Annotated in this window: 46 protein-coding genes, 1 tRNA gene and 1 pseudogene (1 of these 48 running past the window's edge); 21 read left to right on the forward strand and 27 right to left on the reverse strand. The window is 69.0% G+C overall.

Annotation, left to right across the window (positions count from 1 at the left end):
• The 8 genes from ACIQAK_RS30355 to ACIQAK_RS30390 form a co-directional block, all read left to right on the forward strand.
• Positions 1 to 1,714: hypothetical protein (locus tag ACIQAK_RS30355; protein WP_401849460.1), on the forward strand; the 1,714-nt coding region annotated here is incomplete at its 5' end.
• Positions 1,714 to 4,485 carry an RNaseH domain-containing protein gene (locus ACIQAK_RS30360; RefSeq protein WP_366388989.1) on the forward strand — a complete coding sequence of 924 codons (2,772 nt, stop codon included), beginning with the start codon at positions 1,714 to 1,716 and terminating at the stop codon, positions 4,483 to 4,485. The genes ACIQAK_RS30355 and ACIQAK_RS30360, both read left to right, overlap by 1 nt.
• 125 nt (positions 4,486 to 4,610) lie before the next feature.
• A complete protein-coding gene (locus ACIQAK_RS30365) occupies positions 4,611 to 5,492 on the forward strand; it encodes a hypothetical protein (protein WP_366388990.1) in 882 nt (293 codons plus the stop codon).
• Complete coding sequence (locus ACIQAK_RS30370; protein ID WP_366388991.1) at positions 5,425 to 7,281, forward strand: hypothetical protein; 1,857 nt, start codon at positions 5,425 to 5,427, stop codon at positions 7,279 to 7,281. Before ACIQAK_RS30365 ends, ACIQAK_RS30370 begins: the two co-directional genes overlap by 68 nt.
• Before the next feature lie 26 nt (positions 7,282 to 7,307).
• A complete protein-coding gene (locus ACIQAK_RS30375) occupies positions 7,308 to 9,326 on the forward strand; it encodes a hypothetical protein (RefSeq protein WP_366388992.1) in 2,019 nt (672 codons plus the stop codon).
• Between the two features lie 343 nt (positions 9,327 to 9,669).
• The gene (locus ACIQAK_RS30380) at positions 9,670 to 10,185 is read left to right on the forward strand and encodes a hypothetical protein (protein WP_366388993.1); all 516 of its coding nucleotides are present in this window, start codon (positions 9,670 to 9,672) and stop codon (positions 10,183 to 10,185) included.
• A 199-nt stretch (positions 10,186 to 10,384) separates the two neighbouring features.
• Complete coding sequence (locus tag ACIQAK_RS30385; protein WP_366388994.1) at positions 10,385 to 10,777, forward strand: hypothetical protein; 393 nt, start codon at positions 10,385 to 10,387, stop codon at positions 10,775 to 10,777.
• A 68-nt stretch (positions 10,778 to 10,845) separates the two neighbouring features.
• Complete coding sequence (locus ACIQAK_RS30390) at positions 10,846 to 11,091, forward strand: hypothetical protein (RefSeq protein ID WP_366388995.1); 246 nt, start codon at positions 10,846 to 10,848, stop codon at positions 11,089 to 11,091.
• A gap of 203 nt (positions 11,092 to 11,294) precedes the next feature.
• Here the strand turns inward: ACIQAK_RS30390 and ACIQAK_RS30395 are convergent, their stop codons facing one another.
• On the reverse strand, positions 11,295 to 14,906 hold the full coding sequence (locus tag ACIQAK_RS30395; protein ID WP_366388996.1) for a Helicase associated domain protein: 3,612 nt from the start codon (positions 14,904 to 14,906) through the stop codon (positions 11,295 to 11,297).
• A 312-nt stretch (positions 14,907 to 15,218) separates the two neighbouring features.
• On the opposite strand from ACIQAK_RS30395, the gene ACIQAK_RS30400 reads away from it, so the two are divergent.
• From ACIQAK_RS30400 to ACIQAK_RS30415, 4 genes are all read left to right on the forward strand, one after another.
• On the forward strand, positions 15,219 to 16,133 hold the full coding sequence (locus ACIQAK_RS30400) for a hypothetical protein (protein WP_401366702.1): 915 nt from the start codon (positions 15,219 to 15,221) through the stop codon (positions 16,131 to 16,133).
• A gap of 170 nt (positions 16,134 to 16,303) precedes the next feature.
• The gene (locus tag ACIQAK_RS30405; protein ID WP_366388998.1) at positions 16,304 to 17,038 is read left to right on the forward strand and encodes a hypothetical protein; all 735 of its coding nucleotides are present in this window, start codon (positions 16,304 to 16,306) and stop codon (positions 17,036 to 17,038) included.
• Positions 17,035 to 19,344: an integrase gene (locus ACIQAK_RS30410; RefSeq protein WP_366388999.1), complete on the forward strand. Its 2,310-nt coding sequence runs from the start codon at positions 17,035 to 17,037 to the stop codon at positions 19,342 to 19,344. Before ACIQAK_RS30405 ends, ACIQAK_RS30410 begins: the two co-directional genes overlap by 4 nt.
• Positions 19,345 to 19,475: 131 nt before the next feature.
• Entirely contained in the window at positions 19,476 to 20,462 is a 987-nt protein-coding gene (locus tag ACIQAK_RS30415; RefSeq protein ID WP_366389000.1) for a hypothetical protein, read from the forward strand.
• Positions 20,463 to 20,625: 163 nt separating this feature from the next.
• On the opposite strand, the gene ACIQAK_RS30420 is transcribed toward ACIQAK_RS30415, so the two are convergent.
• From ACIQAK_RS30420 to ACIQAK_RS30440, 5 genes are all read right to left on the reverse strand, one after another.
• Positions 20,626 to 20,699: transfer RNA gene (locus tag ACIQAK_RS30420), tRNA-Met, on the reverse strand.
• 58 nt (positions 20,700 to 20,757) lie between these two features.
• Positions 20,758 to 21,330 (reverse strand): helix-turn-helix transcriptional regulator, encoded by a 573-nt coding sequence (locus tag ACIQAK_RS30425; RefSeq protein ID WP_366389001.1) that lies wholly within the window; start codon positions 21,328 to 21,330, stop codon positions 20,758 to 20,760.
• Entirely contained in the window at positions 21,331 to 22,848 is a 1,518-nt protein-coding gene (locus ACIQAK_RS30430) for a helix-turn-helix transcriptional regulator (RefSeq protein WP_366389002.1), read from the reverse strand. It lies immediately after the preceding gene.
• Between the two features lie 12 nt (positions 22,849 to 22,860).
• Positions 22,861 to 23,193 carry a hypothetical protein gene (locus tag ACIQAK_RS30435; protein WP_366389003.1) on the reverse strand — a complete coding sequence of 111 codons (333 nt, stop codon included), beginning with the start codon at positions 23,191 to 23,193 and terminating at the stop codon, positions 22,861 to 22,863.
• A 615-nt stretch (positions 23,194 to 23,808) separates the two neighbouring features.
• The gene (locus ACIQAK_RS30440) at positions 23,809 to 24,348 is read right to left on the reverse strand and encodes a hypothetical protein (protein WP_366389004.1); all 540 of its coding nucleotides are present in this window, start codon (positions 24,346 to 24,348) and stop codon (positions 23,809 to 23,811) included.
• A gap of 236 nt (positions 24,349 to 24,584) precedes the next feature.
• Between ACIQAK_RS30440 and ACIQAK_RS30445 the strand changes: the two genes are divergently transcribed.
• From ACIQAK_RS30445 to ACIQAK_RS30460, 4 genes are all read left to right on the forward strand, one after another.
• Positions 24,585 to 25,481, forward strand: a complete 897-nt coding sequence (locus ACIQAK_RS30445; protein ID WP_366389005.1) for a 5'-methylthioadenosine/S-adenosylhomocysteine nucleosidase — start codon at positions 24,585 to 24,587, stop codon at positions 25,479 to 25,481.
• 65 nt (positions 25,482 to 25,546) lie between these two features.
• Entirely contained in the window at positions 25,547 to 29,737 is a 4,191-nt protein-coding gene (locus ACIQAK_RS30450; RefSeq protein ID WP_366389006.1) for an ATP-binding protein, read from the forward strand.
• A 132-nt stretch (positions 29,738 to 29,869) separates the two neighbouring features.
• The gene (locus tag ACIQAK_RS30455) at positions 29,870 to 31,387 is read left to right on the forward strand and encodes a 5'-methylthioadenosine/S-adenosylhomocysteine nucleosidase (protein ID WP_366389007.1); all 1,518 of its coding nucleotides are present in this window, start codon (positions 29,870 to 29,872) and stop codon (positions 31,385 to 31,387) included.
• 24 nt (positions 31,388 to 31,411) lie between these two features.
• Positions 31,412 to 34,921, forward strand: coding sequence for a hypothetical protein (locus tag ACIQAK_RS30460; protein WP_366389008.1), 3,510 nt, complete (start codon positions 31,412 to 31,414; stop codon positions 34,919 to 34,921).
• Positions 34,922 to 35,713: 792 nt separating this feature from the next.
• Here ACIQAK_RS30460 and ACIQAK_RS30465 read toward each other — a convergent pair.
• The 9 genes from ACIQAK_RS30465 to ACIQAK_RS30505 all read right to left on the reverse strand — a co-directional run bounded on the left by ACIQAK_RS30465 (position 35,714) and on the right by ACIQAK_RS30505 (position 45,370).
• Positions 35,714 to 36,319 (reverse strand): hypothetical protein, encoded by a 606-nt coding sequence (locus tag ACIQAK_RS30465; RefSeq protein WP_401849469.1) that lies wholly within the window; start codon positions 36,317 to 36,319, stop codon positions 35,714 to 35,716.
• Positions 36,320 to 36,334: 15 nt separating this feature from the next.
• Positions 36,335 to 37,546 (reverse strand): peptidase M23, encoded by a 1,212-nt coding sequence (locus ACIQAK_RS30470; RefSeq protein WP_401766513.1) that lies wholly within the window; start codon positions 37,544 to 37,546, stop codon positions 36,335 to 36,337.
• The gene (locus ACIQAK_RS30475; protein ID WP_366392630.1) at positions 37,546 to 38,322 is read right to left on the reverse strand and encodes a hypothetical protein; all 777 of its coding nucleotides are present in this window, start codon (positions 38,320 to 38,322) and stop codon (positions 37,546 to 37,548) included. Before ACIQAK_RS30475 ends, ACIQAK_RS30470 begins: the two co-directional genes overlap by 1 nt.
• A 3-nt stretch (positions 38,323 to 38,325) precedes the next feature.
• On the reverse strand, positions 38,326 to 40,398 hold the full coding sequence (locus ACIQAK_RS30480) for a hypothetical protein (RefSeq protein WP_366392631.1): 2,073 nt from the start codon (positions 40,396 to 40,398) through the stop codon (positions 38,326 to 38,328).
• 2 nt (positions 40,399 to 40,400) lie between these two features.
• Positions 40,401 to 41,027, reverse strand: a complete 627-nt coding sequence (locus ACIQAK_RS30485) for a hypothetical protein (RefSeq protein ID WP_366392632.1) — start codon at positions 41,025 to 41,027, stop codon at positions 40,401 to 40,403.
• Entirely contained in the window at positions 41,024 to 43,582 is a 2,559-nt protein-coding gene (locus ACIQAK_RS30490) for an ATP-binding protein (protein ID WP_366392633.1), read from the reverse strand. The genes ACIQAK_RS30485 and ACIQAK_RS30490 overlap by 4 nt, the downstream gene beginning before the upstream one ends.
• Positions 43,579 to 44,082: a hypothetical protein gene (locus tag ACIQAK_RS30495; RefSeq protein ID WP_366392634.1), complete on the reverse strand. Its 504-nt coding sequence runs from the start codon at positions 44,080 to 44,082 to the stop codon at positions 43,579 to 43,581. The genes ACIQAK_RS30490 and ACIQAK_RS30495 overlap by 4 nt, the downstream gene beginning before the upstream one ends.
• Positions 44,083 to 44,147: 65 nt before the next feature.
• A complete protein-coding gene (locus ACIQAK_RS30500) occupies positions 44,148 to 44,411 on the reverse strand; it encodes a hypothetical protein (RefSeq protein WP_226599040.1) in 264 nt (87 codons plus the stop codon).
• A gap of 83 nt (positions 44,412 to 44,494) precedes the next feature.
• Entirely contained in the window at positions 44,495 to 45,370 is an 876-nt protein-coding gene (locus ACIQAK_RS30505; protein ID WP_366392635.1) for a conjugal transfer protein, read from the reverse strand.
• Between the two features lie 471 nt (positions 45,371 to 45,841).
• Here ACIQAK_RS30505 and ACIQAK_RS30510 point away from each other — a divergent pair, with 471 nt between their 5' ends.
• A complete protein-coding gene (locus tag ACIQAK_RS30510; protein ID WP_366392636.1) occupies positions 45,842 to 46,270 on the forward strand; it encodes a helix-turn-helix transcriptional regulator in 429 nt (142 codons plus the stop codon).
• Between the two features lie 28 nt (positions 46,271 to 46,298).
• Here the strand turns inward: ACIQAK_RS30510 and ACIQAK_RS30515 are convergent, their stop codons facing one another.
• The 4 genes from ACIQAK_RS30515 to ACIQAK_RS30530 form a co-directional block, all read right to left on the reverse strand.
• Positions 46,299 to 46,682, reverse strand: coding sequence for a hypothetical protein (locus ACIQAK_RS30515; protein WP_366392637.1), 384 nt, complete (start codon positions 46,680 to 46,682; stop codon positions 46,299 to 46,301).
• Positions 46,683 to 46,692: 10 nt separating this feature from the next.
• Positions 46,693 to 48,981 carry a type IV secretory system conjugative DNA transfer family protein gene (locus ACIQAK_RS30520; protein WP_366392638.1) on the reverse strand — a complete coding sequence of 763 codons (2,289 nt, stop codon included), beginning with the start codon at positions 48,979 to 48,981 and terminating at the stop codon, positions 46,693 to 46,695.
• A gap of 142 nt (positions 48,982 to 49,123) precedes the next feature.
• Positions 49,124 to 49,678, reverse strand: a complete 555-nt coding sequence (locus ACIQAK_RS30525; RefSeq protein WP_023543992.1) for a flavoprotein — start codon at positions 49,676 to 49,678, stop codon at positions 49,124 to 49,126.
• Positions 49,675 to 50,916 (reverse strand): helix-turn-helix transcriptional regulator, encoded by a 1,242-nt coding sequence (locus tag ACIQAK_RS30530; RefSeq protein ID WP_366392639.1) that lies wholly within the window; start codon positions 50,914 to 50,916, stop codon positions 49,675 to 49,677. Before ACIQAK_RS30530 ends, ACIQAK_RS30525 begins: the two co-directional genes overlap by 4 nt.
• 77 nt (positions 50,917 to 50,993) lie before the next feature.
• Between ACIQAK_RS30530 and ACIQAK_RS30535 the strand changes: the two genes are divergently transcribed.
• From ACIQAK_RS30535 to ACIQAK_RS30550, 4 genes are all read left to right on the forward strand, one after another.
• On the forward strand, positions 50,994 to 51,488 hold the full coding sequence (locus ACIQAK_RS30535; RefSeq protein WP_141724719.1) for a hypothetical protein: 495 nt from the start codon (positions 50,994 to 50,996) through the stop codon (positions 51,486 to 51,488).
• 285 nt (positions 51,489 to 51,773) lie between these two features.
• Positions 51,774 to 52,217, forward strand: coding sequence for a hypothetical protein (locus ACIQAK_RS30540; RefSeq protein WP_141724720.1), 444 nt, complete (start codon positions 51,774 to 51,776; stop codon positions 52,215 to 52,217).
• Positions 52,218 to 52,221: 4 nt separating this feature from the next.
• The gene (locus tag ACIQAK_RS30545; RefSeq protein WP_366392640.1) at positions 52,222 to 52,464 is read left to right on the forward strand and encodes a hypothetical protein; all 243 of its coding nucleotides are present in this window, start codon (positions 52,222 to 52,224) and stop codon (positions 52,462 to 52,464) included.
• Positions 52,455 to 52,631, forward strand: a complete 177-nt coding sequence (locus ACIQAK_RS30550) for a hypothetical protein (protein WP_366392641.1) — start codon at positions 52,455 to 52,457, stop codon at positions 52,629 to 52,631. The genes ACIQAK_RS30545 and ACIQAK_RS30550 overlap by 10 nt, the downstream gene beginning before the upstream one ends.
• 74 nt (positions 52,632 to 52,705) lie before the next feature.
• On the opposite strand, the gene ACIQAK_RS30555 is transcribed toward ACIQAK_RS30550, so the two are convergent.
• The 8 genes and pseudogenes from ACIQAK_RS30555 to ACIQAK_RS30590 all read right to left on the reverse strand — a co-directional run.
• Positions 52,706 to 53,251 carry a hypothetical protein gene (locus ACIQAK_RS30555; protein ID WP_366392642.1) on the reverse strand — a complete coding sequence of 182 codons (546 nt, stop codon included), beginning with the start codon at positions 53,249 to 53,251 and terminating at the stop codon, positions 52,706 to 52,708.
• Between the two features lie 107 nt (positions 53,252 to 53,358).
• Positions 53,359 to 53,832 carry an NUDIX hydrolase gene (locus tag ACIQAK_RS30560; RefSeq protein ID WP_366392660.1) on the reverse strand — a complete coding sequence of 158 codons (474 nt, stop codon included), beginning with the start codon at positions 53,830 to 53,832 and terminating at the stop codon, positions 53,359 to 53,361.
• Between the two features lie 165 nt (positions 53,833 to 53,997).
• Positions 53,998 to 54,402 (reverse strand): annotated as a pseudogene (locus ACIQAK_RS30565) (nucleoside 2-deoxyribosyltransferase domain-containing protein); the annotation flags it as partial.
• The gene (locus ACIQAK_RS30570; RefSeq protein WP_366392643.1) at positions 54,348 to 55,100 is read right to left on the reverse strand and encodes an HIT domain-containing protein; all 753 of its coding nucleotides are present in this window, start codon (positions 55,098 to 55,100) and stop codon (positions 54,348 to 54,350) included. The pseudogene ACIQAK_RS30565 and the gene ACIQAK_RS30570, both read right to left, overlap by 55 nt.
• A 73-nt stretch (positions 55,101 to 55,173) precedes the next feature.
• A complete protein-coding gene (locus ACIQAK_RS30575; RefSeq protein WP_366392644.1) occupies positions 55,174 to 55,992 on the reverse strand; it encodes a hypothetical protein in 819 nt (272 codons plus the stop codon).
• Between the two features lie 155 nt (positions 55,993 to 56,147).
• Positions 56,148 to 56,576: a hypothetical protein gene (locus tag ACIQAK_RS30580; protein WP_023543981.1), complete on the reverse strand. Its 429-nt coding sequence runs from the start codon at positions 56,574 to 56,576 to the stop codon at positions 56,148 to 56,150.
• A 71-nt stretch (positions 56,577 to 56,647) separates the two neighbouring features.
• Positions 56,648 to 57,046: a hypothetical protein gene (locus tag ACIQAK_RS30585; RefSeq protein ID WP_023543980.1), complete on the reverse strand. Its 399-nt coding sequence runs from the start codon at positions 57,044 to 57,046 to the stop codon at positions 56,648 to 56,650.
• 80 nt (positions 57,047 to 57,126) lie between these two features.
• Positions 57,127 to 57,671, reverse strand: partial view of a hypothetical protein gene (locus tag ACIQAK_RS30590; protein WP_366392645.1) — the 3' end only. The gene runs 937 nt beyond the window's last position; only the last 545 of its 1,482 coding nucleotides appear in the window; the start codon falls outside the window, past its right edge; the stop codon is at positions 57,127 to 57,129.

The following is a 57,671-nucleotide window of genomic DNA, read 5'->3' on the forward strand; positions in this document are numbered from 1 at the left end:
GCAGGAGCGCCAGAACCGTCCCGGCTCCGGCTGGTACATGGTGGGCAAGAAGGACGCCGAGCTGTGTCGCATCCTGACGGGCGCCTCACCGGATGCCGAGGTCGGTGAAGGAGTCCACCAGGCCTATCTGGCGCTCTTCCCGGGTGAGCAGACGGACGCCGAGGTGCCGGAGGGCTGGCAGCCGCTTGCCGAGCAGATCCGCCAGGCTCTGGTCGGCAAGGTCCAGGGCACTCGCCGCAGCAGAAAGCTCGCGGTCTTCAAGGATTCCATCTCTCGCATCCTGGCTGGTGCGCCCTTCCATGTGCCCGCCTCCCGGCGCGCCGCGCTGGTCAATGATCTGCTGGTGCGGGCCTGGCTCGGTGCGCTCCACAACGAGCTGCATACCTTGAAGTGGTCGCTCCTGCCGCTGCTGGGGGAGCTGAATGCGGCAACTGACCTGGTGTCCACGATGGGGTTGATCCCCCGCGATGAGCCGATTCCCTATGGGCCGCTGGGGCAGAACCTGTACGGGTTCAAACTCGACAAGAACGCCGGCGGGACCGGCCGGCTGTCGCTGCAGTCTCTGGGCGGCGACCCGCACACCTCCACTGTCCGCCTCGGCGACACCGTCGCCCTGGCGACGGCCGGGGTGCGGCGCAGCATCTTGGGCCTGTCCGCCACCGCGTTCTTCCCCAAGGCCGCCCTGCAGCACGTGCACACCCTGCCCGCCTACGTAATGACCGATGCTGCGGTCGGTGCGGTCACCGCCCACGCCGGGAGCGTGTCGGCCACCGATATCGGCTGGCAGCCGATCTCGATCGGCGGCATGGAGGAGAGACGCAAGCCCTCCGAGCTGCGCAAGCTCGCCGAGCGGCTGTGGCATACCCAGTTGTCGACGCATTTGGAGAAGGTCGCCCGCAACGACCCGCTGCGGGAGCTAGCCCTGCTGGCCGGGAACTCCTACTTCCACGCGGAGGTGATGGCCGCCGGGATCGCGGCCGCGTGCGGCCGCCCGGAATGGGTCGCGGTCCTCGTCAGCAACAACTCGTCCTCCTCCAGAGCGGCCGTGGTACTGCCCGAGGGTGTGGTGCGGGTGACCATCGACGAACTCGAAGACCTGCCCGCCACCCACCCGAGGGTGAAGGTGATCTGCGCACCGCTGTCGGTGGTCTCCCGCGGCCTGAACATCCTCATCCCGCACACCGACCGCTCGGCGCTCGCCTCGGTGTGGGTAGGGGTACGCCCCATCACGCACCTGCACGAACCGTCCGTGATGTACGCAAGCATCAACGCCTGCGGCGTCGCCGCCGGTACCGTCAGCGCCGACCCTGCGGGGATGCTCGCCTCCCAGCGCACTGCGGCCATCCGCCAACGGGAGTTGCTGCTGCGCACCGACCCGCGGTTCTCCCGCATGCCGAAGTTCCTCAAGACCGAGGTGCTGGCGGGCATCCTCGTCGAGCTCATCCAGCTAGCCGGGCGCGCGCGGCGCGGCGGCACCCCTGTTGAGCTCTACCTGGTCGACCACGCCTTCTTCAACCAGCAGCTGGGCTGCGACTTCCCCCGCCTCCTGCGCTCCTACTACGACCAGCTCGACACCGACGAGCAGGACATCCTGCGCCGCGTTTACGGCTCCACCCTCACCGCCTGGCTCGACCTCGCCCACAGCGGGGACCTGCTGCCCAACCCCGTCACGTTGATTCCCGCCCCGGACCTGGACGATGAAGGACTTGAGTAATGCCGTCGAATGACACCCGCATGTCCATGCTGGCCGCACCGTTGACCAGCGACCTGATGGGCACCGTCTGGCTGTACCGCTTCCCGGACAAGATCGAGCACGAGTGGAAAAAGCTGCGCAGCATCTACCTCGGCAAGACCGGCTCGAAGGCCAACCTGCCCTATGCCGGACTGCTGACAGTGCTGCGCGCCAGCGGCGCCACCAGCGCCACGCTGAATCCCACCAGCAAGAGCAAGCCGCCTCAGTTCCTCGCGCTATCCAAGAAGCTGCCTGCGGCGCATCTGCGGGCCGCGGTGGCCTTGTGGGAGCAGGCCCTGCTGCAGACACCGGCGGAGGAGATCTCCCTGGCCTACAACAGCAACCTCGCCGACCTGTTCGCCTCGGTAGAGCCCGAACACGTGGCGGTATGGGACCACGTCCGCCACGGCCGCCGTGCTGTGGACGCGGACGGCTGGGTGTGGGACGCGGCCAGCTCGAACCTTGCCTCTCTGGTGGCCAAGACCGCTTTGCCGGTCGACGGCCGCACCATCGCGCTGCGCCCGGACACCGAGAACAACGTCATGGTCTGGGACACCGACCACCTGTGGTCGAACAACTGGCTCGACGCCCGCCCCGCCAAGGACAAGAAAAACGACAGCCCCAAGAGCGCTGCGGATGAGTCCCAGGCGCCGGAGGAGTGGAAGGTCAGGCGGCACTACGCCGCGCTGCGGGTGGAAGTAGCGATGAAGTCGCTGCACTCGCTGCCCGTACCGCTGGTGGTCATGACACCCCGCGTTTCCAGGCTGAGCAACCAGATCAACGGTGCCCGTACCGCTTGGTGGGCGCCGCGCTCCCCCAGCCGGCCGCTGCTCTGTCTGAACCTGGGTGGCAAGGGAAAGTACACCCACCTTGAGCACACCAGCCGCCTGGCTCTGGATGCGTGGGTGCGGCTGATGGACGAGCCCGTGTTCCCCCGCGACCCCGAGGACACCGAGTTCCTGCCCGTGAGCGCCATGGACCTGTCCGGCGAGCCCGGCGCCTTCCGTGCGCTGATCCCCTTCTCGAAGTCCTTCCCCCTGGGCAAGGGGGTTGGTCTGCACACCGTCGCCGCTCTGGCCGACCACCTGTCCGAGGTCACCGGGCAGGATCTCGTCCGCGGTCGGCAGGTCGCAAAGGTCCTCTCGGTGGCCGCCCGCAAGACCGAATACGGCCGTGATGCCACGCTGCTCGACGACGTCGACCTGAAGGACATCATGGCCGCCGCGGGCTGCTCCAAGCTTCGTATTTTGGCCCTGTACGAGCACCAGGAGATGCGTACCCGCATGCAGCGGCTGCTGGCCTACCACTTCAACCGGCCCGACCTGGCTTCCGGGATGCCCGACGACGAGATCGTCGAGCTCAGCTGTCACACCGAGGTATTGCTGCACCGGGCCCCTCAGCTGCTGTCCCACGGCAGCCACCATGACCAGCGTGGCGCGCTCACCGATGCCCTGCCTGGGCTTCAGGCGGAGGGCACTGGGGTCCTGGCCCTGGTCGAGACCGAGTACGACGCCAAGGAGTGGGGCCGCCAGCGCCGCGCCGCCCGCCGCGGAGAGGAGGGCGCCGTCGACCCGTACACGCTGGATGCCAAGCCGGAAGTCTCCCGGCATCTCGCGCGTCACGGCGTGCTCGCCCAGTTCCTCACCCCCACCACGAAGAAGCTGCGTTCGAAGAAGAAGGCACGGGAGGCTGAGTCCCCGCTCGAGGCGCTCGGCATGGAACTTGCCGCGGACTTCCCCGGCCACATGGCCATCGGCGACATGCTGCGCTCCGCCGGACTGGTCCATCCGCGCCTGACCCGCGCCATCTCCACCGGCAAGGGACTCAAGGACCGGGTCGCCCACCTTGGCCTGCACATGCGCGCCCAGCTCGGCGAAAAGCACACCCACCGCACCGAGGAGCCCAAGCTCATGTGGGTCCTCACCGCGTTCGTCCCCGTAGGCGAGTACTGGGAGACCCTGGCATATCTGCCCGCCGACCGGGGCGGCCGTGGCGGCTGGTTCAACTACGCCCGCGCCCAGGGGCTGTCACGCAGCCGACCCATTCCCGAGGGCAGCCGCGGTGACGACACCCTGCCCCGCCGTATCGACCACGCTCTGTTCGAGCTGGCCCGGCGCCTGGAGTGTGGCTATGTGCTCTACGTCTCCGGTGACTCCACCCGCCCCGTCTGGCCACTGCTGTCGAACAAGAACGCCGACCTGCGTCCCGACGACGAAGGTCTGGCAGGCGGCAGGCCGGCGTTGCCCGGTGCCACGCTGGCGCCCAAGTACCGGCCGCGAGCCGTCATCCGCACCACCTCCAGCGCCGACCCGAGCATTCCTGTGCCCGCGCTCTTCCACGAGATCGACGAGGGCGGCACCGAACACGACGGCGACAAGACCAGCAACGCGCTGTTCCAGCTCGACCACACCGACACGACGTTCCTCATGAGCCGGCGCCCCCACCAGATGGACGGCAAGACCCCCTCGGCCAAGTCCGGCCGCACACAAGGGCGCTGGGCGTGCGATGACAAGGAGCAGCAGGCCGAGACCTGGTACAACCTCACCGCTACCGAGATCGCCGTCATCCAGCGGCCCGACGGGGACGATGCACTCCCCTACGCCCTGACCACCGCGAGGCTGTGCAACCACGCCCTCGCGTGGGAGCACCGCACTCGCCACCCGCTGCCCATCCACGCCGCCATCCAGATGGACAAAAACCACCCCGAGTACCGGCGCACCATCGACTGGGAGGCCGACGACACCACCGGATGACCCCCGACCGGCATAGGTTGCTGCGCGTTGTGCAGAGATCTCCCCTGAGTGACGACTTGTACCTATGATCAAGACGGGCAGTCGCCGGGGAGTGTCTCGGCGCCGTCGTGCCCGTGGGGGTGGTAGTGACGATCGTGCGGGTGGAGCCGACCAGAGAGCAGACGGCGGTGCGTCTGCTGCTCATCCTGGACCGGCTGGGCGATCCCTGCGCTGCCGGTGACGGGGCTCCACCGACGGCGGTCCGGGTGATCCAGGCACAGCGCAAGCTCGCGAAGCTGGATTTCCTTGTGCGCAACCCTGACTATCTGGCGGACCAGATCATTACCGCGTGCGAGCAGGGGCGGCTGACGAAGGAGCGTCTGCTGGACGCGCGGGCGGTACTGGAGGAGCGCGAGCCTGAGCTGCACACGTATCGGATGCTGCGGAACCGTCATGGAGCGTACGAGCCCATGAACAATGCGCTGGCGGTGCTGCGGCATCCCGGGCTGATTCAGGTGGTGCGTGCCGGTAAGTCGTCTGACACGCATGTGCGGCGGCGGGACTACTACTTGCTGGCTGCCGGTGCGGAGTTCGCGCAGCGGCTTCGCACCGAGGTTCCCGTACTGGCCTGGTATGACCAACAGGTCTCATACGTCCGGATGGTGGCCGAGGGGATGTCGGCTGAGGAGCTCAAGGCCCTGCAGTACGAGCACGCGGAGTATGCGGGAACTCCGGTGGGCCAGATGATCGCGGGGATCTCTGAGCGGGTGCATACACGGCTCGCGGCGGCGTTGGAGCGGGACTGGCATGAGCGAGGAGCAGGCGGACACCGGGCCGGTGGAAGCGTGGCTGGCCGAGATCGCAGCCAAGTCCCGGCAACCGCTGCCTGTGGTCCGCAAGGTTCTCGATCATCACCGTGTTCGGCCTCAGATGGCGCCGCCGCGGCCCCATCGACTGCTGGTGACCTCGGTCGCCTTCGACGGTGTCCGGCCGGCTGCGGATTCCGGGGCCGGGGAGGGGGGAGGTGAGCCGTTTGCCTTCTCCTGGGATCTGAGCCCGGGACTGTGGTGTCTTGCGTCCCTGGGGAAGAACGAGGCGGGCAAATCCAGCGTCCTGGAGATCATGCTGTGGTGTCTTCGGGGGCGCAGTGGCCTGCAGCGCGACGTGCGCCACTGGCTGCGTGCTGTGCAGGTCGGCTTTGAACTCGACGGCGAGCCGCTGCTGGTGGACATGACGGTGCGGGCCGGCTTGCCGCAGGGGCATGTGGTGTCCACGCAGTCGGGCACCGTACTGATCGACTTCGACGGGCTGGCCGATTTCGAGGCGGCCATGGACGCGTTCATGCTGGAGCGGCTGGGCCTGGAGCCGCTCCGCACAGCGCAGGCTGCTCCTGGCGGCCCGGACGAGCCTCCCATCACCGGCGAGCTGTCATGGCCGTCGTATGCGAGCGCCTTGCACATCAGCCGTTCCGGTCTGGGCAATCTGCTGGGCAACGATGCGCGCCACGGGCTTCCCACCCGGCTGCTGGAGTTGTTCCTCGGCGCCCCGTGGGCGTCAACGAAGGTCGAGGCCGCGGTCGCCCTGAAGATCGTCAAGGCGCAGCTTTCAGCCGCCCGCAGTCGGGCCGTAGGTGACGCCGAGGCACGCAAGGCCCAGCTGGAGGAACTGTCTCGGCGGCTGAAGCAGGCCCAGGACCAGCTTGCGGCTCTTGACGGGACGGGCGGTACGGCGGCGGACCTGCAGCAGCTGTACGCGGAACTTGCTGCCTCCACCCAGGCTGCGGTCACCGCTCAGGACATCGTGCTGGCCGTCCGGTCGACGCACAACGAGCTCGAAGCGCAGCGCCGGGACCTGGCGGCGGCTGTACATACTGCGGAGGAGGCATCGCTGGCCCGGGCGTTCTTCCACACCCTGATGCCCACGGTCTGTCCGCGCTGTGACACAGCCGTGGACAAGGCCCGGTGGGAGAGGGAACAGGAAGGGCACTGCTCGCTGTGCGCCTCGGATCTGCACGAGGCGCACAGCAGCGCGGACGAGGACGAGTCGGGGGTGCAGACGGCTGACCTGCGCCAGATGCTGGTCGAGGTCCAACGGGCAGTCGACGGCGCGGCAGCAGAACTGGCCCGGGCGCAGCAGCATGCGTCGCAGGCCGAGGCAGACCGGGAAGGCGCGGCAGACCGTCTGCAGGAGGCACTGGGCTCCCCCGGCCTGCGGGAACGTCGGGAGATGGAACTGGTTGTCGCCCGCCTGGAGGGAGCGGTGGAGGAGCGCAGTGGCCGTTTCGCCGACCTGGACGCGTCGGTGGACCTTGCGCCCCTGGAGCAGGCTGGCGCGGTGCTGGCAGCCGCCGAGAAACTCGCGATGGACCGGCGCACCCAGGTGCTGAAGAAGGTCCTTGGGGATGTGGAGAAGGACATCGTCGTGATGGGCCGGGCTCTGGGGCTGGAAATGCTCAAGGAGGTCAAGCTCGGCGGGAACGCCTCGTTGACGGTGTGGAAGGGCGGGCAGAAGCACAGCTACGGCTCGCTGACCGAGGGGGAACAGCTGCGACTGAAGATCGTGACCACGATCGCCCTGCTCCGGCACGGATACCGCAGCGGAGTGGGCCGGTACCCGGGGCTGCTGTTCATCGACTCGCCAGGCGCGGAGGAAGTCGACGGCGGAGACCTGCAGCACATGCTGAGCGATCTGGTGACCCTGACCGAGATGGTGCCGGAACTGCAAGTGATCGTCGCGACCGCCCGGGGGGCCGAGGTCAGGGAAATCGTGCCCGCTGACAATATGCGTCTGGCGGCCGAGGGCCGGCGCCTCTGGTAGAGCCGGCCGGCAGGAGGGAGGCAGCCGTGAGCAGTGAGCAGGACCTTCTGGGCCCCCTGGTGGCGGCGCTGGATGCGCACCTGCCTCTGCCGTCGTTGTCCGACCTCGGCGGAGCCGCTCTGCTCAGTGCCGACACCAGCGCCTTACTGGCCCGGGATGAGCTGCCCGAGCTGATCGCCCTGATCGTCGAGGACTCTGAGACTCTCCACAGTGACACCGGTCGGAGTTTCCTGCTGGAGGCCGCGGCCGCTCCCACCAGCCCGCTAATGCTGGAAGCGGTCGTCGATGCCTTCCTCGGCCATCCTGCCGCCGTCGCCGAACTCGGGGACGATCTGGTGGATGTCTGGCTCGACACCAGCCGACAACGCGGCGACCTCATCGGCGGCATCGCGCTGGAGGGCAGCGCCCGCCTCGTCCTGGCCGACGCGAGCACCCCCTACGCACTGCTCGACCGGCTCAAGAGGATGCGCCGGGAGGTCTCCGGGATGAACGACGACTTCGCCAGCCGCGCGGTAGGCGTCGCCGGAGCGGTGGCCGAGCACTTGCCCGCGCCGGATGTGCCGGCCCTGCTTGAGTCACTGCTGAACGTCGACGATGTCGCCGAGGACGCCTCCTTCGAACTGGGCATGCTGGCGCTACGGCACGCCCTGGAGACCGAGGACGCCGAGCAGGCCCGGATCCTGCTGGTCACCGCCCGCGCTCATCTCAGTGACGCCCACTCCGACGAAGAACGCCCGGATGCTGCCGCGTTCGGCGTGGCCATCGACGCCGTCCTGGCCTACTCCGCCGGAGCATCCGTTCCCGCCTCCGCCCGCCGCCTGCTGGAGGAGGCGATCCTCGAGATCCGCCTGAACCTGCTGGGCATGCCGAGCACGTGGCGCACTCCCCGCTTCGACACCCTGGCCGCCTGGCACCAGCTCGCCTCCTCCCTCGAACAGGCACAGGTCGCCGACCGGCCCGGCTCATGGCTGCACGCCAGCGCCCTGATCAACCACCTGGTCTCGGTCTACTCAGCCCACCGCACCCTGAGCCTGCTCACCCCCGCCGGTACCGGCGGGACTGACGTCCCTGCGGCAACGGCCCTCGCAGGGCTGCACGCTCTTTTGGCGCCTCGCGTCGAACGCGCCTTCCTCGCTCATGAAGGCGGACGAGCGATCCTGGACCAGTGGCTGGAAGAACTCCACACCGCCCCCGATTCCGACGGCGACCCCGCTACCGCCCTGGTACGTCAGCAGGCTGGGGCGCTGCGCGAAGTCCTCGCGGCCGAAGGGCCGGGCCATCCCCCAAAACCTGACAGCCCGGCGTCTGTTGCGCTCGCCGGGCTTGTCGGGACAGAAAGCGCCCAGCGCATCACCGCACGCCTGGCGGTAGAACCCGACCTCAACGAACGCATCACCGCCATGCTCGAAGCACGAGCCGCCCGCGAGCCCGTCGACGAAGTACCGATCATCGCCAGCACCTACCGGTGGGCGCAGCAGCAGCTCAGCCAGCAGTGCCCCGACGGCTACAGCGGACAGTTCGCCGCCGACATCGACACCCTGCTGATCTACCTGTTGCGGTTCATGGACCTGCGCCTGTCCGAGACACAGAAGTACGGCGGCGACGCCCGCGCCTACCTGCGCGAGATCCCGCCCGGCGCCGATAGGCCCCGGGAGAAGGAACTCGGCAAGGACCTGCGTGACTTCCTGCGCGGGGTAGGCCTGCGAGTCGAGCTGGAAGTGGACAACGTCGGCGCCGGCCGGGTCGACGTTGCGTGGCGCCCTCACGACGAGCTGATCACCATGGAGCTGAAACGCGACTGGAAGGACATCACCTGGGACGCACTCGCGGATAGCTACGGGCCTCAGGCCGTCTCCTACCAGGTCAGCGGGCGTCCCATCAACTTCTTCGTCGTCCTGGACCTCACCGACAAACCAGACGGCCTGGCCTCCCTGCCAGCCTGCGCCCACGTCCGCACCTTCCCCGGCCCCGCGGGCGACCCCCGGCCCCGCACGCTCATCATGCTCCGCGTCCAAGGCAACAAGCGCCACCCCAGCTCTCTGTGACCGCCCTCCCCCAGATGGCGTCCCGCCAAGTGGTGTAGCCGATCAAGCTAGCGGAATGCCCAGGTCACGAAACTGATCGCCTTTGCTGACACGCCAGTTGGGGCGGTGGAGACGTGGCCAGCGACTATCGGCCGGTCGCCCGCGGCGACGCCGAGTACGTCGACCTCAGGAAGGAGGGAGGCAGGGCTTGATCGCCTACACCACGACAGGGGACGCGACCCGAGGGGGTTCCTCAACGGCTGCATGGGGGCGTCCGACCCCTCATGGGCAAGCCCGAGATCTGCTTCGCGTAACAGTGCCCGGCGGCCCGTGACTGTCAGTCCTGCCCGACACACTGCCCCGCATGATGAACCGAGAAGAAGCCGCTGCCGCACGGCAGCGAGTGATGCAGGCGTACGCACAACTGCCGCAGGTGGTACCGGAAGTTACTGCCGACGATTTGCGGCAGGCGAACCGCCTGGCCTGGGCAGAACTGGAGATGGCAGGCGCGCCCTTGGATGCGCCCGGCGAGCGAATCTACGCCCTCGGCTTCGTAGGACCCGGGCCAGGCCTAAAGGTCGGGTTCACCAGCTCACGACCAGGGCAAACCGGCAGGACTGGCAGGACTGCCACTGCGCGCATCAAGTCCCTGGAGCGGGTCAGCCTGGCTCACCACACGGTCATGGTGCGGGCCTGGATATCGAGGCCGGTAACCAACGCCCGCGACTGGGAGGCTAAATCCCTAGATGCGCTGGAGGGGCTTGAGGGATCCATGGCGATAGGCGAGTACTTCCATGGCGTCGACTTCGACTTGGCTTTGAAGATCATCCACAGCGTCCGCAACGACTCCATGACCTCAGTCCGGCGAGCAGGTAGGTGAGCGCCGGCACCTACTCGGCGGATTCCGGCGTTGCCTGCTGCATAGCGCCCGGCCGGCGGCGCCCCCGTCCGGGATCAGGCAGGCATCGCTGGGGAAACACAGGGCCGCAACGCGCTCCTGATCTACGCCGCTGACCGGCCAGCAGAAGCGGGTATCTCACTTTTCCTCACATTCTCTCATTTGGATGTAGACTGCCCCCATGCCCAAGAACATCACGGTGGACGATGTCACCCACACCCAGATCACCCTGCTCGCCCGCGCCTGGGACGTCACCCCCGGGGAGGCGGTGCGCCGGCTGGTCGGTCACTTCCAGCACCCCTCCCCCGCCGCAGCCCCATCAGCACCCGCAAGCAACCGGGTTGCCGTCCATGCCATTTACGACGGAGTACACGTACCCGGCCTGTACGATCCCGCAACCCAGGCGCTCACGATCACCGAGGGCCCGGCAGCCGGCACGTACCGCACCCCCAGCGGGGCGGCCAGCGCGGTCCTGCAGGCCCTCAAGCCGCACGTGAAGCCGAACCGCAACGGCTGGGGCTTTTGGGCTCTCGACGACAGTGGTGAACTCCTTCAGACACTCCGCCGACGCTGAGCGGTCGGCACCGCCCCGACCCTCAAAAACTCACCCTTCCTCAATAACTCTCACCTATGCTACTATTGATGTTCAACTGCGGTGGTGGCGCCGTACCGCCATTGCGCGCACGATCCTGGGAGTCGCATTTGCACAACGACCGAGACCCGCTGCTGAGCCAACGCTCTGCCCTCATCCTGCTTTTGGGCGTGCTCGTGGGTATCGGCGCCGGAACCGTGGCCGCGCTCGGAGATGCCGACCCGGCCATGGCCGTACTGACCGGCGCAAGTGCCTGCGGCGCAGGCATCATCTTCTTCAACGCCACCATCGCCTAGAGCTCGCCCAGCCTCGGAACGCGGTCGGTTCTTCCTGGTCGATGGGTTCGGTGAAGTCCTCGCCGATGCGGGCGGAAGCCCTCCGCCTCCGGTCCCCAGGACCGTAATCCGAAAGTCGACGCTCACCGAAGCCGACGGCCGCTACACCTTCACCACTGGCGGGGGCGACGGGGCGATGAGGCCGACAGGTGTCACGGCCCTGCTCAGCGCGGTGGGGCGATGGGCTCTGTGGGGTCGTGCGCCCAGAAGGCGGCGGTGACGCGCTGGACGAGGAGGGACTGGTCGCTCGGCGTGTCATCATCGCTGTCCACGGCGTGCGGCACGAGGACCCTGGTGCGGGCCACACGCCGTACATCCTGTGCCATGAGCGGGCGCAGGACGTTGACGAGTTGTGTGGCTGTGCAGTTGGGGTCCGGCAGCACGAGGGCGTCAAGGTCGCGGGGCAACGGGTTGTAACTCCTGTATACGCAGCGGATGACCGGCTGGCCGTGTGCGTACCGCCCTGCCGGCGGGTCGCCCTCCAGAAGGATCGCCGCGTCGAGCATGTCCACCGCCAGCTGCATGCCGAACTTCTGGGCCTCGTCCCTCGTGGCCAGTACGGCCGCGACACGGCGCAGCCGGAGCCGTTCGATGATCTGCGCGGTTGCGTTGGCTTCGGTGGACCATTGCCGCGGACGCCGCGAGGCGGGGTTTCTGCGGACGCGGACCACCGCCAGCTGGCAGGGCGCCAGCAGTTCTTCGTCCTCCAGCGCCTGCCGGCTCGTCGGGACGATGTGACTCCCGAAGATCTTTTGTGCGGGCATGTGGACCGCCCAGTCCACGTCGCGCGCCTTGAGGCCGGGTGCCATCTGGCGGGGGATGCGTGGAGTGGCCGTCAGGTAGAGGCGCCGCCGGGCCAGGATGCGGTCGTCGTAGTGGATGCCGGCATAGGGGTGTTCCGGCGTGATGATGCCCTCCGCCGTGCGGTGCGCTTCTTCGACGACGAGGTGTCCCCAGGCAGGCAGGTCGTGGTGACGGTGGCTGTCGGCGACCAGTGGGGCATCTGCGTAGCGGGCGAACACCAGCGCTCCGGGCGGCTGCTGTCTGATCCAGTCGGCCAGATCGGCAGCGCTGGTCAGACGGGCACCACCGTGCGGGCCGAAGCCCAGGCCCGCCTGCGGCCTGTCGCCCACTTTCCGCCAGGTGGCGGCGGCTTTGCGGAGGTAGAGCACATCCGGGCCGAGGATCAGGCAGGTTTCCGGAGCGAGTTCAAGCACGGCGGACGCGATGGTGGTGGTCTTGCCTGCCCCGGCGGGCATGCTGATCAGCGTCCGGCGGCCACCCCCGCCGAAGATCATCGGAGCCAGGCCCGGTGGCGGCTCGCTCTCGGCCGTCCAAAACACCGGGTCGTGCGCACCCACCAACGCGGCAATGTCCTGGAGAACCGGTTCCTCCCCAGCCGCGGAATTGCTCGTGACGGGGGTCTGTGTTGATGGAAGCGGTGCCGGCGGCGTCTGTGCACGCTGGCAAGCCGGTGTCCACTCCATGGCCAGTGCCTCCAAGGATGCGATCTCCTCGCTGCTGAGGGCACCTTGGCGGGCCTGGGCACGCAGGTCGGTGATCCATGGGCCGAGCGGGAAGCGTCGGTCGCCTTCGCCGGCGTGGAAGTCGGGCGGGACCTGCAAGTGGTGGTGCTGGCGGTAGAAGTGCCGGGCGGCGCGCAGGCCGCCTGCGAAGTGGTTGGTGGGGGTGCGACGGAGCGCCAGGGCCAGCGGGCTGTCCTTGAACGGCAGTGCCGCCAGTTGCTGGCGCTGCTCCTTGGCCAGGGTGGGGAACATGTCGAACTGCCGGTCGAGCCATCGGGTTACGTGGTCTGCGTCACCGGGCAGAGGGCCGGGGGTGATGACGGGAGGCGACGTGCTGTCGCGGACCCGTGCCAGGATGCGCTGCCACGCGTCGGACCAGTGAGGGTTCCACCAGCGGTCGATGTCACGCAGGGCGCGTCGGTAAGGGTCGGGCAGGGTGCCTGCGTCGTCCTGGCGGCGCTGCTGCAGGAGCCACTGCGCGAGGGGGCGGCGCAGGTAGGTCTCCTGCGGGTCGTGGGGAAGGAGGTGGCCGTGCTCGCGTGCGTAGGCCTGGGCGGTTTCGAGGAAGGCCTCGGTGCTGTCCGGGTCGTGGCGCCAGGTGATGTTGAAGGTGGCCAGTGCGGCGACACGGGCGGCGGGCAGGTGTCCGGCGGCTTTGAGGGCGCGCTGATAGCCGAGCCAGCAGCCGAGATGGAACCCGTCGTCGGTGATGTGGTTGCTGGGGACGTCGAGATGCCCGTGCGCGGTGTGGAAGGCCCGTCCAGCGGCCATCCCGGCGTCCCAGATGTCTGGTTCGGGTTCCATGATGCGCAGCATCAGGTGGGGGGCGATCTCCAGGGCGCGTGCGGGTCGGATGGCGTAGTCGGGGGTGGAGATGAGTAGGCGACGCCCGCTGATCGGCAGGCGGTAGAAGTAGTGCTCGTCGTAGGCCCGCAGCGCGATCATGACTTGGTGGAGCAGGTGGTAGGGCGTGCCGAAGGTTGCTTCTTCGGGGCGTTGCCCGGGGCCGAACAGAACGGGGATGATCAAGGTGGAGACCTTGTTCATGCCGGGGCCAATGCGCAGGGCCCGTCCGATGGCCTGGATGATGTCGATGGTGGACTGCTTGGGGTCGGCGAACAGCACGGAGTCGGCCAGCGGGAAGTCCACGCCTTCGACGCACAGGCGGACATTGCACAGGACGCGGAGCTCGGCGAGCGAGCCCTTGCGCTGGTCTGCGGGGGCCTGCCCGAAGTGGCTCATGCGTTCGCGCCGCACCTGCCGGGAGTGCTTGTGGTGGATGCTGGAAACCCACAGGCCGTCCGCGTGTCCGCCAGGGATGGCGGCCGCGGTCTGCGGGAGGGTTTCGGCGAGGGCGTCGCACTGTGCGATGCTGCGGCTGAAGGAGACCGCCCGCTGAATGTGGTGGTCCTCGCGGGCTTTGAGCAGGGCCAGTTGGGCTGCGGCGACCCGCGCGGCATCGGCCTGCGGGGTGCGGCCCCGCTTGGTGCGGCTGGTGAGGAAGGCGCGCAGCTGCGGGTGGTGGATCTCGGGGGCTGCGATGCGGTAGTCGGCGAGTCTGCCTTCGTGGATGGCCGCGGCCAGGGAGTAGCGGTAGGCGACGGTGCCGTAGAGGGACACATCGTCCATGGAAGCGATCGGTTCGGTGACGATACCCCGGTTGACGTCCCAGATACGAGGCGTGGCGGTGAGGTAGAGGCGGTGGCGGGCGGGGATGGCGTCGTCGTCGTGGATACTGCCCCAGGCCTTGCTGCGCGCTCCGGCGGTGCGGTGGGCTTCATCGACGATGGCGATGTCCCAGCGGGGCAGTTGATGATCATGGTGGGCCAGACGGAGCTTCTTCAGCGCGGCGTAGGTGGCGAAGACGTTGACCGGGCCGTCGGCGTCTCGCACGGCATGGGCCAGCTGCGCCGGGTCGCCTGTCATGGTGAGGATGCCGTCGAGGACGGGCTCGCTGGTCTGCCGGTCGGAGCAGACCCCGAGGTAGCGGCCCGGGCGGCCGGCGGTGTACCAGACGCGGGCGGTCTGGTTCAGCAGGTCCAGGGTGGGCAGCAGTGTCAGGCTGCGGCTGTTGGTAGTGATCTCGTGGGCGACGTGGACGGCGAGGTGGGTCTTTCCGGTCCCGCACGGCATGATCACCTGCTGTCGTGTGCGTCCCATCGCGAACGCGTTGAGCACACAGTCCGCGGCATCACGCTGACGGGTCCACAGCTTGCTGGACAGGCGTTCGCTGGGAAGATCAAGCTGCACGGGCCAACTCCGCAGTTCTGGCAGGTCAGTGGGTCTGCAGGAAGAATGCGCGGCACAACGCCCCCGCACCGCCCGCCTGCGGTATCGCCACACGATCAGGTGAACTGCCATACGAAACAGGCCCGTTCTGTTCCTCCGCGCTATGTAACTGTGCAGGTACAGCGCACGGGTGAAGACTGTGCGAGGCCGATGTCTGGCGGACAGGGCGGGAGTCATATGGCGTGGGGCCGGAGTCTGGCGCGTGTGTCCGTGCGGCTGGCCGGCCATGAGTCGAACTGCTCACTGCTGTGGCGTGTGGCGGCGGCTCAGGGAGTGGATATCGCCTTCCTGCTGGCCGAGTTGGGCGACGGAGAGCCGGGACAGCAGGCGGTACAGCCGCATCTGGCCGAGGTCTTCTTGAGCGCTCCGGCCGCCGAGCGTCTCGCCGCGATGCTGAATGTGGAACTGTCACGGCTGCAATGGGCGCTGCCTCATCTGCGCGAGACCCACCTGCTGCCCGGGCAGCAGGCCCGGTGGGAATGGCCGTGGTACCCGATGGAGCACTACCTGGTCCCGGCCTGCAGCCGGTGCGTGGCGCTGCGCGGCGGCGGGTGGGGGCCGATCTGGCTGGTCTGGCCCGAGTCCTGGAAGATCTGCGACCGGCATGGCCAGTTCACCCATGTGCGCCAGTCCGGCTCCAGTATGGACCTGGCCCCGCTGGCGCAGGTGGTGCGGGCGCACCGGCAGCGACAGCGGTTCGAACACCGACACGGACCCATTGGGGCATACCTGGTCGCGGACGCGTTCGCGATCACCGGATGGTGGTGGCGCAAGACGGTCGTGGAGTGCTGGGCGCGGCGGGCACAGCGCGCCGGGCAGCCGGAGAGCAGCCTGGAGTCGGCGTGGCTGTGGATGCACCCGGAGGCACTCGAAGTGGCCCGCGCTCTGCTGGACTACGAGCGGCAGCGCGCGATGCGACCCGGCGGGCCATGGGCTGTGGCCGAGGCGCAGCTGCTCGAGCGCCTGGCGCAGATGGCCGATGTGCTTGAACTGCCGCCCGGGACGTGGCGGATCCCAGTGGCACAGTGGCTGCACCAGCATCACCGGTGCATGCCGCCGGTAGCGCAGATGGGCGAGCCGGGCAGGCCGGTGACGGCGCTCATCCACGCCGACGACGAGCAGCAGCAATCCCTGGCCGAGCGGTGCTGTCTGCCCTGGGACTGGAACGACCCGTCCGTGCCCGTGTGACGCCGGAGCGGCAGCGCGGGCCGCCGCCCGCAGGACCTCAACTGGGCAGGTTTCGGACCGGCGTTCGCCATGCCCTTCGTCCGGGTGATCGGCTGCGGCAGCGGCCACGAGGGCACCCGGGTCGGCGGATCATGGAGCGAGTCTGCCGGGCAGCGAGCTGACGGAGGGGTATGTACGTGCCGGACGCTCCCCTAGACCAGCAGGCGATCACCGTCTGCTATCTCGACCGGTTCGGACGCCGGCGTGAACTGCCGGTGGAGCAGGCCGCTCAGGTGCCGTTCGAACAGCTGGCGCCCTTGCAGATGCCGGTGCCCTATCCAGGTCGGCAGTCCTTCGTCACCAAGGCCCGGGCCTCGGCCACCGGCCAGTCGCTGGCGTGCGGTTCGCTGCGCCAGCAGCGCTGCGGCATGCTGCTGGACCGGGATCCGACGGTGGCCGCGCGCAGCGCCGGGCCGATGGAGCTGCACTGGACACAGGGCGGCTGCACGCAGAGCCTGCGGCCGGACTTCGTCGCCTTACGGGCAGCGCGGCGGGAGGTCATCTGCGTGGCTCCGGAGGAAATCACCGACCGTTGGCTCGCAGGGCAGCAACTGCTGGCCCAGGCCGCCGCTGTGGCGGGTTGGTGGGTGCGGGTCCTGAAGCCGCCGGATGGTGTGGAGCTGGACAACCTGATGCTGCTGTACGCCGTCCGTAGTCCGCAGCGGCTGGCCTTGGACGATGCCGAGGCGTTGGCCCGCCGCTTCACTTCCCCACGCACCATTCGCTCCGCGGTTCGCGCCGCGGGCCTGCCCATGTTTGCGGGCGTGGACCTGGCCTATCACCTGATCTGGAAACGGCGGCTGCACACCGACATGACCAGGCTCCTGACGCCGTCATCGACGGCATGGCTGCGGGAGGACGGATGACCGCACCGCACGGCGCGGTATCGGACGGCGCGGTACCGGACGGCGCCGACACCCTGGCCCTCGGCGACACCATCACCTTCAGCGGGGCGCGCTGGCTGGTGACCGCCTTTCACGGTCCGCGGGTCTTCCTCAACGCGCCCGGTGACACCACCGCCGAGCCTTTGATCATCCTCCAGCCGGTGCTGACGTCCGCGAAGGACTTCGCGGTCCTTAGCCGGGCGGCTCCCCGCACGGTGGTCACCCACCGTGGGCACGAGCTGAAGTCCCTGCCCGCCGCACTGCGCCGCGAGATGACCCGGTGGGAGCGCATCGTGAAGGAGGTGCTGCATCAGCGGGCCCCGAACGTGCCGGCGACCACCCGACCTAAACCCGCCTTCGACCCGGAGCTCCACACTCTCAGGCAGCGCTACCGCGCCAAGGCCGACCAGTTGACTGAGGCCGGCTGGCCGACCTCGCCCGCCACCATCGAGCGCAAGTGCCTCGCCTGGCGCAAGGAGGGCCTGCTGGGGTTGATCGACCGGCGTGGCCAGCGCGCGGCCTCAGCGCACGGACGCGTCGACGAGCGGGTGATCGACCTGGTGTGGGAGATCTTGGATGGCGAACGCGACCAGGGGCTGTCGCCGGGCACCTTGTCGCGGCTGATCGGCCGTGTGCAGCAGACGGTTCGAGCCCGCTACGCCCGTGAGCTCGCCGACGCCGATGCGGCCACCGTCGCTGCGCTGCTGCCCAGCCAGGCCACGTATTACCGGCTGCTGCAGCGTCTGGGGATCACGGCACACAATGCGCATGCCGCGGCGGCCCGGCGTGCAGCCGGTCCGCCGCTCTCGGCGCTGCGGCCCGGCAGCCGACGGGCGACCGCGGCGCGCTGGCCCGGGGAACTGGTGCAGATCGACACCACCGGACTGGATGTCCTGGTCATCGGCGACGACGGACAGATCATCTCGGTGGAGCTGACCATCGCGATCGACGTGGCCACCCGCAGCATCGTCGGTGCGCTGATCGTGCCCAAGCGGTTCCGCCGCGGTGCCGGTGCGGGCCGGTGGCTGGGCGGGCGGGCCACCCGCAGCTTCGACACGGTGCAGGTTGTGGCGCAGAGCACCGCACCGCTGCCGGTACGGCCGGGGTGGTCCCCGGAAACCTTCATGGACGGCTCGGACCTACCCTTCGAGGAACTGCTGGCCGCCGATGAGCGGTTCGCCGGTGCGGCCGCCCGGCCGGTCATCAAACCCGAGACGCTCGTCGTCGACCACGGCTCACCGTTCGTCTCCGCGGACTTCACCCGCTCCTGCAACGCCCTGGGCATCGAGGTGCGCGAGGCCCGGCTGCGCACCCCCGTCGACAAGGCGATCGTGGAGCGCGCCATGCTGGCGATCAAGACCGGCTTCAGCCAGCACCTGGCTTCCTACACACACCACCGTCTGGACCTGCGCGGCAGGCAAGTCCGCAAGCAGCCGCTGTGGACGATCGCCCAGTTGCAGGACCTGTTCGAGCAGTGGGTGGCGCTGCGCTGGCAGCAGACCCCGCACGGCGCGCTGCGCAGCCCGTTCACTCCGGGACTGAAGCTCACCCCGAACCAGATGTATGCGGCGCTGATCTCGCTGCGCGGCTACCGGGCCACGGCGCTGACCGAGAGCGAGAACCGCAAGCTGCTGCCGACCGTGTGGGCACGCATCAACCGTAAGGGCTTCCAGATCAACAACCGCACCTACAACCTGGACAAGGGAGCACTGGATCCCTTCCGCGGCTCCTCCGGGCTCGCGGCCTTCCAGGGAAGGTGGGAGGTGCACTACTCCCCCAACCAGCCCGAGGCCGCCTGGCTGTTCAACCACCGGGCCGCCCCAGACAGCGACCCGTGGGTGGAGGTGCCTTTCATCCACCGGCGGATCCTGCACGACCGGTGGACCGAAGAGAGCTGGGAGCAAGGGCTGCAGGTCCATCTCGCCGCCGGCGGACACCGCCACGACGAGGCCGCCATCGCCCGGGCCACGCACCGCCTGCTGTCCAAAGCAGCTAAGGGGCCCGGGCCCGACGACGCACCCGCTGCCTCTGCTCGTTCCCTGCCCGCGCCCCGCCGCCGGCCGGCGGCACCCAAGGAGCCCTATGCCGCCGGTATGCCGCCGCTGGATCCGGAATCGGTGCGGCCCTTCCGCCGCCTCGATCGCCCCGCTGCGGAACTCTTCACCGTTGGCGAGCCCGTAAAGGACAGCGGACAGAGCGTCGATGCCTTCCTCTCCTCACTGCCCGAACTGAACCTGCCCGTCGACGGCGATAACGGCTATAACGGCCAGCAAGGAAAGAACCGTTGAAAGCCTCGGTACGTGATCCGCAGTCCCCACCCACTCCCCCAGCCCCGCCGGCCCTCGACACCGTCGGCCCGCCGACCACCCTGCTGGGGTGGCGCACCCGCCTGCGGCAACCGTCCTCCAGGCTCCCATCCTTGGTTCCGCTGCCGCCGGAAGACCCTTCCTCCGCCAACAGCGAGGAGGAAAGGGAGAACGATCCCCGCGTCCGCTACCACGCCGACCTCGGTCTGGTCGAGACCACCGACATCCAGCGCGGACTGCTCCTCGCACGGCGGATGCTGCGGCGAAACGGCGAACGCCGCCAACCCGGCCCGCACATCGCCATCGACAGCGACTACCGCGGCACCGGCAAACGCACGCTGCTGCACCACATCGGCATGGGCCACCAAGGGCGCCGCGAGAAACTGCACGGCATCGACGACACCCGCATCCCGGTGATCTGCATCAACGCCCCGCCCAACCCGGGCACTCCGGCCGACTGGTCCGCCGCCCTTGCCACGTTCCTGGGCTGGGACCTCTACCGCTCCGACACCGACAGCCGGCCCGTGCAGCGCATGAAGGACTTCACCGGGCCCGCCGTGCACGTGATGCGCACCAACCACGTAGAGGTGTGCCTGGTCGACGGGATCGACCGGCTGCGCACCGAGGATCTGCAGCCCACCTTCGACTTCTTCGACTACCTCGCGGACGAACTGAGCCTGACGGTCTTCTGGAGCGGCATCGGCTCCAGCGACATCCTCCGCGAAGCACGCACCGCCCGCTTCCCCGCCCTGCGCCGGACAAGCGACGCCGCACCGCTGCGCCAGCGGTCCGTACCCACCTTGTGGGTCAACCGGCTACCGCCTCGCAGCCCCGAACACCCCGACGAATGGCCCCGAGCCCTCGCCAGTTTCGACGGCAGACTCCAGCTGTGCCACCACCGGCCCAACAGTCTCCTGGAGCTCGCCGAAGAGCTCTACGACATCACCGACGGGCTCATGGAAAACCTCACACCGCTGCTCAGCATGGCCGCGCAGATCGCCATCCTCGACGGCACCGAGGCGATCACACCGGAGATCCTGAACGACGCAGCCCGATACCTCGATCTGCCCGCGGCAGGCACGATGGACGAGGCGTGGTGACGCAGAGCACGGATGCAAGGCTCTGCATCACCGACGAGTACGCGGGCCGCTCGCACGCCGTTCCGGGCACACGCACACGGTAACCCGGGCCCGCAGCTGGCGGGCGCCCCTGAAACTGCGACAGGGGCCAGATCCTCGAATGGATCCGGACCCTGCTCGGCAGTAGCGGGGACAGGATTTGAACCTGCGACCTCTGGGTTATGAGCCCAGCGAGCTACCGAGCTGCTCCACCCCGCGTCGGTGACGCCAACCGTACGCCATCCCGCAAGGTCCACAGACCACCTCCGGCCAGGGGCTATGCAGCGAAGCCGACGTTGGTGCAGTACTCGTACGCTCCGTACTGGGATCCCAGATCAGGCAGGACGTCGTCGGTCCAGGCCGCGTCCAAGCCGTGGTGGTCACCGGCCGCCCACGCGCCGACGATCCGGTCCCAGCGGCGCACGTTCATATGCCGGAAAGGAACGTCGCGCTGCAGCGGGCGGGCGACGCCGGACTGGTTCAGGGGGTGGATCTCCACCCTGGTGCCGCCGTTCGCGTTGAGGCGCTTGAGCAGGTGCCGGGCTACGTTCTGCCGGCGCACCGCCCGGTAGGCGTCCTCGATCTTCTTCAGGTTCTTCGCCGAGGGGCGGCGCTTACCCTCCAGCCACGCCTTCAGCGTGCGGTCGGTCACCGTCAGCCCGGCATCCCTGGCGGCCTGACGGGCGTGGTCGGACCTCATCAGATAGTTCAGGCGCGCCATCAGACCGCGCCTAGCGGTGACGGGGGTGGCGATGCCGTCGGCGAGGTCGTCGAGCTTCCGCCCGACGAGTTCGCTTCCCCTGACGCCGCTGGCGCCGAACCTCCCGAAGTCATTGTTCCTCTCCGGCATCTACTGCTCCTCCCCCATCGTGTCGGTGCCCGCGGTGTAGAGGTCTTTGACCTTGACCTCGGTAACCCCGCGGCCTTCGGGAAAGACACGGCGCCAATCGCCGATGACGTGGAGTTCGTCGGTGCCCATCGCGCGGACGACAGCGAGCCCTTCGTCGTGGGCTTTGAGCGCCTTCATCCAGAGGTTGGCGAAAGCCTGCGAGCGGATAATATGCATCCAGTCCGGCCGGTACAGCTCCCGGTTGTAGTTCGACTCCCCCATGGTGGAGACGAACTTCGCGTACATGGCTTTCACGTACTCCAGGGTGACGGTGTCACCGGCGGCGATGGCGGTGTCGCGGGCTTCTTTGAGTGTGATGCGGAACTTCTCCAGCAGGTTCTCCGTCGCCCCCGACGTGTAGGACTCGTGGACTTCCGGCGCCTCGCACAGCCCGTACTTCGGGCTGGACAGGCGCAGCAGGAGACGCAGGGTGGGTTCGGTGACCCACAGGGGTCCGGGTTCGTCGCGCTCGCCGATCGGGTTGGGCAGCACGGCGCCATGCTCCCAGGCGGGTGGGGTGATCAGGTGGACTCCGGCGCGGCGGCGGTCGTGCAGCATGCCGGTGGTGTGCTCGAGCTGCCCGAGCGGCAGATGAGTCTTGAGGGCAGACAGATAGGCGCCGTTGATGTCCAGTGCCGTCACCTCATGAACGCCGGGCGGCAGTTCGGCGCGGGTCCACTTGGGGCGGGCCTCCCAGATCTGGTCCGCACCCCGGGAGGTCTGCTTCTTCAGGATGTCGGGAATCCAGGGGTGGGCGATCACGTCGTACCGGGCGCCCTTGCGGGTCTCGTCCAGCAAGCGCATCGTGTCCGGGATCGCCTTCTTCAGCAGCGCCGCGGTGGCCGCTTCCACGTCGCCCTGGCACTCGGCGAGCGCTCCCTCAACCGCCGCGTGGATCAAGCCCACCGGACCTGACGGCTCCTGGAAAGCCCGGTGGGCCGGGCCCTTGGCACGCGCCGACAGCTTCGAGGCCGGCGCAGGCCGGCCGGCGACCGGGGCTGGCCGCGCCTCGACTGTGCCGTCCTGGCATTCGGCTGGGTCCAGGTGCTGGGCGAAGCCCGCCACCCGCTGTCCGGCCGGACGCCCGCACAGCACACACGGCTCCGGCGCGGTGAGTACCTCGACTTCGTCCCCGCCCTCGGGCTCGGAGGAAGCGGGCCCGGCTGCAGCGGCAGCATCCGCGACGGGCTCGGCCGCAGTGGACTCCACCGCCGACTCGGTCTCGGGCTTGGTGTCGGTGGCGAGCTTGGCGCTCAACCCGTCCAGGAGGTAGGCGTACTTGACGCGCACCTCACCTACCGGATCCCGGCCGGCTTCCCAGGCGCTGACCGTGGATGGGCTCACCCCGAGGGCGCGGGCCACCTGCGCCTTGGACAGCTGAGCCTGCTCGCGCAAGGCACGGCGGGCCTCGGGGTCCGGGAGGTCGGTCTGCGGGCCGACGGAAGCGAGGAGCGAGTCGATCGCGTCGAAATCACTCACCGGGCGCTCCCTTCAGATGTAGGTGACAGGGTTGCGGGACAAGTGCGGGCTCTCGGTGACGCGGCCGACACGGTCGTCGCCGCGCAGCAACTCCCCCTGGAGGGCGTAGCGGTCGCCGTGTTTGGAGATCCCGGTGATCTTCGCGACGGCGATGACGATGCCCCCGGTGTTAATGACCTGCACCTCGTCCTGGGACAGGGCACGGTCGGCATTGAACTTCCAGATGCCGCGGCCGGCCTCCCACGCCTCGTCCTCGCTCATGCCGGGGCGCCATCCGATGGTCGACCGCCCGAGCATGTCGTCGGGGTCCGCCTCGCGCTCGGGGCCGATCTGGATCTGCAACACCCGCCCACCTCCCAGAAACTTAACTTGTCCCAAAGTTACCACCCAAACATGTAACTTTGCAACAAGTACAGAAGTATGCGCCTTGCCTGACCTCGGCACGACTTCACCGCTCCGACCCTCGACATGAAGGAGACCCACTCCATGACCAAGGCGTACGGCGAAGCACCGCGCGGCATCCACACCGGCACCTGCTCCACCTGCTGCGCGACCCGGCGCGGAGCTGACCCACATCCGGTTCACCAACGACTGGGAAATCCGCCGCCGCGGCCCTCGGGGCTCCCCCGCCACCAGCCCGACAGCAGGCAGAGACCCTTGCGCACGCTTCCCACCCAGACCCCGGCGCCCCCTGCGGCTCCGGACCCGGCGGCTCTGCCCCCAGCCCGCTTCCCGCGCCCCGCGAACGCTCAGTCCGCGCCACCCGCCGACCGCCACGGACTCCTCCGAGCGCAACCAGTCCGGATCAACCTCCACCCAGCCCAGGAACCCTCACTCCAGATGGGTCCTTCTCCCGCCTTGCAGGGCAAGCGCTATTGAACGTCCGCTTGCGTCTCTCAGCTACCTACATCTACACAGGCCAGGCCGAGAACACAGCTTCACCATGAACGAGAACGCACACTACGGCCCGGTGTCGGCGTAAAGAGTGATCTGGACCGCCAGAACGGCGACGGCCACGACCTCAAGCAGGGAAATGACAAGCGGGACGGCCGCGCCCGCTCCGTAGACCCAGAGGACAGTCAAAGCCGCCAGCGGTACCGCGGCAAAAGCCGTGAGATCCACCGCGCACTGGATTACCTTGCGCTGGGTCCGGCGGGTATCGCTTCGGTGCGCCGTCTCCCACCCGAAGAGGCTTTCTGGTTCCCCTGCGAGTGCGCTCAGACGGGGTCCGAGATCGGTCCGTATGTAGCGGCCGATCGCGGTGATCTTCTCGTCGTTCACCAGGTATGTCCACCCCAGGACGGACGTGGCGGCGGGCAGTGCCAACAGTAGCTCGGCGTGGCGTGTCTGGGCAACGCCGATCAGTACCGTCACCATCGCGGCCAAGGTGACGTAGAGGAAGTTGTCCCGGAAACCTATCCGGGTCTTCTGTTCTTCCTTCACTCTGTCGTACTCAGCCAGGAGCAGCTTGCCAATGGTGATGTCATCCGTGGCTGTCACGCCTGGTCCTAGAGGTTCGGGGCGAAGGTGCGTCGACGGCCAATTCTGCACCCGCCAAGGGTTGGTGGGAAGGAAATCAGAGGGCCGCTCCGATGTGGCCGGGCTGATCAACTCGAGAGCGGCACCGAGGGTCGGACGGGACTGCGGCGAGGCGGCGGTAGTCTCAGCAGACGTTGCGGTTGTTAGGGGAACATCCTTTGCTCGTAGGTGAGTTCGGTCTACATAATCCGGTCGTTGTGCTGACGGCTATCGGTCTGGAGTACGAGGCTGTGCGTGCACATCTCATCGATCCGCGCCGAGTGGTGTACGAGGGGACATGGTTCGAAGCCGGTGAGGTCGCAGGCTCGGGTCGTCAGGTCGTTCTCGCGGAGGTGGGACCGGGGAACCGGCCGACGGCGGTCATAGCCGAGCAAGTCAGGACTCGGTTCACACCCCGGGCAATCATCTTCGTCGGGGTAGCAGGCAGCTTGAAGCCCGATGTGAGACTGGGCGATGTCGTGGTCGCGAGCAGGATTTATGCGTACGACGGTGCCAAGCACGTATCCGACGAGGTGTTCTCACGCCCGGCGGCTTGGGCGGCCTCGCACGATCTGCTGCAGGCCGCGAAGCATGCGCTGCGCGGAACCGAGTGGACCGGCCGCGTACGTGCGGGAGCCTTCGAGTCAGACGGTCCGCCTACGGTGCACTTCAAACCCGTCGCAGCTGGTGAGACCTTGCTGAGTTCGATGGATTCCGAGCTGCGTGAGCGGCTCACCCGTGTCTTCAACGATGCGGTGGCCGTAGAGATGGAAAGCGCAGGGCTGGCCGAGGCGGCCGCTATCGGCGGAGTCAAGACCCTGACGATCCGGGGCATCAGCGACTACGCTGACGGCGCGAAAGCGTCGGCCGATGCTCGCGGTATGCAGGGGGTCGCCGCGGCCCACGCCGCAGCAGCGGCGATGACTGCTCTCGCTGCCCTTCCCCTCAGTGTCGGTGAAGGCGGTGTCGACGGGCAGGGCTCCAGCACATCTGATGGTGCGGCGGTGCAGGGGCTGACGCAGGTCAATACGGCGGACCGCAAGGGTGTGGTCAACGCCGTTCAGAACGGCTCGCTCACCATCAACCATCACGGGTCGCAAGCGACCGAGCGGTGAACGGGGGCGACGAGCAGGCCGATGGTCTGCAGCCCGGAACTCCGCACCCCGTCGAAGACCTTTCGATGGCACAGACCAACAGCGCCGATACTGGCGGCACGGTCAACGCTGTCCAACACGGCAACCAGACCATCAACAACTTCCTCGGACCTGATGCGCAGCGGCTCTTCACGCAATGGGAGAGAAGTCTGCGGCGCACTCCCGGCACGTTGAGCATCGCTCCGGGCCAGGTACTGGCAATGGAACGTGAGACTCCGCTGGCCTCCCTGACCGACGCCCTCAGCACGGCCCAGGCAGGTCATGTACTCCTCGTCCGAGGGGAACCCGGCGTCGGCAAGACCGCCCTGGTCTTGCGGTCCATCGACGAACTGCGCACCCGATCCGTACACGTCCTGGCGGCCGCTGTGCCGGCAATGTCCTCGTACGCAGGCGGCTTGGACGAACTCATCCACGCATTCGGGGCCCAAAACGGCACATCGAAAGCATCTGCTTCTCACGGAATTCTGGTCCTGGACGGTGCTGAAGCCGCTCAGGAGGGGCTCGAAAGCCTCGTCGTGGAAGCCGTGGAGGCAGCGATGGGTGCCGGGCTCACCGCTGTTCTGGTCAGCCGGGACGACGCGGCGGACACTCTCCGGGACCTGTTGGACCGGGCCAGGTGCACAGATGTCGGCGAAGTTATAGTGCCGTCCTTGGACAACCGGGAGATCGCCGAGATCATGGCCTCGGCACCGGAGTTGGCACGGCTCGCCAGTGACCCCCGATCACGCTGGCTGCTGCGCCGGATCGCCCTCATCGATCTGCTGCTGCGCTCCGTAAGGCGGGGCGCAGCACTGCCAGCTCAGCTGGCGAGTGAGGCCGAGGTCTACACCCATGTCTGGCTCGCGTTCGTGCTGAACAACCAGCGGATGGCCAACGGGGTAGTGCCCGAAGACCGCGGAGCGGCGCTCGTCTCTCTGGCAGAAGGACGGCTGACCGGCCGCCGCGCGCCGTCCCTCCCCGGCCCCGCATTGGCTTCGCTGCGCTCCGACGGTATCCTCGCTCCGCTCGGCGAGTTGTCGGCGACTTCGAACGAGGAGCACGCTTTCGCCCACGATGTACTGCGGGACTACGCCACCACCAAGCGTCTGCTGCTGGACGACGGCCTGTCCCTGCTGGACCTCCACGGGCCGCGGTGGGCCGTTCGCGCCGGCCGTATCTTCTGCCAGATCAGGCTGCGGTCCGGGGCGGATGCGGCAGGAGGGTTCGTCACGCGGTGGAACCAGGTCCGCCAGCAGTTCAAGCAGCTGGCGGCCACGCACGGATCGCGGTGGACCGAGGTTCCCTGGGAGGCGGTGCTGTCCTCAGGGTGGTGCGCCGAGGCTCTCGCCGCTCTGACTGAGGACCTGGTGCGCCGCCCCGAGCTTCTGAGCGAGCTGCTGCGCTGCGTGACGTTGCGCTTCGGTGAGGACGGGAATTGCGATCCGCTCGTCGCGGCCCCGGTCGTCGCCTGGATGGCAGAGCACACGGATGTCTTCACGGACTACCGCAGCGAGCCGTGCGACACGCTCATGGTGACGTGGCTGCGTAGTGTCTCCGAACAAGAGATGATCCTGGGGGACGGCGTTCCGGACTACCGGCCGGTGCGGGTCCAACTGCGCGAGGCGATGTTTCGATCGGTGCCCGAGTTCCCCACACCCGCGTTCATCGAGGCGCTGGCACTGCTCGGTGCGGATCGGGACGACGCCGCCGACACACTGCTGCGACGGCTGGCCCGCGAACGCGCCCACACCTTGATGCCGGCAGTGGACCGTGGCGGGTCTGCCCGGTGCCTCGCCACGACGAACCCGGCGCTGCTTACGGAGCTCGCAGCGGCCTACTACGCGCCGTCGGCGGGCCCGCTCGGTCGGCGTGGTGAGGTGCGGGGCCGTTCAATGGGAAAGCATGAGTATCTCGGCATCCGCTCTCGAGGGCAGGCTGCCTGGTGGCGGGGGCCGTTCTTCTCCCTGCTGCAGACGGATCCCGCGCGCTGCATGGAGCTGATCAACACGCTTTTGGCTGCCGCCGTCCGGCCGGAGGACCGGTACAGGAGCGGAGACGAGCCGGATGCGGACAGCGCTTCTGCCCCGGCTCTGCGTGGCGACTTCCTGGGAACGGGAGACTGCGAGTATCCCGGCCGCGGCGACGCCTGGTCCTGGTATCAAGGCGCCCTGAACGGCCCGCAGCCGTGCATGAGCGCGCTCATGGCTCTCGACCGCTGGCTGGACCAGCTGGTCCAGGACCGTGTCATGCCAGCTCGCAGGGCTGCGGAACTGGTGCTCAGACGGGTGGGGACCGTGGCCGGGGCCGGCCTCGCCTACGGCATTTTGGTACGGCATCTGGACGAGATCAGCGACGAGTTGGACGGCTTCCTGGCCTCACCCCTGGTCTGGGAGCTTGAGAACGGTCGCACCCTCGCCAACATGATGTTCCGCAGGAGTAACGAGCTCCCGGGCGAAGAGCACCTGGAACTCTCCCCCACCCAGGTGGCGATGTCTCTGGTTATCGATGCCAAACGACGTGGGGACAACGCGGCCGCAGCACGATTGCAGGCCGTTGCAGGACGGCTTCGTTCAGCCGCGACCGATGTCATTGATGACCTGACACTCAGGTTCTGGGCCGATCACCTGGACTGTGAACGTTTCGTTCTGGTGAGAGACGGCGGTCAGGCGGCCGTCGAAGTACAACCGTCCGAGGCCATCCGGCAGGAGCTTGAGCGGCGCCGTGGCCGGTCGGACCTCACCTCGAAGCAGTACGAGTTGCTCAACCGATATGCGCTGCACCAGGATCTTCCCGGCCGCATCGGTCCGCCGACGCTGACAGAACCCAGCCAGTTGGCGAGCGACCTCCAGACGGCACGGAGCCTTCTCGACCACGGGGATGGCAGCGCGCAGAGGCTCGGCGGCGTGTACGCGGTTGCTGCGGCCGCCGTGTGCGCGGCGGCAAATGGAACCCTGGTGGCGGTCGAGGAGCTCTGCTGGTCGGTCGATCTTCTGACGGAGGCCGTCCTCGACTGCCCTGCGCATCTCGATGCGGATGTGTCTGAAGCGATCCAGCCTTGGGAGGGCAGCCGTCAGGCGGCCCTCGCACTACCACGCAGCCTTCTGCCGACGGTCGCGTTGTTGGCCACGGCCCCTCTTGGCACTGAGCGTGTCGGGCGTATCCGTGAAGCTGTCCTGCGGTGTAGCGCGCACCCGGTCCATGAGGTGCGGGCCTACGCCGCCGAAGGGCTGCGTCCGTTGTGGTCCGCCCCGTGCTCGGCCACAGTGCGCTCATGTCACCACGCCGTGGCGTGGGAGGCCGTGGAAGCCGGCCTCCGTCTCGTGGTCGAGGACACCAACAGCCTCCTTGCCTCTCGCGCAGAGTCCTTGCGCGCGCCTGCGGCGGCGCTGGACCAGCTGACCGGCGAGGAGTTGTCGCTCCCCGTCCTGGGCACGGCGCTGCCTGCGATCCTTGAGGCCGCCCGCCTGCAGCATTGCAGGACGGCCCAGGCCCGGTCAGCGCGAGCCCCGGTTCTGGATGCCTATGCGCGCGCGGCCTGCGTCTGGGGCGACGGTGGATACCACCGGCACTCGGAAGAGCATGGTGCGGGGGCGGAAGCGCTCCTTCGTAGCGGTGCCGAAGAGCCGACGGTGATGACCGGCTTCGTGGACACGCTCACGGTGTCCCCCGCGGCGCTCAGCCATCTCCTGCACAGCCTGAAGATTGCCGCCACTTACAGTCCCGAGCTGGCGAAGACTCTCGGCGCTGTCTGGCCTCACATCATGGAATCGGTTCTGACCCGCCCACTGCCTACCGAGCAGGTTGACCGCTTCGGACACCAGGAGCGGCTGATGGAAGAGCTGGTCCCCAACCCCACGCCGTCCGGCGCGGACTTGCATGTGGACAGCACGCTGGCCAGGGGCCGGCGCACGTGGCTGACGTTGGACCCTTTGCGTGACCTGATCGACAGCTGGACCACCTCCGCGGGCACAGAGAGGTTCGCCATCGACAGTCTCGTCGGGTTCCTCAAGGCACAACCGACCCATGAACAGATCGAGCCGGGTATGCGGTGGGTCCGGCAACTCTGCGTCAGCAGCAACGGAGCGGTCGACTCGGCGGGGTTTTTGCTTGTCGAATGGCTGCAGGACCTCTGCTCTGAGGTGACCGCTTCTGCCCGCCCCCACTATCGGGCGGTGGTCGACGGCCTTGCCCTCGCACAACACCCGAGTGCCCCAGCACTGCAGCGGCTGGACGAATGACCCACCCAGGCTCCAACCTCGCCCGGGCGCTCAGGCCCGGCCACAGGCATTGCCCTGATGCGATGCTCGGCCGTGAAGTGCGATCTCCGGCCGCCGCCAGGCGCCCTCACCGACAGCGATAAGGAATCTGCCTTGATCCAACCGAACAGCCCCCGTGTGGTGGTCCTGACCGCACTTCCTCTGGAGTACGAGGCGGTGCGCGTGCACCTGACCAACCTGGAGAGCTCCGAGCACGAGGCGGGAACCCGGATTGAGGAGGGCTCGCTGCCGGGCACGCCCTGGCGGGTGGCGATCGCCGAGGTCGGTGAGGGCAATACGAATGCCGCCGCCCTCACCGAGCGGATCAACTCATGGCTGAAGCCGGCCGCCCTGTTCTTCGTCGGAGTTGCCGGAGGTCTTAAGGACGGCGTCGAGCTCGGTGACGTCGTAGTTGCGACCAAGATCTACGCCTATCAGGGCGGCAAGCAGGACCCCGCCCAGTTCCTGGCCCGCCCGACCGCTTGGGAGGCCTCCCACCGGCTTGAACAGGCCGCCCGTCATGCCCTGCGGTCCGACGAGTGGACCTCGCACATCCTCAGCCAGCGGCCACCGCGCCCGCCCGCCGTGCACCTCAAGCCCATCGCCTCCGGCGACGTCGTACTCAACTCCGCCGATAGTGCGCTCTCAGCCCAACTACACCACACGTACAACGACGCGGTGGCGATCGAGATGGAGAGCGCCGGCTTCGCCCGTGCGGCACACCTCGCCGACCAACTGCAGGCCCGCACCATCCGCGGCATCAGCGACAAGGCCGACGGCCTCAAGCACACGGCGGACGTGGGAGGAAGCCAGCCCCAGGCAGCCGCTCACGCCGCCGCAGCCGCCGTCACCGTGATCACGGCGCTCACACCCTCGACCTCGGCCTCCAACGCCTGTCCCGCCGCCAATTCCGCGGAGGTCGGCACCGCGCGCACCCCGCACAACGGAGGTAGGCAGCCAACGGCCGACGGTTCGGGCCCGCAGTGGGAGCCGATGGCCGACGCCGTCGAGGTGAGCTGGCGCAGAACGGGCCACAACTCACCCTTCAGCACGAGTGCAGCCGTCCTGGAGATCCATCTCGTCCCGGTCCCTTCCGGCAGCCGCATTGAGGTACGTAAACTGGCCCAGCTCGGTGACCAACTCATCCGCACGGGCCGGGAAGACGGCTTCTTCACTCTCTCCGAGCTACTCGATACAGCTGTCGACGACCAGCACGCTCTGGTGACCACAGCGGGCGGCGGCCAAGGCACTACCGGACTGGCAGTCCTGCGCACAGGACAACGCTCCGCATGGCAGCCGCTCCCCCACGACCGCATGGGAGCCGTACTCGACCCGGTTGAGCTGCCCCAGCAGATCGCCCGGCTACTGGCTCTCCTCCTCCGGTTGCCACTGCCCGACCCGCTGTCCGTCGCCCTGGGTATCGGTATCGATCCAGCCACCATGGTCAGCGAAGACACCATGAGCCGCTTGCCCCGTAGCACGGCCCAGTTCCCGATGAGACACGACCTCTTGCGAGTCCACCCGGACGAATCGCTCACCATGAAGGAGCTGAACGCCAAGAGCGACAGCGTCGCCGAGGAGCTCGCTGCCCGCCTGCTCGCCAGCTTCCGTACCCCGCGCCGCAGTTTCTGACGTAGCCGAGAAGAAGGACGCACGATGGACATGAAGAGCGGGCCAGGCGGTACGTCTCCTGACGCTAGGGGCTTTGGCACGCACGCTTCTGTTCAGACCAACTCAGCGACGCACGGCGGCACGGCAAACGCAGTACAGAACGGCAATCTGACGGTTAATCAGTATTTTCACGCGGATCCCGGCGCGCCTAATCCGTGGCTCACACCGCAGGAAGCGTTCGACGATCCGCAGGCTGCCGCATACTTCAGCCATCATTGGGACCTGGTCGGACGATCCGATCTCGTCGAACAACTGCTTTCCTTCGCGTTGGGTGATGACGACACCGAGGGCAGGATCGGTGTCCTCGTGGGCGCGGCGGGCGGCGGCAAGAGCCGTGTGCTGCAGACGCTCGCGGCAGAGTTCGCCCGCCGCTCTGAAGGCGTCGTGCAAGTGCTGCTCGCCACCGATGGCGTACATCAGCATGCTGTTGAGCAACTGCCTCAACACGACCGTCTGCTCGTCATCATCGAGGACGCCCACCAACGTCCCGACGAGTTGGCGGTGATCATCCGGGCACTCCGCCGCGAACGGCCCGGGGCCGTCCTGGTCGTCTCCACCCGACCGTCCGGCACGACAGTACTCAGGGGGACGTTCAGACAGTTGCGGGTGGACGACGCGCGGGTTTCCACGTGGGAACTCGGCGAACTCTCGACGCGAGATGCCTCCCGACTCGCAGAACAGGCGCTCGGCGAGGCGAAGCGGCACCTGGCTCGCCGGCTTGCCGCGACCGTGGGTGATTCACCGTTCCTACTGGTGTTCAGCGCGGTGGAGATCGCGCGCGGCAGGCTCGATCCCCAGCGGATGCAGAGCGATGCCCGCCTGCACCGGGAGGTAGTGGAAGCGTTCATCGAAACGGCCCTGACGGACCCGGCGACGCGCGACCAGGACCGAGCCGTGCTGCACACCGTCGCGGCTCTGCAGCCCGTGCGCACGGATGTCCCGTGCTTCCTCAAGTCCATGGCGGCACTGCTCGGCACCCCTGACAGCGTCCTTCAGGTCCAGCTACGCCGGCTGGTGAGCAGCGGAGTGCTGGCACGCAGGGGTGCCTCGCACCGGATCCTTCCTGATCTCCTGGGCGATGTGCTGCTGGCCGAGGCCGCCATCAATCCGGACACCGGCGCCTCCACCGGCTTCCTCGAGCGCGTCCTGGCCGAGACCGACGGAGAACCGCTGACAAACGCACTGGTCAACGCGGGCCGAGTGGACTGGCAGTGGAGCCGGCTCAGGCCGACCGGCCGGTCCCCCTTCGAGCCGCTGTGGCACACCATCGAACAGGGGTACACCGACGGTGATGCCTCGACCCGCAGCCAGCTCCTGAAGGTCATACGCAACATCGCCCCGTTCCAGCCACGGCGCGTCCTCGGCCTCCTGCGTCCAGAGGTGGAGACCGGCCCGGCCGATGCGCCTCGCCTGCTGGACGACATTCCTCCGGTGCTGGCTGCGGTTGCGCAGGACCCCGAGCATCTCGGTGAGGCCCTCGACCTGCTGTGGAAACTCGGACAGCACGACATGCGTCCCCTCCGCTCGTCCTCCCAGTCAGCACTGGGGCTATTGAGCGACCTCGCCTCCTACTCACCCGACAAGCCCTTGCTCTACCAGGAAGCGGTGGTCGAAGCGGTCGCCCGATGGGCGCAGCAAGGCCCGGTGCGCCCCGCCGACCGAATGCCATTCGCCCTGCTGGACCGGATCTTCGAGCCCGTGGCGGAGGGCCACGAGTTCGACGGCCGGACGCTCACCATCTCGCGTCTGCCGCTGCTGGCTGAGCGTGTGGCGCCAGTGCGCGACCGGGCATACCGGGTACTGCTCGAGGCGTACGGCTCGGCGGACCGTATGAGGGCGGGCGTGGCGGCACGGAGTTTCGCGGAGGCTCTCAGCGGCCAGGGCGGGCAGTTCGCAGACTGGCTGGTGCCCGCCCTGGAGGCGTTGGCCGCGCGCACACGTGAAGTCCAGCCCGGGCCGTTGGTGGCGCTGGCCGTGCGGCGGTCGGTCCACTGGCATGTGGCGTACGGCTCTCCGGATGCTGCGGCCGCAGCGCGCGTAGTGCTGGAAGCCCTGCCCGACTCGCTTCCGCACCGGCTTTCCGTACTGCTGCACAGCGACTGCCACGAATGGTCGGTAGGCGAGGACTACGACTACGAAGCGACCGACAACATCTGGAGCCGTCGCCTGGCCGTGGCATCCTCCCAAGCCGCAGTTTGGGACGACGCCACGGCCTGGGACGTCTTGCGCGACCTGCTGGAGCAAGGGATGCAGATGTTCGCCGAGGCTCCGCCAGGTTGCACGGCCCTCATCGCCGGCATGGCCTCGGAACGACCTACGCGTGCGGCGGCAATCATCCGTGGGGCCCTGGAGTGCAGCGACATCACAGCGGATCTCGTCCTTCCGCCGGCGTTGAAAGCCCTGTGGAAGGACGAGCCCGACGCTGCCTGGCAGATGGCGGCGGAACTTGCGGACGCCAGTCGCGCCGCACCGGTCCGCGCCGTGCTCCGGGCCAGCGCGGCACGGCTGGCGGCAGGGGACGTACTGCATCCGCACGAACTCGCGATTGCCCGTCAGCTGGCCACCCGTGCCGACAGCGCCGTGGGCACGGATGTCTTGCGCCTGGCCGTCTCGATGATCCGCAATGCGGCTTCGCGCGAAGACGCCATCGCGCTTGTCTGCTCAGTCCCGTTCTCCGGTCTGGCGCGCGGCGCGGCGGACTTCTGCTGGGCATTCATCGGCCCGGCCGGCCTGTCGTGGTCCGAGTTCACCGCGGAGCAACGGAAACGGTGTCTGGCGGAGTTGGCCAAGACACGGACGATCGATGACCATCGAGTCAAGTCGGCCATCGCGGCCCTGTCGGAAAGTCACGAAGACGAGGCGTTGGACCTGCTGCTGGCACGGCTGGAGTCGTGGGAACAGGACCCCAAGCCGGGCTTCAATCCACTGCCCTTCGCCTGGCATGCTCGATCCCCCTTCACGAACAACCCGCGCCGCGTCGAGCTATTGCGGAGGCTGACGCAATGGTTCGAAGAAGAGCGTGAGCACCCCTGGCGGCGCGAGCTGTACGGCACCAAGCTCTTCGCGACCGTCGCCGGACACGTGTACGACAGCGCCGCACGGGACGTGCTGCTGGAGGTGTTCAGGTCGGGTGAGCACCAGCGGATAGACGCTGTTGCGCCACTGCTGAGCGGCGCACATCGCGGACTCCTCTGGGAGGAGCCCCAGTTCGTGGCCGAGGTGCTGAGCGCCGCCGTCCAGCTCTCGGAGGAGCTGTACCGCAAGGTCGGCGGCAGGCTGATGAGCTCCGTGACAGACGGATCAAAATCGACCTCCCCCGGCGAACCGTACCCGCAAGATCTTGAGATCCTGCAGCGCGCCACGGAAGTCCGGGCGACGCTGCGCGCCGGCTCCCCGGAGGAGCGGCTGTACGCCGCACTGCAGGACTACGCAAACACGCAGATCGACTCAGCCCGCAGAGAAGACCTCAACTTTGACGCCCGCCGAACTTGGTGAGCAGCGCCTCGTCTCATGACGTCAATGCCGTGGCCGACCGGCTACGGCCATCAGATACAGGGGCAGGAAGCACTCGCTGGGGCCCCTCGACCGGAGGCCGAGGGGCCCCAGCGATCGGGAACGGTCAGATGGCCAGGTGAGCTGGCCATCGCGACGCGTTCCCGGCCGGGCAGACGGGCCGCTTGCGGTGCTGCTCCCGGACATCGACGCGGAGCTGACCGTCTGGGACAACGACCGCGCGCCGTGGTCCGAGGAGCTACTCCCCGTGGCCGAGCTGGCGTACTGGCTCATGCACTGGCTGCAGAGCGCCGAGGCCGGGGCACGGGATCTCACACTCGACTCGATGTCCACGGATCCGGGCCTGATTCACATCGTACGGACCGATAGCGGGTGGAGCGTCGGAACTCCTCCAGCCGAATGTGCGGACGTCTCCCGTCACCTGGGGTTCCCTGGAGGTCAAGATCAGGAAGTTCGTGCGCTCCGTAAGCGAAGGCGTCGCCGGGCTTGGGATCGCCCCCGCCTCCATCCTCGAGCCCTGAGGCACGCTCCAGTACGGCCGACGCCGCAGGCAAAACTGAACCGATTCCCGACTTCACCCAGCGAAGGCGCTCTGCGGTGGTCTGCGAGCTGCTCCCCGCCCAGGCAGGACGGGGCCAGCTGCCTCCCGCGCGAGCGGCGAAGAATCCTCAGCTGGACCCCAGGATTCTCAATACATCTGCGGGATTTTCATCCAACTTGCTGCAGCGCAGGTCAAACACCATTACGACACGAAAGAACTGCCCATGACACCTCTCAGCCACCTGCCGCATCGCAGTTCAGAGACCTTTCTCCACTACAGCGAGAATGAGAACTCACAACGAGCCGTCCCGCACGTTCGTGGGCGACGAGCTCGGCCCAGACGGATGCGTACTGCGGCGGGAGGGGCGCGGCCCACTCGGGCGGTACGGCGGCCGTGGCGCGGCCGGCATCCGGTGTAGCGGGCTGCGGTGCGGTGCGGGGCTGAGTGCCGACCGCTGTTCGCTGGGGGGCCGGTTCCGGGACGTGGGTCACGACGGGCTCGACCGGCGCGGCCGGGGAGCTGGGGGCCGCGGGGGGCGCCTGTGCGGGGACGGGTGCCGGTGCCGTCGGGTGTGGGCGGTCGAGCGTCATCACGTCGCCGTTGACGTCCACGATCAGGGGCCAGGCCGCCCCGTCGGCCTCCTTGGCGAGCACGCGGACGGGGCGGCCGTGAAAGGCCGCCTTGATCCGGACCTCGGCGAGGGCGCGGACGCGGGCCTCGTTGGCGTCGAGGCCCGCCTCGGTGACCTTCTCACCGTTGACGGTGGCGACGCCGTTCGAGCTGACGGTGATGGTGTAGATCGGGGTTGCGGGAATCTGGTCGGGGTCAGTGATGGTCATTGGTCTTTCTCCGATCTATCCACCCTTGGGGAAATACGGTGGTGCCCAACCGACGTATGTAGAACCCCACTTGCTTTCAATGTCGGTGGCGGGTACGACGTCAATGTAACCCGGTCTGAGAATGTCGTTGCTGGCAATTTTCCCGTCACCGAGATACACGGCAACGTGACCCGCCCGGCCGCCGGTCTCCCAGTACATGAGGGCACCGGGCGGCGGGTTCCGGTCCTTGTCGTGCTTCATGCTGGCCGGCATCTCGCGGTAGTGGTCGATGGCGTACGGCGTCCCGGAGAAACTCCAGCCGTACACCCGGGCAACGAACGCGAGGCAGGCGCGATACCAGTCCTTGCCGCCCGTCTTGGCCTCGTTCTCGGCCCAGGCGATGGCGTCCGCGGTGCTGCGGGGGTTCTTCACGTTCGCGGGCCACGGGGCGTCACCATCGTGGAAGGCGGCGCCGGGCTTGCCGGGGCGGTCGTTGGCGCTCTCGGGGTAGCACTCGGCGTTGGGGTCGTCGTCCTGGTCCGGGTTGGTGGTGGCGGTGTCGTCGCCCTGGTCCTCGTCGGCGTCGCCGCCCTTGCCGGGGCGGTCAAGGTCGATGCCGGCCTCTTTGGCGATCTGCCGGGCGGCGTCCTCCTGGCCGTCGTACAGCTCGGGGTGGGCAGACGCCTGCACCTTCTGTGCGGCCTGCCCGAGGCCCATCGTCTCCCACCCCTTTATGTCGGTCAGGCCGTGGATGCCGGCGGTGGTGTCGCGGTTGGCGCCGAAGAAGAACATCCCGGCCGCGTACTTGGGCTGCATGATCTGTGTCTTCGTGCCCCAGCCCTGCGACGGCCGCTGTTGGAAGAGGCCGATCGAGTCGAGGTGGCCGTGATCCAGATTGAGGAGGGTCGACTCCTGTAGGGCAGTCATCAGGCCGATGAGCGAGGCGCGTCCGGACAGGCCGCCGTCGTCGGCCACCTTGTCAATGATCTTGGCGTTCGCTATCTGGTTCTTCCGGATGTTGCCGGTTGGTTGCTGGGCCTCTCCCCCGCCGTCGTCGCCGTAGTCGACGCCGGGCGTTCCGCGTTCGCCGCAGGAGTCGGCGAACGCCTTCCCGCCGATGCCGGCACCGAAGATGCCGACGACGAACAGGAAGATCACGAACACCACGGACGCTATGGCAGTGGCCTTGATCTTGAGCCCGGTCCCGGCGAAACGGCCGATGGTCCGGACGGCGTCGCGTCCGTCCACTACAGCCCCAGGATTCGGGAGACGCGCCACCCGTCGCCGTCGCCGTTGGTCAACTCGACCTGTAGCACGGTGGTTTCGCTGTAATCCTCGTACCCCTCGACGTCCACCTTCGCCGTGGTCTTCCGCCAGACACGAACGGGAGTGTCCACGGGCAGATCATTGCCCGCGGGCTCGACCTTGACCGTGCTCACGGTGGCGACTCCGCCGCGGCTGACGAGCTTGGACCATCCCGGGTCGGTGTGCCCGGCGAGGTTCTCGACGAGGGCCGCGGTCATGTACGGCTCGGCCCGGAGGACGCTCGCCGTGTGGTCCTGGTCCTTGGGCGGGTTGCGGGTGAGGTAGATCCGTACGGCCTCCTCGGCGACGTGGTCCGGCTTGCTGAGGTCGACGGCCGCCGAGGAGCTCGGCGACGCCGAGGGGCTGCTCGGCGTCGCCGCGGGCGCCTCGTCCTGGGCGCCGGGGGTCGGGCTCGCGGTGGCCGTTACGTGGTCGCCCTTGTGGCTCTCGCCGAGGAGGCTCGGCCACAGGAAGCGGGCCCCGACACCGAGGCCCAGGATCACCAACACGATGACCAGGGCCCCGGCCGGACGGATCGGGTCGCGGCGACGTTCCTCTCGAACCCATTCCTTCGTGCGGCGCCGGACGTCCTCGCGGTGCTCGCGCTTGGCCTCGCGGCGTCCGCGGCGGCCCTTCGTCTTCTTGACCTCCTCCGGGTAGGAGTACGAGGCGAGGATCTCCCGCCACTCCTCCGGGGTCGGTTCGTCTTTCTTCGTCATGGCTTACCCCCGTCGGCCGGTGTTCCTGGGCGCCGGGACCGCCGGGGCCGCTTGGCGGCGTGCCGGCGCGGTGGCGCGGGGCGGCGGCTGCGTGCTCCCGGTCGGCCGCGGTGGCGGACCGTTGGGCGTGCTGCGGATTACCGTCGCCTGAATGATCTTGGGATCGCCCGGCCGCGCGGGCGGCGGGGCCTGCCGGAAGGCGTAGTTCGGCGTCCCGCCGTTCTCCGGGCGCATGACCGGTGTCGGCCCCGACCCGATGGCCGGACGCGTGGCTCCTGCCCCTGTGGTCCCCGCCGCGGCCGTGGTGCCCTCCTTGCCGCCGGGCAGTCCGGCGCGGGGCCTCGACGGCTGCGGGGGCAGGGTGGAACGGGCCTTGCCGGTGACGTCGGACCGCTCGCGGTCGAGCGTGATCACCGGGGCGTCGGAGCGTCCGCCGGCAGTCGCGGCGGCACCGCCGGGCGGGAGTGCCGGACCCGCCCCCGCACCGGCCGTAGCCGGGAGCGGGCGGGGTGCCGGCGCGGGTGGCCGGTGGCGCGGTACGCGGGTGAGGACGACGTTCATGTCGTCGGCTGCGCCACCCCCGCCGCCGGGGAGCTGCGGCAGGTCGTCGCCGCCCCCGCCGCCTCCTCCTCCGCCGCCGCCTCGGCGACGTCCGCGGCCGGGCAGGGTGCGCACGGGCTGATGGTCAACGCCTCCGCCGCCTCGGCGGCTGCTGCCTCCGCCGCCTCGGTTCATCAGCTTGGCGAGGGCGAGGCCGCCGAGCATTCCGGAGGTGGTGCCGCGGACGCCGAAGATTTGGGCGACGACGGCCCGGAAGTTCATCCCGACGATGGCGGCGGCGATGCTCAGGCCGCTGGTGGGGAGCCACCCGTACTGTCCGAACATCTGCGTCGTGGCGGCTTGTAGGGATAGGACGGCGCCGAGGACCATCGTTGCGATGAGGCTTTCGAGGGTCCGCGCGAGGAGCTGATCGAACCAGGCGAGACCCCACTCGCGGGGGCGGCCGGGGATGACCCAGAGGCACGCGAAAATGACACCCGTCAACAGGAGCATGAGGGCCCCGAGGAGGCTCGCCAACGAGGTGAAGGCGAGCATCAGGATTAGCGCCGCGAACAGGATCACGGAGATTAGAGCGGGAATGGTGACCATGATCCGGCCGACGGGGCTATGCCCCTGACGCCATTTCACGGAGTCGCCGCCGACTGCATCGTCATCGACGGTGTCTTGCAACCATTCCTTGCGCTTGTCCTTGTCGCTGCCCTTGTCCAACAGGTCTTTGCCGTACTTCTCGCAGACCTCGAAAGAGCCGAATTCCGCGACACACCACGGGGTCGCCACATATGCGCGCCACACGGCATCACTCGATTTACGGAGGGCGTCATCCCTGCCGTTGCCGCTGAATTTCGGCTTATGGTCGAGCTTGAAAGGGAAGTCGCCCGACCCGTCGCCGAGGCCCTGCGACGTGGCGTTCATGGTGACGCTCGATCCGACCTGACGGGCGCTGTCGATGCCGCCGACCCAGGTCTGAGGGCTGGTCAGGAGCGACACCGAGACCACACCGGAGATCAGCACCCAGGCGATTTGCGACAGGCCCCCGCCCCCGCCGCCCTTCCGGTGCTGCACGAATGCCACCAGGCCGCCGACGGCGAGCGCGCTCGGGAGGAGCGTCACCGTAAGGCCCTTGGCGGCCCCGCCGATGCTCTTGGTGATGGCGTTCTCAAGTTCCGGAATCGTGGTCAGTTGGAAAATCCACTGCACGATCACGATGCACGCTGTACCGAGTACGGCAATCAGGCCCATGCAGATATCCGCGATGGCTTCGGCCATCGGGTCGAGGATGTCCCACTTGCCGAAATCGGAATCGAGCTGCCACAGAGACGGATTGCTGTACGTCTCATAGAGGGTGCCCTCGCCGTCGGGCACCTTATTGTCGGGCGACGGCATGAGGTCGCCGACTCCCGTTGGGTCGATATCCGCGGCGTGCGCGTGCCCGGCGAACACCATCAACGTGGTGAAGGCGAACAGGAGCGGAATCAACACGGTCCGCAGGCGCGGCAAGTTGTAGTAGACGAGCACTGTTACCCCCCTGACAGGGCGGTGCGGACCGGCGAACCGTGCCCCATGTCGCCCTCTTGTACGTCCTCGTGCTGGTCGACGAGCCAGGCCCCGCCCTGCTGGACCAGGCGCAGCGCGCGGCGCGTGGTGGTGGCGTCCTTGCCGGGCCACTTCACGGTGTAGGTGACGAGCACGCCGTACCCGGCCGGGTGGTCCTCGACCGCCGAGACCTCGACGACGTCCGAGGCCGAGACGGGGCCGGTGTCGGCGCGGTCCGGCCCGGTGGGCGTACGGGACGCGACGGGCTCGGGTGTCGAGCCGTCGGCGTACGTCGGCGGGGAGAACGACGGCGAGGGGCTCGACTCGCTGGGGTCGGGCGTGGGCTCGTCCACGGTGAGCCGGTCGGCGCACTCCTCGACCGTGCCGCCGCGCAGCCGGGAGGAGCTGAGGCCGCAAGCGGCCTTCCAGTCAAGGCGGTTGGCGGCCTCCTGGTAGCGCTGGGCCACCTTCACGAGCGCATCGTCCTGGGGGGCCTGCGGCCCGCCGGCACTGGGGTTGGCGTCCTTGGTTCCGCCGTCGCCGTCCGAGGAGCACCCAGCAAGAGCGAGGATGCCGGCGGCCAGTACGACGGCCGTCGTCTTGCGCATCATGCGTTCACCTTTTCCATGCTCACGGGGCCGTCGTCGGCGGACTGGTCGGCCGCCTTGGGTGAGGTGTCGAGGAGCTTCAAAAGCTCCTCGCTCGGTACGTCCCACTGGACGGTGGCGCAGGAGAACCGGCGGTCACGGATCACGCAATGGCCGTGCCGAATCTCGCCGTCGGGCAGGAGGCCGACGGACTGAATCAGGGCGCGGCTGTGGGCGTCCTTGGGCAGGCTGAGGAGCTCGGCCAACGCGTTCTGTTGCTCGCGGGTGGTGAGCTGGAAGCCCGCCACGGTCGTGAGCTGTTCGAGGACACCGACCATGGAGACGAGCGACTCCGGGTCCTGCGTGTCGAGGAGGAGCGACGTCGCCAGGGCGCGGCCCACTCGGGCGATGTACTGCAAGAACGACGAGCCTTCCCGCGTCGCCGTGAGGACGTGGACCTCCGGGACGGCTACCACCTTGCGCAGGCCGCGCAGGTCTCGACGGCCTGCGGTGGTGACGCCGAACGCCAACATCGAGTGCATGAGGGCGACACTCAGGCGCTTCATGGGAGTCCAGTCCCGGCGGCCCTCCTCGGGCTGCGGCAGGGAGAGGCCCGGCATCTGTACGACGAAGATCCCCGGTTCGGGGCTGATGGGCGCCCCGGCGCCGGTCGGGCGGCCCATGAACGGCGCACCCAAGGCGTTCTGCGCGAGTTCGTACAGGGCCTCACCCGCCTTGCGGCCGAGCTCGTCGTCCATCTGTCGCAGGTACTCGATCACCTTCCAGGTGGCGGGCTCGCCCTGGGCGATGACCTCGTTCACCGCGCGGGTGATGGGCGTCTCGGCCCCGGCCTCGCGCAGCCACTCGGGGATGGCAACAGAGAGTTGCGCCGGCACTTCACCACGGGCGACGTCGACACCCTCGGACGCCAGGAGCGTGAACAGGTCGACGGCCCCGGCGAACTTGGGGCCGGTCTCGATGAGGTGGGCGTTCAGGCCGTAGCGGCGGGCCGCGGTGACGAGGCCGCCAAGATCCCCCTTGAAGTCCAGCGCGAGGGCGTAGGAGCCGCGGAATCCGGCGTCGAGGAGGCTCAACATCATGGCCGTGGTTTTGCCTCGTCCGGACCGGCCGACGAAAGCCGTCGTCGTGGCGTCGCCGCGGTCGGACCCGGCCGTCACGTCGTTGCGGAATGTGCCGGGCGTGCTGCCGGTGAGGTATCCGACGATGGGGCCGCGGTCGTCGCCGACCTTGGCGCCGCCCCACCACCAGGAGCCGGACAGGGCCGTGACGTCGCGGACGTGACCGAGGTCGGGCACGCGCAGTTGGTCCCCCGGCTGCACTTCGAGCCAGAGCTCGCGTTGTTCCTCCTCGCCGACGGTGACCTCGATCCCGAACCCGCCGTAGTGCGTGATCACCGCGTCAATCCGGGCCCGGAGGTCTTCGAGGGACGTCTCGCTCGTCACGATCAGCCGGGGGTGATCCTCGACGAGGGTCACGTCCTCACGCCGCATGTCGCGGGTGAGCTCGGCCATCACGTCCTCGGTCTCCTCGATGTCCCGGCCGGGGTCCTCGGCCGACGCCTTCGAGGCGCTGCGGCGCTGTTCCTTGGCCAACCTGCGGGCCTCGTCCACCTTCTTGAGGGCGTCCCGCTTGGGCATCACGCGGAACCGTACGGACGCCTCGGGGCTGACGGGCTGGATGAGCGCGGCCGGGTCGAGGTCCGGGTCGAGGTCGTCCTCGTCCACGTCGGGCACGTAGTTGATCTCGGAGAGGACGCGCAGCCACTCGCCGTTTCCGGGGCTCTCCATCTGCTCGGGGAACCCCGACATGGTCAGCACCGACACCCAGGCCGTCACGTCGCCGTGGCCGTCGACCACGCGCAGGTGGTCGGGGTGGGGCAGGATGCGCCCGCGCGTCAGGGCCGCCAACTTGGCGCCCGCGATGACACCGGCACGCGGGGCCGGCAGGGGGGTTCCCCGGTGCTGCTCGCGGCTGATCATCCATGCGAGCATCTCGACGGATGCGGGCTGCGCCTTCCACGGGGAGGACTCCAGCCGTCGGCCGAGGCGGCGCATCTGCGCGTCGAGGCGGGCGAGTTCACGGGAACCGACGGTCGAGGAGTTGAGGCCGAGGCCGCCCTCGACACCACGGCGGCCGAGCTTCTGCGCCTGCCCCGTGCGCTCGGTGAGGCGCACGCCGAGGAGGAGGTGACGCGTAGGCAGGGCGATCTGTTCGAGGCGGCCGACGCGGATCTGTGCCCACTCCTGCCAGTCCCCGGCGGTGAACATCTCGGCGGCCTCGGCGGCGTAGTCCTCGGCGTGCAGCGGGGACCACAACACCCGAAGGTGGCAGTCGTGCCCGGCGAGGGTGCGCGCGAGGGCCGAGTTCGCGGCGTCGAGTTCGCCGTCGCGGGCCGTCTCCGACATGAGGTCGGTGTTCGAGGAGGCGAGGACGTACCACGCTTCCGTGTGGCTGTCGGTGATGACGAGGCCGTCGGCGAGGGCGACGTACTGCGGCGGCATCGCCGAGCGGTCACCGCCCACACCGAGGAACGTCCCGACCTTCTGTAGAACCTTCACGACGTGTTCCCCCTGTACTGCTGCATTGCCTTGCGGCCGTACGCCTTGCCGACGGCGTCAGGGCCGTACAGGCGAGGGCGTGCGGTGAGTCGAAGCGGGGCGCCGGCACCGGGCGGGACGGACTCCTCGGCGCCGAGCCAACGCTCGACGAGCGGCCCGAGCGGCGACTCGGCGAGGAGCTCGGCCTTACCGGCCCACCGGGCACGGCGGCTGATCCACTCGCTTCGGTTGGCGGCGCGGCGCCCGGCGCTGATGATCGGACGGTGTCCGAGGACGAGGTACCGAACCCCGATGCTCCACCGGGTGATGTTCCATCGGCGCTCGACTATCCGTGATCGCTGCGTGCCGTAGACGGCGGTGATCAGCGGGGGCAGGAAGTAGAGCGTAAACGTGATCTTGGACGGGAGGCCGAACAGGAGCAACAGGGCCCCGGTCCACAGGGCGTAGAGCACGAGCCCCAGGACGAGGGCGCGGCGCGGCGCCCCCTCCCCCAAGTCCATGCCGAGCAACTCGTGTTGCTTGGTCTCAAGGTCAAAATGCCTGGTGTACGTGTGCCCTACGCGCATCAGGCGGACCCCGAGACCTTGCCCCACACGCCCGTGAGGAACCCTTGCACGGTGTCGGGGGCCCAGATGATCGCGCCGACGAACACGGCGGCCACCCCGAGGGTGACCATCTCGCCCCACTCCTTTTTCAGGAAGTGCCCGAGGGCCCTCACCGCGAGGAACGCGGCGAAGAGGTTCCCCACCACAATCAAGATCCAGTCTTTGAGCTCCGCCCCGGTGGTGAGTGGCGCGGCGAGCTCGACGAGGCGGTGCACAGGTTCCACGGGTTCCCCCTTGTACGTGAATGGGCAGGCTAGCCAGGAGTTATGACGGGTGCTCATGATTTATGAGCTGGGGACATGACGGGTCAGGCCGACCCGCCGAGGACGTCGTCGACCTGCCAACGGTGGGCGTCCGAGCTCGACACCTGCGTGATGGTCACGCGGTAGACCTGCTCGACCGAGGCCCCGCCGAGGGACCAGGAGACGCGGGCGGTACCGGTGCGACTTGCGCCGCTTCCGGCGTCCGCGGACCAGGAGACGAGCCCCTTGTACTCGACCCCGGCCGGGAGTGCCGGCACGCTCGCGCCCGGCGCCGTGACGGCGTCGGTGTCGCCTGCGGCGTACGCCGAAAAGAACTTGTCGACGGCCCCCTCGGTCTGCGTGCTCAGCTCGGGGTCCGTCTGCGTCGTGGGCGTGTCCGGTGCCTTGGGTCCGTGCTTGGGGATGCCGACGAGGCCGGGCCGTCCGGTGACGACGATCTGTCCGCCGGATTCGGCAACGGGCACGTCGAGGCCGACCCATCGGGCCGCCTCCTGGGCCGGGGTCTCCGCCTTCTTCTTGTCCTTGGCGGGTTCGGTCTCGACCACGGGCCGGATGAGGACCTCGACCCGTACGCGCGCCTGGGCGTTCTTGGTCTTGGTCACGGCGCCCGGCTGGACGGCTAGCACGTCTTGGCGGCCGTGCCCGTCCCATCCCATGGTGGCGTCGGTGTCCGGGGGCAGGACGGCCGCGAGGAGCTGCTCGCGCTCGGCGGCCTTGCTCTCGTCCCACCCGAGGTAGGCGCGGGCGAACCTCGCGGCGACGGCCTGTGCCGCCTCCTCGGGGTAGGCCGCCTCGGTCTTCGTGGTGGGCGCCTTGGGTGCCGGCGCTTTCGGCGGGATGAACCAGGCGCGCACTCCGGTGATGGCGGCGAGGACGACCACGAACCAGACCAGGCCGCGGCCGAGGCGCCTCAAGAACACGGCGCCCGACCGTTCGTCCTGCGGCGTCCACGGGGTGCCCGAGGAGGTTCTCGACGGCGCGGTTCGGGTGCTGTTCCCGGCCTTGCCGGTGGCGGTCTGCTGTCGCAGTTCGGCGCCCGCGGACTCCCACGGATTCACCGGCCGGGGCGGCGCCTCGTCTGCCTGCCGTGGGACACCAACCGTCGGTTTCTCGCCGGTCCCGTCCTTGCCGGTTGGCTCCGGTAGGCCCATGACCTTCCGGGCGATGGTTCCAAGCGACACCACTCCCCGTAACCTCCCCCGCTACTACGCCCACTTGGGCACATGTGGCCACTCGATGATCGACCATATGCCGGGTTCGATCACAGCGTCAAAGAAGTTGGTAACCACCCCGGCGGGTTGTGGCTGGGCCGTGACACGGCCGTCCACGGAGGTGATCAAGGGCGCTAGAGTGCCGCCCCACACGGCCAAACGAGACGGGGGGCAGGACGGGTGCGCATACGCCGTGAGTGGCTGCGGCACCTGCGCAGAAAGCGCGGGATGACGCAAAGTCAATTGGCTGCCGCTTTGGGCTGTTCACGGGCCGCGGTGTCGACCTGGGAAACAACGGGGCGACTTCCCCGACCTGATCGGCTGCAACTCCTTGCGAATGTCCTCGGCGTACCAGTTCCCGAGCTGATCGAGGACGGCGAATCGCTTTCGCTGGTGTCTCTCCGCCTCACCGCTGGAATGCTCGCAAAGGACGTTGCCCGCGTACTCAAGGTGTCGAAATCGACGTACTGTCATGTCGAGCGTGGGCGACAGAAAGTCCCGCCCCGCTGGTTCCCGATTCTTTCCAGAGCCTTCGGAGTACCGGCGGAATTGCTCGATTCGTTAAGAGAGAAACCATCCGCCACGAACGCGGACGGGGGCGCCGATTGACCACTCGGCGCCCCCGTCCGCTTTCTTTTTAGGCCCGCTCGGGGGCCTCGTAGTGGGTTCTCCACTCTTCCGCGCAACGCCTTTGGATTGCATCAATCGCGGTTCCGGCACCGGCGTACAGAGTTACGCCGTGCGGGTCGGGTTCGATCCGCAGGGAAACCATGTTGAAAAGGTTATCCGCGTGTTTTGCCGCATCCGCGATTAGCGCGTTTGCCCGTAGGTTCCCGATAGGCGGGATAGGCCAACGCATGTGCCACCCGCTACCGACGAGGACAGGCGCGATATCCGCGTACTCATCAGCCGCGTATGCGCGGATACGGCCGTGAACCAAATCGACCGAGAGGAACGCGGCCCTTCCCTTTTTCAGGTCGGCGCCCTCCTCGGCGAGATAGTCCCGGGCGATCTCTTTCACCTGGTCCGGATTATGCACTCGGGGCCTCCTCGGTTTCCTTGTCTGCCTCGGTGCTCTTTCGCGGCGGCGGCGCGGTGTTGTTCTTGTCCTGCCATTCCTGCCATTCCGCAAGCCAGGCCGTGAGCTCCTCCTCGCTGTAAAAGGAAGTCTGTCCGTCGGTGATGCCTTCCGGGGCCTTGATTCCGCGCTTTTCACCGCGCTTGAAATACGTCCGGATGGTGCTCGGCTTGTGAGGGATGATGCCGCGCTCAAACGCCTGGGCGAGGCTGTAGGTCTCGACGACGTCCTCGGCCTGGTCCTCGGCCGCGGCCGGGACGAGCTCGGGGCCGGCACCTGTCGTGCCGCCTGTCGTGCCCCCTGTCGTGAGGGCCGGTGTCGTCTGCTGTGAGCTGGGCGAACCCCCCGTGATCCCCCTCGCGGCCGTGGAGCCGACAGGGGGGAGCGCCGCAGGCCCGTACTTGCCCCCAGGGAGGAACGCGCCCGTCGCGGCGGTCTCGTTGACCTCGTCGAGGACGTCGGGGGTAATCCACGGGGCCATGGCGCCGGCATCGAACCAGGCCGGGGCCTGCTGGCACATCGAAAGGAACTGTCCGACTTCCGGCGTGATGTAGCTCGGCTGAATCTCCCGCACGTACAGGTAATCGGCGTCGGGGTCTTTCCGCTGATCCGAGTAGGCGCCGCGTCCCTTCACGTCGGTGTCGAATCCGAGAACGGGTGTGCTCTGCCCGAATGCCACGCCCCAGGAAACGCGGTCCTGTTGCCCGACGGCAATCTTCGTGCCGATCTGGGCGCGTTCCATCGTGCCGCCGAAAAATGCGTTGGCGAACTGCTGCGTCCCGACGACGACGCGATGATTCGAGGAGCGACCTTGCAGGAGAATGATAGAGAGCCAGTCAAGGAAAGGAGGGGTTCCCTTTCCCTTGAGACCGTAGCGCCACCACGTATATGCGAGCTTGATCAAGGTCGGCAATTCGTCGACAACGAGTGTGCGCGGTACGAGCTGGGCACGTAGTGCCGGATCGGCACCCTTTTGCATTGCCGCTTCGGCCGCCATCATCGACGTGAGGAATTCAGCGAATGCGGCGATGCATTCGCGCACCGTCTTGTGAATGCGGACGCCCGAATATCCTTCGGCCTCGGCGAGGCTGTTCCGCTTCGTGTCGAGAATGTCGATCAGTTCGCCATTCATACGGCCGTGCACGACGGGAATGTAAAGCACCGTCGACTTACCCGAACCGGTGGCACCGGCCACACCCCAATGCGGCGTTGCGGACTGCGTTTGAACGACGACGTCGACAATCGAATCTCTCTCGATTGCGAGGCCGACGAATACGCGGCGCGGGTCTCCCGTCGATTTCCACGGCACGTATTCGGGGAGGACGGGTTTCGCTGCGGGCTTCGGCGCGGGCGTCCACTGGACGTAATGCTCCTTACCGGTGCGCTCCCATTGGGGCACCCATTCGCCGGGTACCCGCTCCTCGATGATGCGCTCGACTGCCGCGACGGACTCGGGTGCACCGATCCAACTCGACGGAATGCGCAGCACAATTCGAGCGCCGTCCGCGCGGACGTTGTCAGGGACAGAGAGCCAACGCGACCGCGGTTCTGTGTCCTCCATTCGGAGGATCTGACGCACCGCCACCCAGACGCCGGGCCCGTAGATTTGTCCATCTGTCCACACGGGGCGGATGCGCCACCACCCCAGTCCGGCCGGGCTGGTGAGGGCTGCGACAAAGGCGGCCAACGCGATTGCGTAAAGGGCGAGTTCGGTCTCGGCGGGGAATCGCCACCACCCCCAGACGAGCGGGATCGGCGCGAGGCGGGCCGCCGAGCGGGCGGCGTACGGCCACCGGGACCATGCGCGCAGAACGCGCCAGATACCCGCGAGGGCGCCGCCGAGGATGCGCACCGGGGCGGTGGCGGCGCGGGCGGCTCGGCGGGCCTTGGACGGCTTGTCGAACGAGACGGCGGCCGGGGCGCCGGGGCGTGCGCCGAGCTGCTCGACGGGCGTCTCGGTGGCCTTGTCGTCGGGCAGGGGTGCGCCTGCCTTCCACCACGTTGCCTCGCTGCGGGTCTCCCCGGTGAGCTCGCGGCCGGTGAGGTACCGGCCGATGCCGGCGGCGGCGTTGCCGAAGAACTGTTCAACGCTCCGGTTGAACTTCTCGCGGTCCGCCGGGGTGCCTTGGTTGGCGAGCACCGCGACGACGACCAGCACAGCGAACAGGCCGCCCCCGCCGAGGCCGAGCGCGCCGCCGGGTAGTCCGTCGACGAGGTCCCTCGGGTTCGGTAGGGCTTCCACGTCTCCCCCTTTCTGTCCCGCACGCCCGGCGGGGCGTGCCCTGTGATCCTCGCGCACGGCCGTACCGGGGCGCCGTCGGGTTTCACCGGGCACAACGCGCGCCCGGCCCCTGGGGAGCCGGGCGCGGGGAAGGGCGGGTTCGTCAGGGCGTCGGCAGGGCGTCGAGGGCGAGCTCCCACGGGTAGGCGTGAACGTCTCCATGCCGGGGCTTGTGCGGGACGAACCCGGGTGCGTCGCCGTCCCCCAGGAGGAGCGTCACCCCGGCCGCGCGCAGCTCGGCGACGCTGCGGGCGACGGCCGGGTGTCGCCCTTGGGCGTCGTTCCAGTGAGGTAGGGCGGTGATCGGCAGGCCGAGGCCGATCCCTTCCGTGATCAGGCCGAGGGCGAGCGTGTCCGAGATTCCGGCGGCCCACTTGTTCAGGCTGTTACTCGTCAGGGGTGCGACGAGGAGGGCGTCCGGGTCGGGGAACGCGTCGGCCTGTGAGGGGAGCTTGTACTCGTGGCGGACCACTCGGCCGGTGAGCTCGCGCAGCTCGTCGAGGTTGCCCTCGGGGTCCTCGGCGGCCCATCGGTGGGCGCTGGGGGTGAGGACGAGGCAGACGTCCCACCCGCGGGCCTGGGCGCCGCGGATAGGGACGGTGAGGTGCCGGGCGGGCGGCGCGGCACATGAGATCAGGTACAGGGTGCGTTGTGTCACCCGGGCAGTCCACAGCGCGAGGCGAGCGCCTGCAAGCGGCTGTCGGCGGAACCGGCCCCCAGGAGGCGCAAGTCCTCGACGAGTTGGCGGGTGCGCGGCCGGCACCGGACCTCTTCCTCGGCCTCGCGTTCGGCGTCGAGGAGGGTCTCGACGGCCTTAGCGCGTTGTCCGGCCTGCGTGAGGCCGCGGGCCAGGTCGGTGAGGAGGTGGGCGCGGCGTTCCTTGGGCAGGGTGGCGCGGGCGGGGTTCGGGATGTCGGCGGCGACGGCGACGGCGTCCGCGCCCTCGGAGAGTTGGACGTGTGCGGCCACGCGGTACAACCGGGCGTTGGTCGGGCCGAACGCGGTCCAGACGGCGTTTCCGTCGGCGCCGAGCTCCTCGGCGTGCTCGTCGGCCTGGTCCAGGAGGCCGGGCACGTTGCGGGCCGCGGTCGAGGCGCGGCGGTCGTCCGAGGCGCCGATGGTGGCCTCGGCCATGGCGGCTTTGAGGTAGAGCATCCCGAGGACGGACAGGCCGTCGGCGCCCCGGGTGCGAAGGTCGGGTTCGAGGCGGGCGGCGGCGGCGAGCGCGAACGCGGCGGCGGCCTGCGCCTGCCCCTGGGCCGTCATGGCGTCGGTGAGGTGCCGGGCGGCCGAGGCCATGATGACCGGGTCTTGGGACCGCTCGGCCGCGGCCACGGCCCGGTGGCCGCTGATGAGGGCTAAGTCGTGGTCCCCGTACTTGATGCCGGCGGCCTCGGTCAGTTCGAGCGTGAGGGACAGGAGGCGGAAGGCGCCGAGGCGGTCGTCGCCGTGGTGGCGTGCGGCGGCCCGGTTGGTGTCGACGAGGAGTTCGGGGACCAGGCGGCCGAGGCTGGCGAAGTGGCCGGACTGGAAGGCGGTGCGGGCGTGGACGAGGCGGCCGTGAAGGGTGCCGAGCGGAAGCGGGGCGGCCGGGTCGTCATCGGCGGTTCCGGTCAGCACGTCGTGCCGTTGCAGCGCGGCCCGGATGGCGTCGAGCTCGACGCCGTCAATGCACTGGCGGCCGGGGCCGTCGGTGAGGAGTGCGTCCAAGGTGATGCCCAGTACGGCGGCGGCGCGTTCGAGGACGGAGAGGCGGGGGTCGGTTTGTCGCTTGCCGCCTTCGAGATCCTGCACCCACCGGCGGGACTGGCCCATGAGGGCGCCGAAGTCGGTTTGCGTGATCCGACGGCGCTCTCGCCAATAGGCGACGCGGCGGCCGATTCCCTGTGCTTCCATGGCGCTTCTCCGGGCCGGGGAACAAGGCACGCACCGTGCGTGCCTACTTCCTGTTGTACGCCCCTTACGGTCCGGATATGGCCACTCCTGAGAACACCCCCCGTAGGTGGGCCGACTTCCTCAACCCCGATGACGAGACGCTCGACCGGCTGCGACATGCCGGCCGTGGCGCTACTTCCCTCGCCGCCGTCGGCACGCCGTGGGACACCGTCGGTGGCCGATGGGAAGCCCTCGCCATCGCCTCACTTGAGCGCGGCCTCGCGGCGCTCGACGTCCTCGACCTTCCCCTCGACGCCGGACATCCGGTGTTCGCCGACCACGCACGGAGCGAGCTCATCGTCCTGGTGCCCGAGGGGACGGCGGCCCGTGCGGTCGACGGCGGCCCGCAGGCCGTGCGCGCGCTCACGGCCGGGACATGGCTCGTCGTCCCGCACGGCCCGACGGGCGGGTACGTGGCTGCATGGTTGAGCCGTCCAACTCGCGGCGGCGGGCGGTACGTTGACCCTGTCCGGCTGTGCGAGGCGGTCCTCGTCGCCGAGGCGCTGCGCGAGGAGCACGCCCGCGCCTGTTGACCCCGTGTGCGGCTCCTCCCCCCGTGGGAGCTGCGCACGGCCCCCGCAGGACCCCGGAGTCTCCGCGCCTTGACTCCGGGGTCCTGTCGGTTCTGCGGCGCAGTGCGCCGTACCCTGGTCCGCGGCGGCCCCCCGGTGATTCACCCTCCGGGGGGCCGCTTTGTCGCCTTCACCTGCCTGTATGTGCGTCGCTCATTTTCTGTGAGCTGGGGACATACGGGGTTGCGGAACAAGGCACGCACCGTGCGTGCTCACCCCCGGCCCGTCGGCCCTTACGGTCCGGACATGGCGCATTCAACGAACGGAACTCCCCGCCCCGACCCTGGTCCGGGTGCCCATCTGCCGGCCACTCGCCGCCCCGTCGAGGACGGCGTCGAGCTCCTGCACGCGGACCGTACGCCCCCCTTCGCTCACGATCTCGTGCGCTCCCTCGACGAGGCCAGTCAAGCCGTCGGCGCGCTCGACCGGCTCGACCCGTCCAGCGACGTCACGGTGAGCGCGCTCACCGTCCTGGTGTGCACGGGCACGACCCCGGCGGACGCCCTACAGGCCGCCGCCGACGTCGCCCGGAAGTCGCCCGGCCTCGAACCGCACTCCCTGTCCCTTGCTCGGGTGCCGGGCCCGGTGGCGGGCCTGTGGGAGTACCAACTCACCATGACGGTGAGCTCGCGCGACCCGCAGACCGGTGAGCACGTCGCACCTGTCCACCACGGCGAGCGGCTGAGGTGACACGGTGACGAGGGCGGTCTACCGGTTCCGCGAGTACAAGATCACCCCGGACCCCTTGGGCCTGCCGGATCATCAGGCGGTGTGCGTGTCCGGCGACGACACCGAGTGTGGCGCGGACTCGGGGCTCCTCCCGGACGGGGAGGAGCTCGCGCGGTGGATGGCCGAGCACACCCGCGACACCGGACACCTTCGCTTTCGGGCGGCCCAGTGGGGATACGCCCTGATGGAGCCGGGCGCATGGAAATGAGGACCGGCGGCGAGCGGCTGCTCGACGAGCTGCGAATACCCGATGGACGGCGACACGAGCTGTGGGAGCGTGCCGAGCGGCTGCGGATCGGAGTCGATCACGCGCGTGCCGTCCGCGCGGCCCTGGCCGATCAGCGGGCCCGACGTGCGAGCGGGGGCCGCATGTAGGCCGCCCCTCTCCCCCGCCCTCGACACGGAAGCGCCCGGCCCCTCCTCGGGGCCGGGCGCTTCCGTGTGCGGCGTCAGGTCTGGCCCCCCAGACGTGGGGACCGGTACAACGGGCGGTCGCGCTCCGGGTAGAGCGGGGCCTCACTCGCCATGTGCGGGAAGTCATCCAACGGGCTGATGGCGCACGGCTTGCGGTAGTCGTCCTCGGCCCACCGGATCGCATCCCGGCGGGACCACTCTCGGCGTAGGAGGAGCTCCTCCTCGGGTAGCCACACGATCCAGTCGCCGCGCCCGTTGCGGCGCCGGAACCAGAGGAGCGCGAGGACCAGGGCGACGAGGGCCTCGACCCCGGCGAGGGGTAGCAGGCCCAGGCGTGACGCTCCGGGTTGGGCCCAGGCGAGGAGGAGGGCGAGCGTCGCGCCGACTACCCAGGCGGGCCAGTAGGCGTAAGGCCGCCGCGGCATCGTCCGCCGGAAGTACATCAGGGAGCTGATCAGCATTCCGGCCGCGAACCACACGGGGCCGGTGCTGCCGGTTCCGGCGGCGAGCACGACACACACCACGGCCCCGGTGAAGAACCCGCCCGCCGCCCGGCGGTCCTGGTCAAGGTTGTGTGCCATCCGGCCCCCCTTCACGTCGTCGCCGGTAAGACTGCCATGCCCCAGTGACAGGAAAACGCGCGGCGAGGGTGACCCCTCGCCGCGCGCTCCCGCATGGGTGCCTACGTTCAGGCGATGCCGTCCGGGAGCGGGCCGCCCCGCTCGCCGCTCAGGTCAACCATGAGCATGTCGGCCGCGGCCGGAAACTCGGGGTCGGTGGTGATCCGGTCGAGGATCTCGGCGTGATCGAAGGCCAGCGGCGGCAGGTTGGAGGCGGGCCACCAACGGGCCGTGCGGGCGTCGTCCCCGGCGGCGAACGGGGTGCCGGCGGGGACGATGGCGAGATAGGCCGTGGTGACGTATCGGCCGCGCGGGTCACGGTCGGGTCGGTCAAAGACTCCGATCTCCCGCAGGTCAGCGGCCGGGACGTGGACGCCGGTTTCCTCGGCCAGCTCCCGGGCCGCTGCCGCGCGGCTCGTCTCGCCCTGGTCCACATGGCCGCCCGGCAGTGCCCACGACCCCTCATGCGGCGGCCACCCTCGCTCGATGAGCAACACATCGCCGGACGGCGTCATTGCGACCACATCGGCGGTGTAGCGGATGCTCTCAGGCTCGGGTTCCGAGTCGTCCCGCGCGGGCTGGGCCCGAACGAGGGCGAGGGCCGCGGCGACGGTGTCCGGCAGCGTCTCGCACACGGGTGCGCCGTGGCGGCGGGCGACATAGATCAAGTACCTGTTGCGCTCGGGGTTGGGACAGTCCGGCGGGCAGCCGAGGACGGCGCGGCCGGTGCCGATGTCGAGGCCGAACTCGACGTTGGTCGTGAACCCTGGCAGCGCGGCAAGGTCACGGGGAATCCAGAACAGGACGGCGGTCGCAGCCTGTCGGGCGGCGGTCTCCCATCCGACTTGATCGTCATAGTGGGCGGCGCGCTTGCCTCCTCGGGATTCCGGCGTCAGGACGGTGAGGATCTCGGGGCCGGTCCACTGTTCGGCGAGGGCCTCGACGGCGGCCGGGCGCCAGGACTCGACGTCGCCGCCGAGGCGGGGTGTCGGCCCGGCGAGGAACACGGACGGGCCGCTCGTCGGGATGGGCTCGCGGGCCCACACCACGGTTACGGTCACTTCTCCCCCTCGGTCTGTCGCGCGGCGGCGGCCGTCTGCTGCGGGGTCCACGGGAGCGGGAGGCCGTCCTCGGCCGCGCGGGGCACGACGTGCATGTGCAGGTGGTAGACGGTCTGTGTCGCCTCGGCACCCTTGGAAGTGATGATGTTCGCGGCCGGGTGCTCGGCCATCAGTTCCGCGGCGCACTCCATGACGCGGCCGGACGCCTTCGGGTCGGTGCCGGCGTTCTCGACGTGGGTCCGGGGGATGACGAGGAGGTGCCCCTCGTTGACCCCGCCGCGCGGCCGGATGGCGAGGACGTCCCCCCAGTCCCGTACGACGGTGGCCGGTGCGATCCCGGCCGCGATGGAGCAGAACACGCACCCGGCGGCCTCGACCTTGCGCAGCTCGTCGGCGAGCTCGGCCTCGGCCCCGGCGATACCTTCGGCGGCCTCCTCGACCCCGGCCTCGACGAGGCGGCCGAGTACCTCGATCCGGCGGCGGGCGTGGGCGATCAGTTCGGCCGAGGAGATCGGCAGCGGAACGGGCCTGCGGCCACTGAGGTACTCGGCCGCCTCCTCCCGGATCGCCTCGGCCTCGCGCGGGTCGACGCCGTCCTTCCACCCGATCTCGTTGTGTCGGGCGACGACGTCCTCGAACGCCATGCGCGCCGCCGCGGCGACGCGCAGCCGGTCGGACTCGTGCTGTAGGTCGGCGAGTTGGCGGTACAGGTCCAGCCCGCGGGGGCCGGGGCCAGTATCGGCGGTCATGGTGAAACCCTCTCTCTGGGATGCGAACGGCCGGGGCGGGAGTCCCGCCCCGGCCGGGGGTGCTGTCGTGCGGTCAGAACTTCTTGACGCTGCCGTTGCCGGCCGTGGCCCGAACGTCGAGGTCGTCACGGCCGCGCACGCCGTAGAGCTTGACCGTGCCGTTGCCCGCCTTGATGTCGATGCGGCCGGTGGCCTTGGCGCCGACGGTGAAGTTGACCGAGCCGTTCCCTGCGCGGACGCGGGCCGCGTTGCCGATGTGGTTGTCAACCTTGACCGAGCCGTTGCTCGCGTCGGCGTCGATCCACTCGGTGACGGTGCCGACCTTGATCGACCCGTTGCCCGCCTCGGCCTCGATGCGGCCGACGGTCTCGGCCTTGATGCTGCCGTTGCTGGACTCGGCCCGAATGGCGGCGACGGTGCCGTACGTGTGAAGACTGCCGTTCTCGCCGCTGTACTGGACACCGGAACCGGCGGGCACGGTGACGTGCACCTCGACACCGCGCGTGAGGCCCTGCGCGCCGCCCCCGATGACCTGTCCGTTGACCACGGTCACGTTGCCGCTGTACCGCACGCCGTTGATGTAGGTCACGCCGCCGCCGAACGACTGGAAGGTGTTGCCGCCGAAGTTCGCGCCGTTCTGCTTGACCTTGGGGACGACGACGACCAGGCGTTCGGCGTTCTGCTGGATGCGGGCGCCCCGGGCGGCGTCGGCGGCCGGGGAGTCGGGGCCGTCCTCGGTGAAGACGCGGACGCGGGCGACGGTCGCGGCGGGGTCGACGGTGACGGTAACCGTGCCGTCGGGGCAGGTGACATCGGCGAGGACGGGGCCGGTGGCCGAAGCGGTGAACGTCGTCTCGGGAGTCATGTCGCGGGTGGTGATCTCGTTGTTCATGCGGGGCGGTCCCTTCCTTCGGTGTGGTGCGGTGGGTCAACCATGGCACGAGTTGCATCTCAAGTACAAGTCCAACTGTGAGTTGACTTGAAAGTGCGGTTCGGTGTTCGAGGGATGCCGGGCGGCGGCGCCGCCCGGCGGTCGAGCGGGTCGAGTCAGTCGCGGACGGCGAGGTACGCGGCGAATCCCTCGGCGAGGTGGTGTGTCGCCTGGTCCAGCCGGTACGCACCGCCGAGGGGGCCGCCGAGCTCGTAGAACGCGGCCTTCCCGGTGGCCTCGGCCGCCTTGCGGACCGGCCAGCGGCGGTCAATCAGGTAGTGCGTGCTCGCGGACAGGGCGAGCGCGGCGGCCATGCTGCGGGGGCGCAGGCCGAGGCCGAGGACGCGGTTCCCGACGAGGAGCGCGGCGGCCTGCGTGGCGGCATACGAGGCGACGTGTCCCGCGAGGGCCTTGTGCCCCTCGGCACCGGGCTTGGCCTTGTGCTGCGCCTGGTGGTCGCTCTGTACCCAGTGGTCGGCGACGTCGGCGGCCACGCGCAGGAGGGCGTACACGGCGGGGAAGGCGGCACCACGGTTGACGGTCATGTCGGCTGTTTCCTCTCGGAGTTGGGCGGTGTCGGGGGCCTCGGGCGAGGCCCCCGGGAAGTGCCGGCGGGTCAGCTGTGGGTGCAGCCGTGGGCGCGCGGGTCGGCGAGGTGGGTCTCGAACGCGGCGGCGTCGAACGGCGTCCACTCCCGGGCCGTGATCAGGCGCCCGCAGTCCTCGCAGGACCAGGTGCGCGGCCCGTGGACACGGCCGTACGCCCGGCGGTAGGCGCGCTCGGTGGCGTTCACGAGGGCGTTGTCGACGGCCGACAGGGCGATGACGGCGACGAGGACGAGGTACGCGACGCGGGCGAACCCGTCGGCGTTGAGCTGCGGCTCGACGGCCCACGCGGCGACGACGGCGGCGAGCGCCGGGACGGCCGTGCGGACGAGGCCGAGGGCCAGGAGGCGAAGGCGGGCGGTCCCGAGCGGGATCGTGTGGACCACGTTGTTTCGGGTCTCGGTCTTCACTGTGGTGGTTCCTCTCTGGGGGTCGGGCCGGGCCCCGGTGATTCACCCAGCGGGGCCCGGTACTGCGGTGTGCGGTGGGGTCAGCCGCGGGTGCCGGCCTCCCACCGGTCGAAGCCGCGTTCGCGGACGTGGGCCCACTCCTGCCGGGCGCCGATGAGCTGCTCGGCCCACTCCATGGCGGCCTCGATATCCGCGTTCGAGTCGTCCGGCCGGAAGGTCTCGTGACAGTCGCTCAGGTACTCGCCGGACTCCTTGTCGCCCTTGAGCTCCCAGCCGGGAACGTCCACGTCGACCCAGCCGGGTTCGAGCGTGAAGCGCGGGAAGGGGCGGAAGACGGGGGCCGGGGCCGTCGTGACGAGCTCCCGCAGGCTGGTCACGCGTACGGCGGGGCGGGCGGTCCCGGCGGACCGGTGGACCCGCAGGGCGGCGCCCTCGGGGGCGGTCGGCAGGGCGTACACCCGGCCGCCGTCGAGGATGGCGAGGAGGCGGGCGCCGTGGCGCTCGCAGCCCTCGGCCCCGGCGTTGGAGGAGTCGAGCACGGTCACGGTCGGGGCGCCGTCGCAGGGGGTCGGGTCGGTGGGCAGGGCGGCGCCGCACCGGCCGGTGATCGGGCCGAGCTGCTCGG

The sequence above is a fragment of the Streptomyces sp. NPDC088706 genome (assembly GCF_044752765.1).
In the GTDB taxonomy this organism is placed as follows: domain Bacteria; phylum Actinomycetota; class Actinomycetes; order Streptomycetales; family Streptomycetaceae; genus Streptomyces.

Coding starts and splice junctions, on each gene's coding strand:
- ACIQAK_RS30380 (WP_366388993.1), top strand. CDS start 9,670: ATGATGAACCGAGAAGAAGCCGCTGCCGCACGGCAGCGAGTGATGCAG.
- ACIQAK_RS30450 (WP_366389006.1), top strand. CDS start 25,547: ATGGCACAGACCAACAGCGCCGATACTGGCGGCACGGTCAACGCTGTC.
- ACIQAK_RS30405 (WP_366388998.1), top strand. CDS start 16,304: ATGTACGTGCCGGACGCTCCCCTAGACCAGCAGGCGATCACCGTCTGC.
- ACIQAK_RS30390 (WP_366388995.1), top strand. CDS start 10,846: ATGTTCAACTGCGGTGGTGGCGCCGTACCGCCATTGCGCGCACGATCC.
- ACIQAK_RS30555 (WP_366392642.1), bottom strand. CDS start 53,251: ATGGCACACAACCTTGACCAGGACCGCCGGGCGGCGGGCGGGTTCTTC.
- ACIQAK_RS30465 (WP_401849469.1), bottom strand. CDS start 36,319: ATGACCATCACTGACCCCGACCAGATTCCCGCAACCCCGATCTACACC.
- ACIQAK_RS30460 (WP_366389008.1), top strand. CDS start 31,412: ATGGACATGAAGAGCGGGCCAGGCGGTACGTCTCCTGACGCTAGGGGC.
- ACIQAK_RS30385 (WP_366388994.1), top strand. CDS start 10,385: ATGCCCAAGAACATCACGGTGGACGATGTCACCCACACCCAGATCACC.
- ACIQAK_RS30485 (WP_366392632.1), bottom strand. CDS start 41,027: ATGATGCGCAAGACGACGGCCGTCGTACTGGCCGCCGGCATCCTCGCT.
- ACIQAK_RS30475 (WP_366392630.1), bottom strand. CDS start 38,322: ATGACGAAGAAAGACGAACCGACCCCGGAGGAGTGGCGGGAGATCCTC.
- ACIQAK_RS30360 (WP_366388989.1), top strand. CDS start 1,714: ATGCCGTCGAATGACACCCGCATGTCCATGCTGGCCGCACCGTTGACC.
- ACIQAK_RS30570 (WP_366392643.1), bottom strand. CDS start 55,100: ATGACCGCCGATACTGGCCCCGGCCCCCGCGGGCTGGACCTGTACCGC.
- ACIQAK_RS30530 (WP_366392639.1), bottom strand. CDS start 50,916: ATGGAAGCACAGGGAATCGGCCGCCGCGTCGCCTATTGGCGAGAGCGC.
- ACIQAK_RS30495 (WP_366392634.1), bottom strand. CDS start 44,082: ATGGACTTGGGGGAGGGGGCGCCGCGCCGCGCCCTCGTCCTGGGGCTC.
- ACIQAK_RS30410 (WP_366388999.1), top strand. CDS start 17,035: ATGACCGCACCGCACGGCGCGGTATCGGACGGCGCGGTACCGGACGGC.
- ACIQAK_RS30425 (WP_366389001.1), bottom strand. CDS start 21,330: ATGCCGGAGAGGAACAATGACTTCGGGAGGTTCGGCGCCAGCGGCGTC.
- ACIQAK_RS30550 (WP_366392641.1), top strand. CDS start 52,455: ATGGAAATGAGGACCGGCGGCGAGCGGCTGCTCGACGAGCTGCGAATA.
- ACIQAK_RS30580 (WP_023543981.1), bottom strand. CDS start 56,576: ATGACCGTCAACCGTGGTGCCGCCTTCCCCGCCGTGTACGCCCTCCTG.
- ACIQAK_RS30540 (WP_141724720.1), top strand. CDS start 51,774: ATGGCGCATTCAACGAACGGAACTCCCCGCCCCGACCCTGGTCCGGGT.
- ACIQAK_RS30575 (WP_366392644.1), bottom strand. CDS start 55,992: ATGAACAACGAGATCACCACCCGCGACATGACTCCCGAGACGACGTTC.
- ACIQAK_RS30535 (WP_141724719.1), top strand. CDS start 50,994: ATGGCCACTCCTGAGAACACCCCCCGTAGGTGGGCCGACTTCCTCAAC.